58 protein-coding genes, 1 pseudogene and 1 riboswitch (1 of these 60 running past the window's edge) are annotated in these 57,671 nt (G+C 43.5%); of the genes and pseudogenes, 12 read left to right on the top strand and 47 right to left on the bottom strand.

Annotated features, from left to right (window positions below; all coding sequences use genetic code 11):
- The 3 genes from AM506_RS17260 to AM506_RS17250 form a co-directional block, all read right to left on the bottom strand.
- Positions 1 to 332, bottom strand: the 5' end (the start) of a protein-coding gene (locus tag AM506_RS17260) for a hypothetical protein (protein ID WP_235576144.1). It extends 373 nt beyond the left edge of the window; the window shows 332 of its 705 coding nt (coding positions 1-332); its start codon is at positions 330 to 332; the stop codon falls past the left edge of the window.
- A gap of 115 nt (positions 333 to 447) precedes the next feature.
- On the bottom strand, positions 448 to 789 hold the full coding sequence (locus tag AM506_RS17255) for a PadR family transcriptional regulator (protein WP_060673739.1): 342 nt from the start codon (positions 787 to 789) through the stop codon (positions 448 to 450).
- A 61-nt stretch (positions 790 to 850) separates the two neighbouring features.
- Entirely contained in the window at positions 851 to 1,309 is a 459-nt protein-coding gene (locus AM506_RS17250; protein WP_060673738.1) for a DUF4181 domain-containing protein, read from the bottom strand.
- Positions 1,310 to 1,524: 215 nt separating this feature from the next.
- Here AM506_RS17250 and AM506_RS17245 point away from each other — a divergent pair, with 215 nt between their 5' ends.
- A complete protein-coding gene (locus AM506_RS17245; protein ID WP_060673736.1) occupies positions 1,525 to 1,887 on the top strand; it encodes a VOC family protein in 363 nt (120 codons plus the stop codon).
- A 168-nt stretch (positions 1,888 to 2,055) separates the two neighbouring features.
- Positions 2,056 to 2,238 carry a CsbD family protein gene (locus tag AM506_RS17240; RefSeq protein ID WP_060673734.1) on the top strand — a complete coding sequence of 61 codons (183 nt, stop codon included), beginning with the start codon at positions 2,056 to 2,058 and terminating at the stop codon, positions 2,236 to 2,238.
- Positions 2,239 to 2,283: 45 nt separating this feature from the next.
- Here AM506_RS17240 and add read toward each other — a convergent pair whose 3' ends face one another.
- The 5 genes from add to AM506_RS17210 all read right to left on the bottom strand — a co-directional run bounded on the left by add (position 2,284) and on the right by AM506_RS17210 (position 6,307).
- Positions 2,284 to 3,300, bottom strand: a complete 1,017-nt coding sequence (gene add, locus AM506_RS17235; RefSeq protein ID WP_060673732.1) for an adenosine deaminase — start codon at positions 3,298 to 3,300, stop codon at positions 2,284 to 2,286.
- A gap of 52 nt (positions 3,301 to 3,352) precedes the next feature.
- Positions 3,353 to 3,452: riboswitch (purine riboswitch) on the bottom strand.
- Positions 3,453 to 3,647: 195 nt separating this feature from the next.
- Positions 3,648 to 4,142, bottom strand: a complete 495-nt coding sequence (locus AM506_RS17230) for a PIN domain-containing protein (RefSeq protein ID WP_235576143.1) — start codon at positions 4,140 to 4,142, stop codon at positions 3,648 to 3,650.
- Between the two features lie 3 nt (positions 4,143 to 4,145).
- Entirely contained in the window at positions 4,146 to 4,511 is a 366-nt protein-coding gene (locus AM506_RS23180) for a hypothetical protein (protein ID WP_235576142.1), read from the bottom strand.
- Positions 4,512 to 4,672: 161 nt separating this feature from the next.
- Entirely contained in the window at positions 4,673 to 5,659 is a 987-nt protein-coding gene (locus tag AM506_RS17220) for an NADPH:quinone reductase (RefSeq protein WP_060673730.1), read from the bottom strand.
- 207 nt (positions 5,660 to 5,866) lie between these two features.
- Positions 5,867 to 6,307 (bottom strand): GNAT family N-acetyltransferase, encoded by a 441-nt coding sequence (locus tag AM506_RS17210; protein WP_060673726.1) that lies wholly within the window; start codon positions 6,305 to 6,307, stop codon positions 5,867 to 5,869.
- Between the two features lie 230 nt (positions 6,308 to 6,537).
- On the opposite strand from AM506_RS17210, the gene AM506_RS17205 reads away from it, so the two are divergent.
- Both AM506_RS17205 and AM506_RS17200 read left to right on the top strand, forming a co-directional pair.
- Entirely contained in the window at positions 6,538 to 7,548 is a 1,011-nt protein-coding gene (locus AM506_RS17205; protein WP_060673724.1) for a DUF3231 family protein, read from the top strand.
- 9 nt (positions 7,549 to 7,557) lie between these two features.
- On the top strand, positions 7,558 to 8,025 hold the full coding sequence (locus AM506_RS17200) for a hypothetical protein (RefSeq protein WP_060673722.1): 468 nt from the start codon (positions 7,558 to 7,560) through the stop codon (positions 8,023 to 8,025).
- 73 nt (positions 8,026 to 8,098) lie between these two features.
- Here the strand turns inward: AM506_RS17200 and AM506_RS17195 are convergent, their stop codons facing one another.
- From AM506_RS17195 to AM506_RS17135, 13 genes are all read right to left on the bottom strand, one after another.
- Complete coding sequence (locus tag AM506_RS17195) at positions 8,099 to 8,806, bottom strand: polysaccharide deacetylase family protein (RefSeq protein ID WP_060673720.1); 708 nt, start codon at positions 8,804 to 8,806, stop codon at positions 8,099 to 8,101.
- Positions 8,807 to 9,388: 582 nt separating this feature from the next.
- Positions 9,389 to 10,237 carry an SDR family oxidoreductase gene (locus AM506_RS17190; RefSeq protein WP_060673719.1) on the bottom strand — a complete coding sequence of 283 codons (849 nt, stop codon included), beginning with the start codon at positions 10,235 to 10,237 and terminating at the stop codon, positions 9,389 to 9,391.
- On the bottom strand, positions 10,237 to 11,307 hold the full coding sequence (uxuA, locus tag AM506_RS17185; RefSeq protein WP_060673716.1) for a mannonate dehydratase: 1,071 nt from the start codon (positions 11,305 to 11,307) through the stop codon (positions 10,237 to 10,239). The genes AM506_RS17190 and uxuA overlap by 1 nt, the downstream gene beginning before the upstream one ends.
- An 18-nt stretch (positions 11,308 to 11,325) precedes the next feature.
- Positions 11,326 to 11,985 carry a bifunctional 4-hydroxy-2-oxoglutarate aldolase/2-dehydro-3-deoxy-phosphogluconate aldolase gene (locus tag AM506_RS17180; RefSeq protein ID WP_060673714.1) on the bottom strand — a complete coding sequence of 220 codons (660 nt, stop codon included), beginning with the start codon at positions 11,983 to 11,985 and terminating at the stop codon, positions 11,326 to 11,328.
- Between the two features lie 54 nt (positions 11,986 to 12,039).
- Positions 12,040 to 13,059, bottom strand: coding sequence for a zinc-binding alcohol dehydrogenase family protein (locus AM506_RS17175; RefSeq protein WP_060673712.1), 1,020 nt, complete (start codon positions 13,057 to 13,059; stop codon positions 12,040 to 12,042).
- Positions 13,060 to 13,096: 37 nt separating this feature from the next.
- Positions 13,097 to 14,371 carry a TRAP transporter large permease gene (locus AM506_RS17170; protein WP_060673711.1) on the bottom strand — a complete coding sequence of 425 codons (1,275 nt, stop codon included), beginning with the start codon at positions 14,369 to 14,371 and terminating at the stop codon, positions 13,097 to 13,099.
- On the bottom strand, positions 14,371 to 14,847 hold the full coding sequence (locus tag AM506_RS17165) for a TRAP transporter small permease (protein WP_060673709.1): 477 nt from the start codon (positions 14,845 to 14,847) through the stop codon (positions 14,371 to 14,373). The genes AM506_RS17170 and AM506_RS17165 overlap by 1 nt, the downstream gene beginning before the upstream one ends.
- Before the next feature lie 69 nt (positions 14,848 to 14,916).
- On the bottom strand, positions 14,917 to 15,912 hold the full coding sequence (locus AM506_RS17160; RefSeq protein WP_060673801.1) for a TRAP transporter substrate-binding protein: 996 nt from the start codon (positions 15,910 to 15,912) through the stop codon (positions 14,917 to 14,919).
- Between the two features lie 112 nt (positions 15,913 to 16,024).
- The gene (allD, locus tag AM506_RS17155) at positions 16,025 to 17,038 is read right to left on the bottom strand and encodes an ureidoglycolate dehydrogenase (RefSeq protein WP_060673708.1); all 1,014 of its coding nucleotides are present in this window, start codon (positions 17,036 to 17,038) and stop codon (positions 16,025 to 16,027) included.
- A gap of 38 nt (positions 17,039 to 17,076) precedes the next feature.
- Entirely contained in the window at positions 17,077 to 17,622 is a 546-nt protein-coding gene (gene hxlB, locus AM506_RS17150) for a 6-phospho-3-hexuloisomerase (RefSeq protein WP_235576141.1), read from the bottom strand.
- Between the two features lie 19 nt (positions 17,623 to 17,641).
- A complete protein-coding gene (locus AM506_RS17145) occupies positions 17,642 to 18,592 on the bottom strand; it encodes a sugar kinase (protein WP_060673705.1) in 951 nt (316 codons plus the stop codon).
- 29 nt (positions 18,593 to 18,621) lie between these two features.
- Entirely contained in the window at positions 18,622 to 19,626 is a 1,005-nt protein-coding gene (locus AM506_RS17140; RefSeq protein ID WP_060673704.1) for a LacI family DNA-binding transcriptional regulator, read from the bottom strand.
- A 272-nt stretch (positions 19,627 to 19,898) separates the two neighbouring features.
- Positions 19,899 to 21,317, bottom strand: a complete 1,419-nt coding sequence (locus AM506_RS17135) for a YfcC family protein (protein WP_060673703.1) — start codon at positions 21,315 to 21,317, stop codon at positions 19,899 to 19,901.
- A gap of 118 nt (positions 21,318 to 21,435) precedes the next feature.
- Here AM506_RS17135 and AM506_RS17130 point away from each other — a divergent pair, with 118 nt between their 5' ends.
- Genes AM506_RS17130 through menC form a run of 3 tightly spaced genes read left to right on the top strand, consistent with a single transcriptional unit; the run spans position 21,436 to position 24,525 of the window.
- Entirely contained in the window at positions 21,436 to 22,233 is a 798-nt protein-coding gene (locus AM506_RS17130; protein WP_060673702.1) for a MurR/RpiR family transcriptional regulator, read from the top strand.
- Positions 22,234 to 22,246: 13 nt separating this feature from the next.
- Positions 22,247 to 23,377 carry a M20 peptidase aminoacylase family protein gene (locus AM506_RS17125; protein ID WP_060673701.1) on the top strand — a complete coding sequence of 377 codons (1,131 nt, stop codon included), beginning with the start codon at positions 22,247 to 22,249 and terminating at the stop codon, positions 23,375 to 23,377.
- A 2-nt stretch (positions 23,378 to 23,379) separates the two neighbouring features.
- Positions 23,380 to 24,525: an o-succinylbenzoate synthase gene (gene menC / locus AM506_RS17120; RefSeq protein WP_060673700.1), complete on the top strand. Its 1,146-nt coding sequence runs from the start codon at positions 23,380 to 23,382 to the stop codon at positions 24,523 to 24,525.
- A gap of 182 nt (positions 24,526 to 24,707) precedes the next feature.
- Here the strand turns inward: menC and AM506_RS17115 are convergent, their stop codons facing one another.
- The 8 genes from AM506_RS17115 to AM506_RS17080 all read right to left on the bottom strand — a co-directional run bounded on the left by AM506_RS17115 (position 24,708) and on the right by AM506_RS17080 (position 35,603).
- Positions 24,708 to 25,667, bottom strand: coding sequence for a carbohydrate kinase family protein (locus AM506_RS17115; RefSeq protein ID WP_060673699.1), 960 nt, complete (start codon positions 25,665 to 25,667; stop codon positions 24,708 to 24,710).
- A complete protein-coding gene (locus AM506_RS17110) occupies positions 25,660 to 27,177 on the bottom strand; it encodes a glycoside hydrolase family 32 protein (protein WP_060673698.1) in 1,518 nt (505 codons plus the stop codon). The genes AM506_RS17115 and AM506_RS17110 overlap by 8 nt, the downstream gene beginning before the upstream one ends.
- 64 nt (positions 27,178 to 27,241) lie before the next feature.
- Positions 27,242 to 28,855, bottom strand: a complete 1,614-nt coding sequence (locus tag AM506_RS17105; RefSeq protein ID WP_060673697.1) for an ABC transporter substrate-binding protein — start codon at positions 28,853 to 28,855, stop codon at positions 27,242 to 27,244.
- A gap of 28 nt (positions 28,856 to 28,883) precedes the next feature.
- Positions 28,884 to 29,762 (bottom strand): carbohydrate ABC transporter permease, encoded by an 879-nt coding sequence (locus AM506_RS17100; RefSeq protein ID WP_060673696.1) that lies wholly within the window; start codon positions 29,760 to 29,762, stop codon positions 28,884 to 28,886.
- 15 nt (positions 29,763 to 29,777) lie between these two features.
- Positions 29,778 to 30,743, bottom strand: a complete 966-nt coding sequence (locus AM506_RS17095; RefSeq protein WP_060673695.1) for an ABC transporter permease — start codon at positions 30,741 to 30,743, stop codon at positions 29,778 to 29,780.
- 171 nt (positions 30,744 to 30,914) lie between these two features.
- A complete protein-coding gene (locus AM506_RS17090; RefSeq protein ID WP_060673694.1) occupies positions 30,915 to 32,252 on the bottom strand; it encodes an ABC transporter substrate-binding protein in 1,338 nt (445 codons plus the stop codon).
- The gene (locus AM506_RS17085; protein ID WP_060673693.1) at positions 32,249 to 33,838 is read right to left on the bottom strand and encodes a response regulator transcription factor; all 1,590 of its coding nucleotides are present in this window, start codon (positions 33,836 to 33,838) and stop codon (positions 32,249 to 32,251) included. Before AM506_RS17085 ends, AM506_RS17090 begins: the two co-directional genes overlap by 4 nt.
- Complete coding sequence (locus tag AM506_RS17080; protein ID WP_060673692.1) at positions 33,831 to 35,603, bottom strand: sensor histidine kinase; 1,773 nt, start codon at positions 35,601 to 35,603, stop codon at positions 33,831 to 33,833. Before AM506_RS17080 ends, AM506_RS17085 begins: the two co-directional genes overlap by 8 nt.
- Positions 35,604 to 35,871: 268 nt before the next feature.
- On the opposite strand from AM506_RS17080, the gene AM506_RS17075 reads away from it, so the two are divergent.
- Positions 35,872 to 36,174, top strand: a complete 303-nt coding sequence (locus AM506_RS17075; protein ID WP_060673691.1) for a hypothetical protein — start codon at positions 35,872 to 35,874, stop codon at positions 36,172 to 36,174.
- Positions 36,175 to 36,536: 362 nt separating this feature from the next.
- Here AM506_RS17075 and AM506_RS17070 read toward each other — a convergent pair whose 3' ends face one another.
- The 7 genes from AM506_RS17070 to AM506_RS17035 form a co-directional block, all read right to left on the bottom strand.
- Positions 36,537 to 37,643 carry a glycosyltransferase gene (locus tag AM506_RS17070; protein ID WP_060673690.1) on the bottom strand — a complete coding sequence of 369 codons (1,107 nt, stop codon included), beginning with the start codon at positions 37,641 to 37,643 and terminating at the stop codon, positions 36,537 to 36,539.
- 33 nt (positions 37,644 to 37,676) lie between these two features.
- Positions 37,677 to 39,230, bottom strand: coding sequence for a phytoene desaturase family protein (locus AM506_RS17065; protein ID WP_060673689.1), 1,554 nt, complete (start codon positions 39,228 to 39,230; stop codon positions 37,677 to 37,679).
- A 33-nt stretch (positions 39,231 to 39,263) separates the two neighbouring features.
- Positions 39,264 to 39,749, bottom strand: a complete 486-nt coding sequence (locus AM506_RS17060) for a hypothetical protein (protein ID WP_060673688.1) — start codon at positions 39,747 to 39,749, stop codon at positions 39,264 to 39,266.
- 112 nt (positions 39,750 to 39,861) lie between these two features.
- Positions 39,862 to 41,355, bottom strand: a complete 1,494-nt coding sequence (locus AM506_RS17055) for a phytoene desaturase family protein (RefSeq protein ID WP_060673687.1) — start codon at positions 41,353 to 41,355, stop codon at positions 39,862 to 39,864.
- A gap of 200 nt (positions 41,356 to 41,555) precedes the next feature.
- Positions 41,556 to 42,443: an alpha/beta hydrolase gene (locus AM506_RS17050; protein ID WP_060673686.1), complete on the bottom strand. Its 888-nt coding sequence runs from the start codon at positions 42,441 to 42,443 to the stop codon at positions 41,556 to 41,558.
- A gap of 717 nt (positions 42,444 to 43,160) precedes the next feature.
- Positions 43,161 to 43,559 carry a type II toxin-antitoxin system death-on-curing family toxin gene (locus AM506_RS17040; protein ID WP_060673684.1) on the bottom strand — a complete coding sequence of 133 codons (399 nt, stop codon included), beginning with the start codon at positions 43,557 to 43,559 and terminating at the stop codon, positions 43,161 to 43,163.
- Positions 43,559 to 43,810: an AbrB/MazE/SpoVT family DNA-binding domain-containing protein gene (locus tag AM506_RS17035; protein ID WP_060673683.1), complete on the bottom strand. Its 252-nt coding sequence runs from the start codon at positions 43,808 to 43,810 to the stop codon at positions 43,559 to 43,561. The genes AM506_RS17040 and AM506_RS17035 overlap by 1 nt, the downstream gene beginning before the upstream one ends.
- Before the next feature lie 297 nt (positions 43,811 to 44,107).
- Here AM506_RS17035 and AM506_RS17030 point away from each other — a divergent pair, with 297 nt between their 5' ends.
- On the top strand, positions 44,108 to 44,713 hold the full coding sequence (locus AM506_RS17030; protein WP_060673682.1) for a hypothetical protein: 606 nt from the start codon (positions 44,108 to 44,110) through the stop codon (positions 44,711 to 44,713).
- Positions 44,714 to 44,717: 4 nt separating this feature from the next.
- Here AM506_RS17030 and AM506_RS23440 read toward each other — a convergent pair whose 3' ends face one another.
- Both AM506_RS23440 and AM506_RS17025 read right to left on the bottom strand, forming a co-directional pair.
- A complete protein-coding gene (locus tag AM506_RS23440; RefSeq protein WP_369117592.1) occupies positions 44,718 to 44,813 on the bottom strand; it encodes a DUF4839 domain-containing protein in 96 nt (31 codons plus the stop codon).
- Positions 44,813 to 45,244 (bottom strand): hypothetical protein, encoded by a 432-nt coding sequence (locus AM506_RS17025; RefSeq protein WP_060673681.1) that lies wholly within the window; start codon positions 45,242 to 45,244, stop codon positions 44,813 to 44,815. Before AM506_RS17025 ends, AM506_RS23440 begins: the two co-directional genes overlap by 1 nt.
- 142 nt (positions 45,245 to 45,386) lie before the next feature.
- Between AM506_RS17025 and AM506_RS22840 the strand changes: the two genes are divergently transcribed.
- Entirely contained in the window at positions 45,387 to 45,524 is a 138-nt protein-coding gene (locus AM506_RS22840; RefSeq protein WP_160316895.1) for a hypothetical protein, read from the top strand.
- Positions 45,525 to 45,584: 60 nt separating this feature from the next.
- On the opposite strand, the gene AM506_RS17020 is transcribed toward AM506_RS22840, so the two are convergent.
- Complete coding sequence (locus AM506_RS17020) at positions 45,585 to 46,442, bottom strand: LysR family transcriptional regulator (RefSeq protein ID WP_060673680.1); 858 nt, start codon at positions 46,440 to 46,442, stop codon at positions 45,585 to 45,587.
- A 137-nt stretch (positions 46,443 to 46,579) separates the two neighbouring features.
- On the opposite strand from AM506_RS17020, the gene AM506_RS17015 reads away from it, so the two are divergent.
- Both AM506_RS17015 and AM506_RS17010 read left to right on the top strand, forming a co-directional pair.
- On the top strand, positions 46,580 to 47,758 hold the full coding sequence (locus AM506_RS17015) for a YbfB/YjiJ family MFS transporter (protein ID WP_060673679.1): 1,179 nt from the start codon (positions 46,580 to 46,582) through the stop codon (positions 47,756 to 47,758).
- A gap of 65 nt (positions 47,759 to 47,823) precedes the next feature.
- Complete coding sequence (locus AM506_RS17010) at positions 47,824 to 48,993, top strand: NAD(P)H-dependent flavin oxidoreductase (protein WP_082386427.1); 1,170 nt, start codon at positions 47,824 to 47,826, stop codon at positions 48,991 to 48,993.
- A 157-nt stretch (positions 48,994 to 49,150) separates the two neighbouring features.
- On the opposite strand, the gene AM506_RS17005 is transcribed toward AM506_RS17010, so the two are convergent.
- From AM506_RS17005 to AM506_RS16970, 8 genes and pseudogenes are all read right to left on the bottom strand, one after another.
- Entirely contained in the window at positions 49,151 to 49,825 is a 675-nt protein-coding gene (locus AM506_RS17005; RefSeq protein ID WP_060673678.1) for an HAD family hydrolase, read from the bottom strand.
- 15 nt (positions 49,826 to 49,840) lie between these two features.
- Positions 49,841 to 50,575 (bottom strand): GntR family transcriptional regulator, encoded by a 735-nt coding sequence (locus tag AM506_RS17000; protein WP_060673677.1) that lies wholly within the window; start codon positions 50,573 to 50,575, stop codon positions 49,841 to 49,843.
- A 65-nt stretch (positions 50,576 to 50,640) separates the two neighbouring features.
- Positions 50,641 to 51,456 carry a PfkB family carbohydrate kinase gene (locus AM506_RS16995; protein ID WP_060673676.1) on the bottom strand — a complete coding sequence of 272 codons (816 nt, stop codon included), beginning with the start codon at positions 51,454 to 51,456 and terminating at the stop codon, positions 50,641 to 50,643.
- Between the two features lie 6 nt (positions 51,457 to 51,462).
- Complete coding sequence (locus AM506_RS16990) at positions 51,463 to 52,350, bottom strand: carbohydrate ABC transporter permease (protein WP_082386426.1); 888 nt, start codon at positions 52,348 to 52,350, stop codon at positions 51,463 to 51,465.
- 2 nt (positions 52,351 to 52,352) lie between these two features.
- The gene (locus AM506_RS16985) at positions 52,353 to 53,237 is read right to left on the bottom strand and encodes a carbohydrate ABC transporter permease (RefSeq protein ID WP_060673675.1); all 885 of its coding nucleotides are present in this window, start codon (positions 53,235 to 53,237) and stop codon (positions 52,353 to 52,355) included.
- 63 nt (positions 53,238 to 53,300) lie between these two features.
- On the bottom strand, positions 53,301 to 54,569 hold the full coding sequence (locus AM506_RS16980; RefSeq protein WP_235576146.1) for an ABC transporter substrate-binding protein: 1,269 nt from the start codon (positions 54,567 to 54,569) through the stop codon (positions 53,301 to 53,303).
- Positions 54,570 to 54,637: 68 nt separating this feature from the next.
- Positions 54,638 to 55,663 carry an SIS domain-containing protein gene (locus AM506_RS16975; protein ID WP_235576140.1) on the bottom strand — a complete coding sequence of 342 codons (1,026 nt, stop codon included), beginning with the start codon at positions 55,661 to 55,663 and terminating at the stop codon, positions 54,638 to 54,640.
- Positions 55,664 to 56,191: 528 nt separating this feature from the next.
- Positions 56,192 to 57,416 (bottom strand): annotated as a pseudogene (locus tag AM506_RS16970) (DUF819 family protein).
- Positions 57,417 to 57,671 lie beyond the last annotated feature (255 nt).

Raw genomic sequence — 57,671 nt, 5'->3', positions numbered from 1 at the left:
ACGATACTTGATGCTTTAAAGTAAGCCGTTGACCAGATGATCGTCCAGGCCAAGCCTCCGAAAATCTCAAACTTGGAAATTCGTTTTTCTTTCGGGATATATGGGACGTCTTTCAAGTCATCAGGCGTCCACTCTTTTCCTCTCATGGTGATCGGTAGCTGACTGTCCGAGGTAACGGTCCGTTCGAGGACGGCAAAGGTGAGGGTCAGCCAAAAGAAGACCTGCATCGCTGTGCCGATGGCCTCTCCCACCCCATTTCCTGCGATGGACAGAAGCATCTCGATGGGACTGGATTCCCCTGAATAGCTCATGACAGATGAAACGGCCAACACGATGAACGTGATCGCTACATATCTTCGATGGTCGATTTCAATTCCAAAGCAATATCTTCCCGGTTCTTCTCCGGCAGCCTTCTCATCACTTCTTGAATATAGAGTTCAACAAGCTTCATCCTTCCTCATCCCCTTTTAATAAAATCGCCAATTCCCCGGACATCTTTTCCCATTCTGTCTGTAACTGCCCTAAGATCTCAGTGCCATATTCACTCAGCACATAATACCTCCTCGGCCGGCTTTCCGTCCGGTCCCAGCTGCTTGTGACCAGTTCTTGCTTTTCCAAACGGCGCAGCAATGGGTAGAGTGTACTCTGCTCCATCGAAATTCCGCTTTTCTCGAGTAGCTGAACAAGGGAATATCCATACTGCGGTGTCCGCAATTGACTCAATACGGCCAGGGTCAATGTCCCCCTCCGCAGCTCCGTCGTCAAGGATGTCAGCAGTGACTTATCCATATATTCACCTCTTTAATCGATTTATACTATGTGTCGTACACTATACGCTTTATACTATGTATCATACACTATGGACGTGCAAGAAAGAAAGATATTTTTTGAAGCATAGGAAGCATAGGGACGGTTCTCGTGCTTCCTTTTCGGAAAAAAAGAAGCAGCAGAACCGTCCCCATGCTTCCCCAGCTAACGTTAGAATCGCCTGCTTCGGGACTTCACTATATCTATACTCAAAGAATGCTTTCACACCATAGTCCAGCATGGAGGTAAAAATCAATCCCAATATCAACAAGTAATGAAAGGTCTCATTGTTAATCTGAACCAATATGAGTATGGCTAAGGTGAGCCCGGTCAAACGCCTCACCCATGTGTCCACTTTACGATGCAAGTCAATAATATAATTATTAGAAAAGAACTCCTTCTTTACTTTCTCGATCTTAAACATTTTTCGTAAAATGATTTTAACAAGCGAGATAAGGGCAAATACAATCAACGCAATGAAGATAAATTTCAACCAAAACATTCGGCACCTTCTGTCTCCTGTTCATATATTTGACGGTTCTCAAATCATGAAGGTTTCAATGAACTTCCTTCTCTATCGGGATATATATCCATAATAAGTAAATCTTATCATACATAATAAAGTAATCGTCATTTACTTATTAACATGGGAGAGATAGGATGGAATTACGATATGTTTTTTCAATTTGCTGGGCACTCACATTAGGGGGAGATACGATGATCCTGGGTCTACACCACGTCCAAATCACCATTCCAAAAGGTTCTGAGAACGAAGGGAAAGACTTCTATTGCGGTCTTCTTGGCATACCTGAAATTGAAAAACCCGACTCACTAAAAGGTCGGGGAGGGTTTTGGTTAAAAGTTGGAGATAGAGATGTTCACGTCGGCACAGAAGATGGGGTCGACCGTTCCAAAACGAAAGCCCATTTAGCTTACCAGGTCGATGATATTTCAACGTGGAGAAACGTGTTGGAGAAGCATAACATTCAAATCCTTGAAGGGATCCCAATACCCGGATTCGAACGGTTTGAATTCAGGGACCCTTTCGGGAATCGGGTGGAAATGATACAAGCAGTTTGAGTAGCAGGGGGAGAACCATTTCTCCCTCTTTCTTTTGCAAAAAGGTAAATCAGAACCGTCCCCACTCAACAAAATTCCCACTATTTCCCGACTCCCTTTTTGTTTATTTTCACTCCAATTGGATAATGAATAGTAAGATATTAAATTATAGAAATGAGGTAGTGAAAAATGAGCGAAAATCATGATCAAGTAAAAGGAAAGCGAAACCAGACAAAGGGAGATTTGAAGAAAGGGTTAGGCAAACTGACAAACGACGACTCTAAAATTGCGGAAGGCGAACGCGATAAGGATAAAGGGAAGCTTCAAGAAAAGGTTGGAGACGTGAAGGAATCCTTTAAAAAGAGTTGGTAAATGCAGTCAGGAAGCGCGGGGTTTTTTCTCGCGCTTCCTTTCACGTTAAAAGGAAGCAGCAGAACCGTCCCCATGCTTCCCCCTCAACTCTTCCTTCACCTCATCACTCACGAAAGCAGCTTCCACACTGTTCATATAAATTTCCCGATAGTCTTCCTCACTCATGGCAAATTCACCCCACACCAACTCACATTCCTTCGTCATCGTCGTATCGGATACCGTTCTGTTGTCGGTGTTGATCGTAATCTTGATTCCGTCCCTGTGAAAATCGTAGAGTGGGTGATCGCGGAACTCTTGGACGGCTTTCGTTTGGACATTACTTGTCGGGCAGATTTCAAGGACTATCCCCTTATCCTTTACAGCCTGATACGCTTCCGGACAGTCTGTAATATAGACGCCGTGTCCGATTCGTTCTGCCCCGAGCCATTCAACCGCCTCGAGTACATTTCTTCCGATTCCGGTTTCACCGGCGTGGATTGTGACTCTGTAGCCATATTCTCTGGCGAGGGTGATCGGTTCGATGAATTTCCCGCAAAACCCTTCCTCTTCAGACGCACATAAATCAATGGCGACGACTCCTTTTCCAAGGAATTTCTTCCCCTTTTCCACAACCTCAAAGGCACTTTCCGGCGACATCGTTCTCATACAACACAAGATGATATTCCCTTTGATGTCGAATTGTTCTTCCGCTTCTTTCATTCCTTCAATGACACTTTCAATGATTTCTTCGACCGCTAATCCTTTTCGTGTATGAAGCAACGGGGCAAACCGGACCTCCATATATTTCACGTTTTCCCCCGCTGCATCTTCATATAGCTCAAAGGTGATTCTCTTTAAATTTTCTTTCGACTGCATCACGTCATTAGGGATCGAGAATTTCTCCAGGTATTCATCCAATGATTCGCAATCCAGCGGAGCAATGAGTTCCCCTCTCATCTCTTCTCTATCAAATGAAGGAATATCGATACCGTCCTTCTTTGCTAAATCAATAATCGTCTCAGATCTGACACTCCCATCCAGATGGCAGTGCAGTTCAATCTTTGGCAATGTAGAATAATTCATAACTGGACCTCCTCAATTTTCATAAAAAAAATCCTGATTACGAAGAAAATACAAGAGAAAGTATCTTCTTCGTAATCAGGATTTTTTGGTTCCTGGTAGAGACCTCCAAACCATATTATTGGAGTTATACGAATGTGAAAATCGTATTCGGTTTTTTATAAAGATAATAAAATTTTGGTTGAATGTCAAGGGAAGCGGGGGGACGGTTCTTGTGCTTCCATCGAAGCTAAAAAGAAGCACCAGTACCGTCCCCATGCTTCCCAGGTCCAGTTACCCTTTTGAATCCACAAAAAAAGAACGATTCCTTAAGTCTCTGATCGCTCTTCACTCTATGGTAAAATGACCTCTTAATTACGTCTACTTTCAACAAATGCCTTATTAAAATCAGCATAATCCTGTTTATCTTGGATGGGGCTCACATAATCTAGTTTTCTATTATTATAAGTAAAGTGGTCACGAATCCAAGTGAAATCCTTATCGTTATTGCTCACTAATGTTGCATTATGTATGAAAGCGGAAGCGGCAATGATTGCATCAGGGGCTTTAATACTCTTTTGTTGCTGTATGTCCGCTCTCGCTTTTCTTCTTATTTTTGCTGCTAAGTGCATTTCACTTTTTGAAACATCATACATTTCATCAGCCATTTCAATATATCGTTCACGATTGGCTTTTATGGTCGGATCGATTTCAATCTCCCAAAAGGACATAATCTCCATTTCCACAAGGGATGTCATAATCATTACCCGATCATCGTCGATGAGTTGTGAGATAAATTCCACCACATCCTGGTAACCCATTTCATCTGCTGCGTATATGTTGGTATCAATTAATACTTTATCCAAAGATTAATCCTCCCAATCTTCACGGTTTGCAATACTTAAAGATTCTTTGACACCTTCTTTAGTGAAAAGTTTTGCACTACCCGCCACTTGTTTATGAAGGACTTTCTTTTCTTCTTTGGTGAGTTTTTTCTTTACTCTAGGTTCCACACTAATCCTCTCCTTTGGAGTGATTACTACAGTGGGTATCCGTTTATTTTCAAATTGGGAAGGGTCTACTTGCTGCCTGTCTAATTGTTTCCTTAAAGCTGGATTGCTCTGTAAGATTGATCTTCCTATTTCCAAAGCGAGCCTATTGTCTCTCTGTCTATTTGGTTGTGGTCTTGGTTGCGGATGTGGTTGAGTCGTTGCTCTTCCTGATTTATATTCCATTTTTCATCCCCACCTTTTTAGTAGCATTTACGTATATTATACCATAGAAAGGCTCTCTTTATTATCTATTCAATATACGACCCAGGGGTACCAGGAGTGAAGCAGGGAGACGCTTCCGATGTATAACGGAAACCGCCCCTGCGCTTCCCCATGCTTCCCCATCACTCCACTTCAACCACCACACACCCATAAAACCCTCCATCCTCTATCTTCTGATTCGCCTCCGCTATCTCATCCAGCGTATACGTCTCGGCAATCCGATGCTGCAGCCGATCATTTTTAAGTGCCTCCGTAATATCCTCAATCGCCGCCTGCTTCGCGCTTTCCGGCATGGCATATACAATGATCATGCGGAGGGTTAAGTCCATAAACATCATGTCTCTGAAAGGCAATGTGGGTTCTGGAACAACGGTTGAGGAGTAGGTCGCAATAACTCCACCGATACGGATCAGCTCCAGTACCCTGGGGAGATTTGCGCCAAATTCAACATCAATCACCCGGTCGACTTTCACTCCACCCGTCATCTCAAGCACCTCATCGACCATTCCATCACTACGATGATCGACGACATAATCCGCTCCTGTCTCGACACAGTGCTGTCGTGCAGCCTCGTTACTCGCTGTCGCAATCACCTTTGCGCCTCCCTGCTTTGCCCATTGAATCGCGTAATGACCAACCCGGCCGGCACCGCCTGTGATCAACAGCCATTGCCCCTCTACGGGACCATCAGAGAAGACACTTCGATGTGCGGTCATGGCGGGAATCCCCAAACAGGCACCCTCCACAAAGCTCGTGTTTTCCGGGAGAGGAACGGCACGGTTACTTTCAATGGATACGTACTCTGCAGCCGTGCCGTGGAGACGACCATACTGTGCCTGGTACACCCAGACCCGTTCGCCGATGCGTGAATGAGGAACCCCTGCACCTACCGCATCAATGATTCCTGCGCCGTCACTATTCGGGGTGACAGAACCTTTATCAAGTAAATCAGGTAATGACCCAAGTCGCTTCTTCGTGTCAGATGGATTGACTCCCGACGTGTGCATACGGATCAGCACTTCCCCGTGTGATGGGGCCGGCTTATCCACTTCCCCAATCTGTAGAACCTCCGATGCTGAACCAAACTCACTAAACCATGCTGCTTTCATACAAAAACATCCTCCTTTATTAGAAGCATAGGGACGGTTCTCATGCTTCCTTTTTCACCAATGAAAAGAATCACTATGCTTCTGATTCCCTTAATATCCCCCCTCACAAACATCTGATGCTTCCACCATTCATCTCCCTGCAACCGAGCCAGGGGACCTGTGCCCATGGCTCTTAACAGAAAAAATAGAGCGGGAACCGTCCCCACTCTACTCCAACAGCATATCAATATGCGGAATCCCATCATCCAGATAGGTTTCCGTTATCGCCCTGAATCCAAATGATCCATAGAACTCCCGTAAATATTCCTGAGCCTGAATCTTCACCGGTTGTTCCCCCCACTCATCATGAATGAAAGCCAATCCTCTTTTCACTAACTCGCTTGCGAACCCTTTGCGACGATGTTCTTCCTTCACGAGAACTCTCCCGATGGACGGTTCGTTGTATGAAACACCCGCAGGTAAGAGCCGTGCATAAGCAACTACCTCACCGTTTTCTTCCTTATAAAGATGGTGGGCGTGCAGATCTTTCCCATCGACTTCCAGGTAGGCGCATTCCTGTTCTACGACAAAGATCTGGGTCCTTACGTGTAAAATTTCGTATAGCTCGTGGGTTGATAGTTCATTAAAGCTCTTTACCTTCCAGCTCATGATATGGGACACCTCTGTTGTATAGTTTTTTTATTTGAGAAAGCCACCGGGACAGGTATCTCGGCCTTTTTTTATTATTGTACCATGGAAGCATAGGGACGGTTCTGGTGCTTCCTTTTTGGTCAAGAGTTAACCGGGGACGGATCGATGATGGGATTATCTATTTATGTACTCATTAAAAAAGATCCATTGGGATAAACTATTTACGACCAATTACTGGAGGTATTTAAATGGATATCCGCCATCACCACACTAAGATTAGTGCATCAGAACTCGCAAACCTTTGGACACAATATGTGAATGATAGCTTAGCACGCTGTATGTTTCGTCATTTCCTTCATCATGTTCAGGATCCAGATATCACTCAGGTGCTTGAATATGCCTTTGAACTTACGGAACGACACCTTCAAAAGGTGGAAGAATTTCTAACATCAGAAGGGTATCCGGTACCAAAAGGGTTTACAGATAAAGATGTTACCGTTGATGCTCCTCCTTTATTTACAGATACCTATATCATTGTGTATCTACATATCATGGCTATTCACGGACTCACTAGATATGCTGGCGCAATCGGCAATGTCATTCGGGAAGATCAAAGGAAATATTTCATCGGGGTCATGACGGAAACGTTGGAATTGTATGATAGATCTACTAAAGTCCTTACACATAAAGGTATTATTAGCAAACCACCTAGTTTTAATAATCACCAAAAAGTTGAGTTTATAAAAAAACAAAATTTCCTAACTGGTTGGTTAGGAAAACGCAGACCGATAAGTGCAGTAGAGATAAGCGGTACCTTTCTGAATTTGCAGAAAACAATGGTGAAAACAGTCCTTGAATTAGGTTTCAGTCAAGTGGCGAAATCCAGAGAAGTCCGGAATTATATGGAACGGGCCAGGCAGCTCTGTAACGACCACTACAAAGTATTATCTTCTATGTTAACGGAAGATAATTTACATGTTCCGAGGACATTTGAAACAGAGGTGACTGATTCAACAACTCCTCCTTTTTCAGACAAACTAATGTTATTTCATATAACTGCATTACTCTCTTCTGCCATTGGTTATTACGGTGAGGCAATGTCGATAAGCCAACGAAGGGATTTGGCGGCAAGTTACGCTAAAATGATTGCAGAAGTTGGACTGTTAGCTGAAGATGGCATGAATCTACTAATTGAAAATGAGTGGATGGAACAGCCCCCTCTGGCAACCGATCATAGTGACTTGGCAAAAAACAAATGATGGATAGAGATGAAAACAAAAGATAAAATCATTGAGAGCATATTATGGAGTATAGCCCTGCCTGGATTTTCACAATTATTAAATGGACGGCTTATCAAAGGAATTCTCTTTATTGGATTGGAATTCGTGATTAACGCGATGGCCAACTTTAATGAAATCATCCGCTTGAGTTTCATCGGAAATATAGAGGGTGCAGTATCACATACAAACTATCAGTGGCTTATGTTTTATCCCTGCTTATACTTCTTCGCGATGTGGGATGCCTTTAAAGACGCAGGCGGGGGAGAAAAACCTTATTCCTATCTTCCATTCGTCAGTTCCGCATTTCTTGTGACAGTCGGAATTATGTACTCAGCACAAGCGAAAATCTTCGGAATACTATTGGGATCAGTGTGGTTTCCCATGTTCTGTGTCATTCCTGGATTAATAATTGGATTCTCTTTAAAAATACTATTAAACAAAGCAAAGATAGATTGAGAAGGAAGCATGGGGACGGTTCTCGTGCTTCCTTTTTGAGCAAAGCGGAGCAATAGAACCGTCCCTGTGCTTCCTAGTTACCCTTCAATTCCTGAAGCTCATTAACCGTGACAAATGTATATCCCTGATTTGATAATGATTGTATGATCCCTTCCAGAACTCTCATTTCCTCACCCGTTTTGTCATACATGGCGTGCATTAAAATAATGGAACCCGGTGTAACATTGTCGTTCACATATTCAATTTGATCCTCAGCATCCGTATAGAAGGTATCCGGTTCGATATTCCACATAATCGTGTCTCGATTATGCTTAGATAAATAATAAGGCAGTCCCATAATCTTTTTCCCGTTTGGCGGGCGAAAGTCAATTTCTCCTGTATAACTTGCTTTCCGAATGAGATCGTCTGTTTTTTCAATTTCTTCTTTAATGAACGACGGTGATTTCAAAATCATTCGGTGATGAGAATACGTATGGTTTCCGATCTGATGACCTTCATTTACTAGTTTCTCTGCTTCTTCAGGATTCTCTTCCATTTCATTCCCGATCAAAAAGAACGTGGCTTTAATATCATACTTTTTTAACAATGGGATGATGTCATCCACATTCTTTGTTGGGCCGTCATCAAACGTTAAAGCCACCACTTTTTGATCGGTTTCCACTTTTTCTGTCAGCCCTCCGAATAATTGAAACGTTCTTGCATTCATCAATTTAAACGCACCGAATAATAAGAAGAAAATGATTAAAATGGCCGTGAAAATAAATAGGAGTTTCTTTTTCATCCGTTTTCGATTCCCCTTTTTAATTTTGTTACTGCAGTTTCAAACTTGCCTCTTTTAGTGTAAGTGAATTTCTTCGTATGAAGCATAGGGACGGTTCTTTTGCTTCCTTTTTACCAAGGTGAAGCATGAGAATCCCCTCCTCTATCATACTTCAAAATAATAGCTTCAAAAAAGCCCCACTCCCAAACCTGGAGTGAAGCTCATTCTACCTTATCCGAAAAGCTAATCATTCAAAATGGGGGAAAACATAAACAAAGGTATCTGGAATAACCATGATTCTTGTTTTACCCCTTTACCCAACTCCCCCACAAACAACTTCTCCCTCCCAATGCTTCATCATATAAAAAATGCCATCCTTCATTATCTAAGAGGATGGCATTAACTATGTATAGGGTATTAACGGGAACTAGGCTGCCTGCTTACTATTAATTTAAATGAGCCTCACTCACTCCAAAATAATGGTTTAATCTCTTTCTATACCAAATAATTTCTTAATAAAATAGATTTGTCCTTCCCCTTAACCAACCTTATAGCAGTAACTACTACATTTTACTCTCCATACACAATCCATTTTAATATTGATCAAACCCCTGAGTAAGACATAAATCCACCATCCACAGGAACAGTTATTCCCGTTACAAATCCAGAGGTTTCCTCATCAACGAGCCATAGAAGTGTACCTAATAAGTCTTCTGGTTTACCGAATCTTCGCATGGGGGTATGGGAAATGATTTTGTCTGACCTATCTGTTAGGCTGCCATCTTCATGTGTTAATAAAGACTTATTTTGCTCCGTCAAAAAGAAACCGGGAGCAATGGCGTTGATTCTAATACCGGAGTCAGCCATGTGAACAGCAAGCCATTTGGTAAAGTTGTCGATTGCTGCTTTGGCTGCGCTATAGGCGGGTACCTTCGTCATAGGTGAGGGTGAACTCATGGACGACATATTAATGACGACTGCCCCTTTACGATTCATCATGTTCTTGGCAAATACCTGAGTAGGGATGAGTGTCCCAAGAATATTCAAATCAAAAACAAATCCAAAACCTTCTTGAGATAGGTCAAAGAAGGACGTCACATCCCTTTTTTCAAGATCTTCCATGTTTAATGTTTCGGTAGAAGTTGTACCCTTGGGATGGTTTCCTCCTGCACCATTGATTAGGATGTCACAGGTCCCCAATTGTTCCGTAATCACTTTTTCGGCTTGCCTTACATTTTCCACATTAAGTACATCACAGGAGACCGAGATTGCTTCTCCACCAGCGTCCCTAATTTCGTTGGCAACCTCTTCTCCTTTTTCTGCCGATCGATTCAGGATGGCTACCTTCACGCCTTGGCGCGCCAGTTCCTTGGCCATCGAACTGCAAAGAACCCCGCTTCCTCCAGTAACGACTGCAACTTTCCCCTTCAGGTTTTCATGCTGTGGAAGCATTAGGCATTCCTCCCGGCGCGTTCTAGTGAATCCCATATTCCCCAGAGGTACATGATTCCCAATCCTCGGTCATAAAGTCCATAGCCAGGTCTGCACTCTTCTCCCCAGATATGTCTTCCATGATCTGGTCTTGCATAACCCGTAAAGCCTTTTTCATGGTAAGCTTTCATGATTTCCAGTATATCGACAGAGCCATCCCTTGATCGATGGGAAGTCTCAATGAAATCACCATTCTCATATACCTTTACATTTCGAATATGAGCAAACGGGATTCGATCTGAGAACTCCCTGACCATATCGGCTACCCGATTATCGGGATTAGCCCCAAGGGACCCACTGCAGAGTGTCACTCCATTGGAAGGACTATCGACAAGTGAAAGGACTCTTCTAATGTTTTCTTTATTGGTGATGATCCTTGGCAATCCAAATATGGAGAAAGGGGGATCATCAGGGTGTATGCCCATTTTAATGTTGTGTTCTTCAGCAACCGGAATGATTTCTTTCAAGAAATATTCAAGGTTGTGGAATAAATCCTCTTCTGTTACGTTTTGATACGCTTCAAACAATTCTTTCAGCTTCGACAATCTTTCCGGTTCCCAGCCGGGCATGGTGAAAGAAGAGTTCTTTGAAATCTTATCTACCAACTCGAATGGATCCATATCCTCCACTTTTACCTTCTCGAAAAATAATGCAGTCGATCCGTCTTCCATTTCCTTGAACAATTCAGTTCTTGTCCAATCAAAGACAGGCATGAAATTGTAGCAGATTACTTTAACACCAGCAGCTGCCAGTTTTTTGATCGTTCTCTTATAGTTTTCAATGTAGGTATCACGGGAAGACAAACCTAGTTTAATATCTTCATGGACGTTTACACTTTCTACCACATCAATATTCAGCCCATTTCTTTCTGCTTGGTTCTTTACTTCTTCAATTCTCTCCTGTGGCCATTCCTCTCCTGCGGGAACATCATGCAATGCCCAGACAATTCCTTCAACCCCGGGAATTTGTTTGATGTGTGCAAGAGAAATGCTGTCATTTCCTTCTCCATACCATCTAAATGTCATTTTCATTGATCGAACCCCCTATTCCTATGTATATAATTTTGTTTTTCTTGCTTCTCTCACAATCTCACAATATTGTTTTGCCAGTTTTGTCACCTCATCATAGTTTCCCAGAGACGCGGGTTTTGTGAGGTCACTTCCGATTCCGATAGCTACTGCCCCGTTATTGATCCACTCTGTTGCATTTTGCAAGTTCACTCCACCAGTAGGCATCACAGACACCTGCGGAAGTGGACCTTTAATGGATTTGATGATTGAAGGTGTGTACGTATTGCCTGGAAACAGTTTTACTACATCCGCCCCATATTCCATCGCTGTTTTCATTTCGGTGATGGTCATGCATCCTGGCATATAAGGAACACCATAACGATTGCACAGTTTGGCAGTTTCCCGATCAAAGCAGGGACTTACAATATATTCAGCTCCAGCTAAAATAGCAATTCTTGCTGTTTCACTATCAAGGACGCTTCCTGCTCCAAGGATGAGCTCTTCGGGTCTGAAGGTTTCTTTCAGGGAACGAATCACCTCTTCTGCTCCCGGTACTGTAAAAGTAACTTCAATGGCACTTATCCCGCCTTGGATACAAGCACTCGATATTCTTTCTGCATCGCTTTTATTTTCTGCACGCACAACGGCTACTACTCCAGACTCAAGCATTCGGTTTAATATATCGATTTTTTTAATCATAGTTTGTTACGTAATATGACGTAACTTCCCCTCCTTCATTTGAGTCTTTTTTTACTATTCGAATGAAATGACCACTTTCCTGACTTCCTGGGGAGAAGTCTCTATTAACTGAATCGCTTCATGGATATGTTCCAGTGGAAATACATGAGTGACCATTCCGTCGGTGTCCAGTGTCTTGTCATTAAACATTTCAATGACCCCCGGGAATTGATCCGTTTGCAGTCTGGAGCCTGTGATCGTGACTTCCTTTTTAGTAATGGGTAGCTGTTTGATTTGTGACGGCCTTTCATCAAATCCGAGGACTACCACCCTGCCCGCTGCTGATGCCACTTCAATTGCCTGTTCAAACGTTTGTGGCAGACATACCGCATCGATGACGACATTTGCACCTTCCTGCTTTGTGATATCCATAACTTCTTCTGCAACATTCGTCCGGGAGGCATCAATCGTATAATCCGCCCCCCAGTCCTTTGCAAATCCAAGCCGGTTCTCATTTAAATCACTGATGATCACGGTGGCCCCTTTCGTTTTAGCGACTTTCAGGCAACAAAGTCCGATTGGTCCTGCCCCCATAATAAAGACAGTATCCCCTGAGCGGACATCACCCCGCCAGTTGGCCTGTGCGCCGATCGTGAACGGTTCGACCAGGACGGACTCTTTCCAGTCCAGCTCATCGTTCACTTTATGAACCAGCTTTTGCGGCATCACCATATATTCCTGCATACCACCGTCTCGGTGGACGCCGTAAACTTCCAAGTTACTGCACACATTTCCTCTACCTGTCCGGCACGCATAGCAATGTCCACATGACTCAATGGGCTCTATGACGACTTTATCTCCTACCGATAATCCATCTACTCCTTCACCGACTGCCTCTACTTCACCCGTTACTTCGTGCCCGATGACTCTCGGTAAAGTGGCAAGGGGATTCGTACCGTGATAGATGTGGATATCAGAACCACATATCCCGACCATTTTCACTTTAATCAGCACTTCCTCTTTCGCTGTGATGACCGGTTTATCTTTTTCCACAATGTTCAGTTGGTGTGGTCCGGTGACTTGAACGGCTTTCATCGATTAGCAACTCCCTTTCATGTAAAGACTGATTTCTCTACTTAAATAAACTTGGTAAGAACAGAGTGATTTGAGGAACGAAGGCGACCAGCAACAATACGACGAGACTTGCCCCTAAGAATGGCAGAAGCGCCTTGGATGTTTTCCCGATAGATACCTTTCCGATACTGGAGGCAACGAATAGGCACACACCAACGGGCGGCGTCGATAGTCCGATGACCAGATTCAGCACCATCATCACCCCGAAATGAACCGGGTCCATTCCAACACTTGAAGCGACCGGTAACAATACTGGGAATAAAATGACTAACGCTGCGATTGTTTCCATGAACGTCCCTACAAACAACAGGAGTAAGTTGATTAATAAAATGACGATAATCGGATTCTCTGAAATTCCCAGAATTCCATCCGCTACAAGAATCGGAATCTGCTCACTGACCAGGATCCAGCCGAACAGATTGGCAAATCCTACGAGAAACATAATGGATGCTGTGCTGACCATCGAATCTAATAGAATCTTAGGGAGATCCTTCAGCTTAAGCTCTTTATAGACGAACATTCCGACAACCAACGCATACACAACGGCTACAATCGATGCTTCTGTCGGGGTGAAGTAGCCGCCAAGAATTCCGAACAAAATGACCAGTGTCATGAGCAATGCCCAGAAAGCACCTGTGAACGATTTAGCGATTACACGGATGGGCTGTCGTTTTCCTTTTGGGTATTTCCGTTTCACGGAAATAACATATGTAACGGCCATTAAACTAAGTCCAAGAAGGACCCCTGGAACGGCGCCCGCCAAGAAGAGATCTCCGATTGACACGCTTGCAAGTGTCCCTACAATGATCATAGGGAGAGACGGCGGGATGATTGGTCCCACTGTAGATGATGACGATGTAACGGCTGCAGAAAAGTCGGCATCATAACCCTCTTTTTTCATAGCTGGAATCATTACAGCCCCGATACTTGCAGTATCAGCTAAGGCTGTACCCGAGATGCCGGCAAATCCCATGGAAGACCCTACATTCGCTAAGCCTAGCCCACCTCTGATGTGACCGACGAAATTATTGGTAAAGCCGATAATCCGCTCCGTGATTCCCCCTGCATTCATTAAGTTACCTGCCAAGATAAACCCAGGTATACATAACAATACGAAAGAATTCAGCCCTGCAAACATTTTCTGTGGGACGATGGAAAGAGGAATGTCTGCCATAAGCAGATAAATGATCGAGGAGATCCCCAAGCTGAAAGCGATGGGAACACTAATAAAAATTAAGATTAAAAATGAAATAAATAGAATGACTGCTAACATCAGCTTTCACTCCTTTCCTTAGGACTGATGAATACGTTAATAACGTGAAAGATGGCATAAATCGCGATAAAAACGAAAGAAATCGCGATGCTCGCATGGATGACCGACATATCTACGGCCATCGTGGCAGAAGTCTGCCCTTTTCCTACTTCGATGAATGTATACCCGTGATAGGCAATGACGAAGGAAAGAACGACAACGACTAAGTAAATGAATGCTTCGTAATATTCTTGTACTTTTTGAGGCAATAATCCCGTTAAGATATCGACACTGATGAATTCTTTATTTTTCAGGGCAAGTGGTGCCCCAAAGGAAATCGAATAGATAAACAGGAATCTGGTCAACTCTTCTGTCCAAACAGCTGTGTATGGCAAGTAACGGGAAAGGATTTGTATCAGCACTACGACAATCACACCAAGAAACGATAGGATCGTGGCTGCTTCCAGCGTCCTTGTAAGGATATTTGTCCCTTTCACTCATCCCCACTCCTTTCTTAAAAGAAGGCATATGCTTCACATCGAACGTTTCACATATGCCTCTTATGTTTATTCTACTGCTAATATTTCTTCATATAATTCGTACTGTTCGTCCGTTAAGCTCTCTTTGATGGCCGGTTTCATCGCTTCACGGAAGGCATCTTGATCGACTTCATTGAATTTCATGCCTTCATCCTTCAGCTTCTGCTCATATTCTTTGATTTCTTTGTCAAAGAGATCTTCACCGAACACTTGAGCTTCCTTGGCAGCCTCTTTAACAGCTTTTTTATTTTCATCACTTAAAGCTTCGAATTGCTTGTTTCCAACTAGGATGTAAATCCAGGAATACACATGTTCTGTTTCATTTACATATTTTTGCACTTCATACAATCCACCGCTGTGAATAAGGTCGACAGGATTTTCTTGGCCGTCGATTACATTTTGCTGCAATCCTGTGAATACTTCATTAAAGTCCATGACTTGTGGCTTGGCCCCTGCCGCTTTCCATGCATCCAGGAACAATGGAACATTCGGAACACGCATGCTGAATCCTTTAAGATCCTCAGGTGTGCTGATCGGCTTATTGGATGTTAAATTCCGAGGTGCACGAGTATGGTAATACAAGGGCGTTAAGCCTACCTTTTCTTTGATTTCTTCTTCAATCTCCTTACCGATGTCCCCTTCCACCACTTTTTGTAAGTGATCCGCATCTCTGAACGCATATGGAACCGCCATTAAAGCAGCCTTTGGAGACCAGTTCGCCATTGTTTCCCCTGAAATGACCAGATCGGCCGTTCCAGCTTTGATGCTATTGATCGTATCTGTTTCCCCGCCTAATTGATTACTTGGATATACAGTGATTTCAATCTGTCCGTCGGTCTTTTCTTTCACTAAATCTGCGAACTCCAAAGCTGTTTTATGCCAAATATGATTTTCATCCGCCAAATGTCCAAATTTCCACTTAATTTTTTTCTCTCCGCCGCTTCCTGAAGATGATTCAGACCCACAAGCTGAAAGTAGCAAGATGATTGCAGTAAACATGGCCATCCATTTAAGTTTTTTCATTTTCTTTTCCCCCTTGTATTTGATTTCCGCCGTGAACATACACGTAAAAGAGTTATTTCTTCCCCTGGAAATTCCCCTCTCTTGAATCACTCCTTTCAAGAATATCGACTCATTATTCTGACCGTAAGTAGTGATAAACGGTTTCTGGAATGGGAACTCCTTCTTCCAGATGCTTTTCTTCCAACAGCTGTTCAGGTTCTCCCGGCACGAATACCTGCTTGAATCCTTCTGCCGGTTTGACCTGATGAATTTCCTCAATCATCCCGTCTATTCCATTTAAGAAATCTTCTTCATTTGTAAAAAAGGAGGGATTGATGGCACTAACATAGTGACCTAGTTTCCTATATTTGTTGTAGTCACCATACATTTTCGAAATATGTGGTCCAAAGGCTGCTCCGGCTAATAATCCTGAGAAGATGTCGACCACCATTCCTAGTCCGTACCCTTTTGGCCCTGCAAAAGGGGTTAAAGCGTTTACTTTATGGGGATCTGTGGTAGAGTTTCCATCTTCATCGACTCCCCATCCGTCTGGGATGGGTGTCCCCGCTTCCCTTGCATAAAGGATTTTCCCGAGAGCAACGTTACTTGTAGCCATATCTAAAATGATCGGTTTATGGTGTTTTGCAGGGAATCCATATGCGATGGGATTCGTCCCCAGAAAGGGCTCTGCCCCGCCAAAGGGCACCACGATCTTATCTGTATGCGTCATGGCTACACCAATCAGTCCTTGCTGTGCTGCCTGTTGGACAAAATAAGATAATGCCCCACAATGGCTGCTGTTTGTGACCGTGATCATGGCGATTCCGTTCTGCTTTGCCAGTTTAATAGCTTCTTCCATCGCGTTCTTTGCTACTACATGACCGAGGCCGTCATCCCCGTTATAGATACCTGAACAAGGACCGGTCTGTTCAAAGGAGAAGGCCGGGTTCTTATTCAGTCCACCCTCATCCAGCCGTCTGACATAGTGTTCCGTCCTTAATACACCGTGGGAACGGACACCCCTGAGATCTGCATGTACCAGGACATCGGCAACTGTTTCTGCCTGTTGTAAAGAAAGCCCGGCACCAACAAGTTTAGCTCCTGCCAATTCCTTCAGTTCCTCATGTGATACGTTTACTTCTCCCATTATCCTCACCACCATTTTGTAGAATAAAATACCCCTTGCTATTCCATATTCGCATGCCTTTTTAACAGATCATGATGACGATTCTTCCCTTCTAAAAGGGCAAGGATGATGGCATCCATCAGCAGATGAGCGCTTTGGTCGAATTGGCTTCCAAGGGGTTGGATGGTGGCAGGCTCTTCCTCCCTGCGGTGTTTCGTAGCTGCCGGTATCACCAGTGTTCCATCCGTCCATAACCCATGTTGTGCAGAAGCTGTCATTAAAAAGGTATAAGCATCTGTTTCTTTCGCCTTAGTGAAATGATTGGCAAGAGAAGTCGACGTACCCGATGCACTGATCCCGATCAGGAGGTCACCTTTCTCGATACTCGGTGTAACCGTCTCACCAATGACGTACACATTGTATCCACAGTGCATGAGTCTCATGGCAAATGCCTTCCCCATTAACCCCGAACGTCCTTCTCCATAAAGAAAAATGCGTCTTGCACCGTTGATCTTCTTCACAAGATCCTCCGTTTCTTCTATATCAATCGCATGCAGCACGAGTGAATTCTCCTGAAGGACCGTTTCAATCAGCTTCTTCATCATCCATCAAGCTCCCCTTTCATCAGCGGTCGATAAACTCTTTCTCCCCAAGTTGAATACGTACATCCTCAAGATAAGGGAGACCTTCATTATCCCCTGAAACACTGACCACCATAGAGCCGATTGTATTGGCAAACCTCAGGATCTTCTCCAACGGCCATCCCTGCAGGACACCATATAGAAAGCCTGCATCGAAGCCATCACCCGCTCCTACAGTGTCCACCACTTTTCTGGGGGGGACAGGATCTGAATGGATGAATTCACCCTTGTGGTATCCAACAGAACCTTCAGCTCCTTTTTTCAAAGCAATATAGGAAATGCCGAATAGCTTCGACTTTTCAATGATTTCCTTCTCGTCTCTAGTATCAAACAGTAGTTCAGCCTCCTCTACGCCCGTCAGTAAAATATCTACAAAAGGAAGGAATTCTGATAATACTTCTTTCGCCCTTTGTTTGCTCCACAATTTCAACCGGATATTCGGATCGAAGGAGACGAGGACTCCATTCCGCTTCGCCAATGTGATGGCATGCTTAATGACGTCAACATTCTTTTCATCGATTGCTGGAAAAACACCTGTTATATGTAACACTTTCGAATGGGCAATATAGGACTCTTCCAGACTATCAGGCGTCAGCGTCAGCGTAGGGGAATTCAGCCTGTAGTAGAACGTCCTGCCCGCTCCATCTTCCAGTACTTCTTTGAAATTGACCGAGGTCGGATATCCTTCCACCAACTTCAGCTGGGAAGTATCGATCCCTTCTCCCCTTACAAAGTGCTGGATGTAGCGGCCAAATTCATCGTTCCCCAATCGGCTGATCCACCCCGTATCCAGCCCCAGCCTTGCACAGCCGATGGCGACGTTCAATTCCGCTCCCCCTACATTTCGTTCAAATGAATGAACAAACCGCATCGGTCCTTTTGATGTCGGATTCATTGTAATCATGGCGTCACCAATGGTAATGACCTCTTTCATAGTGTCAACCCCCTCTTTCGTGATTGTTTTCAGCATGATTGCCGAATCATCAGTTCCGGCTGAAATCGATAAATTTGCTTCTCTTCGATAAAGTCCGGGTCTTTAATCTTATTGAGTAATAATTCGGCTGCCTGTTTTCCCATTTCGTATGTCGGCTGAGCGATCGTTGTCAGTTCCGGTGTGAACAAGCTGGCAAAGGATACATCGTCAATACCAATCAGAGCTAAATCTTTTGGTATAGTGAGCCCATGTGACTTTATGTACTTTAAAATCTCGATTAACGTTAAGTCATTTCCGGCAATTAATGCCTGGGGAGGTTCATCAGAAGTAAGCATTTCATGAAGCCCCTCCTGGATCCACTCAAGTTCTAAAGATTTAATATATTCTTCCCGTACAGGGCTCATACTCTCTTTCAATGCTTTCCTAAAGCCATTAATCCGTTCCACCCGTGGTGTTACATGTCTTTGTAAAGAAGTGGTCATGATGCCGATACGTTCATATCCTTTCTTCACAAAATGATCTACTGCCATTTTTACAGCGCTTTCATTATCAAGCATAATGGATGAGGTTTTCAGGTCCTCCACAATCCTGTCCACAAACACCAGGGGATATTTTTCTTTGACCATATTATTGTAAAGGTCAATATTCCCCCCAGTCGGAAAGATGATCAGACCGTCCACTTGTTTTGCCCTCAACATTTCGATATACTTTCTTTCCTTTTCAGGGTTATCGTCCGCATTACATACAATGATATGGAAGCCTTTTTCATTGCAGATGTCCTCCACGGCACGAATCGTTTGTGTTGAAAAAGTATGTAGAATATTTGCGACAATCACACCAATAGTAGAAGTCGACTTCTGCTTTAAACTTCTGGCCACAATATTTGGATGATACCCCAACTCTTCAATTGCCTTTTTAATACGTTCTTTTGTCTTTGGCGCCATGTAATCGTATCGCTTATTCAAATACTGTGAGACTGTACTTTTTGAAACCTCTGCATGCTGGGCCACGTCTGAAATTGTAATTTTTTTCATGAATTCTACTCCATATCCTTTTTACTAAATCGGTTTAGTAATAAAGGAAAAATTTTTGACTGTACCATAGTTCTTATTTTCTTGAAGTTAGTAAAACGGTTTACTAAATCGGTTTAGTTGTTGTTTTTTTCAATTATAAGAAAAATGAAAGCGTTTTACAATAGGTTTTTTGAATTTTATAAATTTTTTTGAATAAAGACAAAGAAATGCCTCCTCCTTCGCTATTAGGAAAAGCATTTCAATGTCTTTAAATTATTTTATAGTGAATGACCTTAAAACGGCCCCCAATTCATCATAACCCCAATCGTTAGAAAAATAGAACCAAGCACGATCCATATCAACAATAAAGGCATCATAAATCGAATCCACTTCGTCCAGGATATTCCGGCTATCGCCAGATTTGCCATGAGGATTCCAGAGGTTGGTGTGATGGTATTCGTGAATCCGTCACCCATTTTGTAAGCTTGAACCGCCACTTGGCGGGGAATTTCCATTAAGTCTGCAAGTGGTGTCATAATCGGCATAACAATTACGGCTTGGCCACTTCCTGAGGAAACGAGAATATTAAAGATTAAATTGGCTATGAACATGACCAACGCTCCTACCACGCTTGTGAAGGGGGTCATCATAGTAGCCATCCCTTCAACGACAGTATCAAGAATCCTCCCGTCTTCCAGGATGACAACGATGGAGCGGGCCATCCCGATAATAAGTGCCCCGTAAACTAATCCTTTCGCTCCCTCAAAGAATTCCGATACGAGTTTATTGGGACTCATTTTCGCCAGAAGGGCTGTACCTGCAGCAATAATCAGGAAGATGGCAGCCATTTCATTTAATGACCATTTATACTGAAACACACCGAAGACATAAATGCCAATTCCAACAACCAACCATGCCAGGACAAGCTTGTGCAGTCCCGTTATTTCCTGCTTCTCCGATACTTCATCCTGTTGATCAATTTTCGGGAATGGCTTCTTTCCTAAAACACTTTTGGAAGGATCATTCTTTATTCTCTTTGCGTACCAAGCCACATACGTCACCGTTGATATCAATATAGCAAGGTAAATGATAACTCGATAGCCGATACCGGAAAACAGTGGAAGCTGGGCAATTTGTTGAGCTGTTCCTGTAGTCAGGGGATCTAAGAAAGCAGTGTTGAAACCTGCATACGCTCCTAAATAGATTATGGATACTCCGACGATGGCATCAAGCTTCATGGAACGTGCAAGGATAATGCCAATAGGTATGAACGCAATGACCGCATTGACGATGATCCCTAGTGCTCCAAAGACAGAAAATAAAATACTGACACCGGCAATCAAAAGTAGTTCTTTATTCCTTGTCTTTTCAATGGTTTTAAAAATGAGTGCATCAATCGCTCCCGTTGATTCGATGACTGCGAACGCTCCTCCAATGATTAATACCAAGAAAATCAGCGGCGCAGAGCTGATCATTCCTTCTTGAATCGCCAAGAAAACATCCATCAATGTAGCCGGGGATGAGTCCACATTCTGATAACTATCCGGCACAACCATTGTAATGCCGTCCACTTCTTCTCTCGAGAACTCTCCAGCAGGAATTATGTAAGTCATGATAGCAATCAATACAAGGATCCCGAACAAGATAACATAAGCATCGGGGATTCCCCACTTCCGTTTCTTTTCTTTTGACGTGGCTGTTTGAATTTCCATCGCTTTCGGCCTCCTCTTTTTAATCTTCTGAATATTCTGTTGACTACCACCATAATAAATCATACAATTTAAATTAACAACAATAATTTAAAAACTTTATTTTACTGGAGATATGATGATGGCTTATTTAGAAAACACTCAGAAACACTACCACCAATTAACAAATGGACTCAAAAAGGTGGCAGAATCCTTACGAGCAAACCCTGTTCTGTTCGCCACTCACCCTGCGAAAAAAACAGCCGAAATCATTGATGTTAGTGAAACCATGGTCATCCGCTTTTGCAAAGCAATAGGCTATGCAGGGTATGGGGAATTACAAAAGGATGTACAACAAAGTCTTTTATCTTTAAAACCGCCTAAAAGGAATAACGAACACAACCAAGTGAATTCATTTGAACGGATCATGCAATTAGATGAGGAAAACATCCATCACGCCTCCCACAACATAGATTGGAAGGTTGCCGAGCAAATCGTTGATTGTCTCGTTCGATCGTCATCCACCAGCATAGTCGGCTATTACCACTCTTTTTCCTATGCCCACTGGTTCTATTTCCTGCTGCATCATTTACTTGATAACACCTCTCTTTACCGGCCGGAAACAGATATCGGATTCACGAATAAAGGGAGCGATCATACGGTAATCATTTTTTCTTATTACCGTTATGCCTTAGAGGGGATCAGACTTGCAAAGGAGGCGAAAGAAAAGGGAAACAAGATTATTATCATCACCGATTCCAAGCTCTCCCCCATTGCTGAATATGGTGATTATGTTCTTACTATTCATTCAGCTAAGAAATCTATACTTGAGAAGGGTCCCATCACGTTTTCAGTGTTGAACGCACTACTTTTACACATTGCTCAGAAGACAGGAAAAATGGACTTTGTCAATCCAGCCAACACCTATTATATAAAATGAGAGGAGAACGCACATGAAAGCACCATTTAAAGAGAAGATCCAGAATACTTTTGATTACCTGCATACCCATCCTGAAATAAGCTGGGAGGAAACGAACACCACCACCTATATCCAAAACACCCTTGAAAAAGCCGGCTGCCGTGTACAAACGTTCGAAGACTGTACCGGGGTAATTGGAGATTATGGAAACTTTAGTGGAGACGTTCCGATCATCGGCATCAGGGCAGATATCGATGCCCTATGGCAAAAGGTAGACGGCGAGCTGCAGGCCAATCATTCCTGCGGCCATGACGCCCATATGACCATGGTACTTGGGGTCCTGTGGAAAATTCAGGGGGAGGAAGATTTAAAAGACAATATCGGCATCCGCTTTATCTTTCAACCTGCTGAAGAAGTAGGGGCTGGCGCATTGAAAATGGTAGAAAAAGGAGCTGCCGATGAAATAGACTACTTATACGGGATTCACCTGCGTCCGATTCAGGAGACTTCGAATGGTTTCGCCACTCCTTCTATTCTCCACGGTGCAACAGGTTCATTGGCTTTTGAAATACGAGGAGATGATGCACATGGAGCCCGTCCTCACCTGACTCACAATGCCATTGAGATCGGGAATCACATCCTGAATGCTTTAAATACGATTCATTTAAACCCAAGCATTGCCCACTCAATCAAAGTGACGAAATTTCATGCTGGAGGAAAGAACCTGAACATTATTCCAGGCAGTGCCTCCATCGGTCTTGACCTGCGTTCCCAGACCAATGACCTCATGGAGGAACTGCATGAGAGAGTAACCGAGATCCTTCATACCACCAGTGAATTATATGGAGTGCCTATTGAAGTAACGAAGGATTACGGTATCGCTGCGGCAGAGGTAAGTGATGAAGCACAGGCTTATGCACACAAGGCTATCGTCAATGTTTTGGGTGAGGAGAAAGTAAACCCTCCTCTCGTGACACCCGGCGGGGATGACTTCCATTTTTACACCATTAAAAAACCTCATCTTAAAGCCACTATGGTAGGACTGGGCTGTGATTTAAAACCCGGTCTCCACCATCCCGATATGGAGTTTGAAAAGGATTCATTGTTTAATGGAATTGAGATCTTGACTGAAATTGTGAAACTTCATTCAAGGAAGGATGGATAAGAGTGAAACCTGTTTTTATTAAAGAAGTCATTCTTCATACAATTAACGTCTCTCTAAAATCTCCTTTTACAACAAGCTTTGGAACTCTTAAGACAAAGGAGGTCTGCCTTGTAGAAGTCATAGATGAATCCGGTATATCCGGATGGGGAGAAACCGTCACAAGCGATGAACCTTATTACAATGAAGAAACGACTGAAACGGCGAGGTATATCCTGAAAGACTTCCTTATTCCTAAGCTGATCAAGAAAGAAATCAGTCATCCGAAGGAAGTTCACCATATGCTTTCCTTCGTACGCCGGAATCACATCGCCAAATCAGCAATCGAAACAGCAATTTGGGATGCATTTAGTAAGAAAAATAATAAACCGCTATATGAACTATTAGGAGGAGAAAAAAAAGACATTGCTGTTGGGAAAAGTATTGGGATTCAGAATTCACCTGAAGAATTGGTTTCAAAAGTCGCTCAATATGTAAATGATGGCTTTCATAAAATTAAAGTTAAAATTGCCCCAGGTGCAGACATCGACTATATCAGGAAAGTTAGAGACGAATTCCCTAATATCAACCTAATGGCTGATGCCAACTCTGCCTATTCACTAAGCGACACGGAGCATTTAAGACAATTAGATCAATTTCATTTACTCATGATAGAACAGCCACTTGCTCACGATGACATCATTGACCACAGTATTCTTCAGAAAGAAATATCAACACCGATCTGTCTTGATGAAAGTATTCACTCGTATGACGACGCCAGAAAAGCAATTGAACTGGGCAGCTGTAAAATCATCAATATCAAAATCGGCCGTGTCGGTGGACTGCAGGAATCCATTAGAATTCATGACTTGTGCAAAGAACACGAGATACCTGTCTGGTGTGGCGGAATGCTTGAAACCGGGGTCGGGAGGTCTCATAACCTCCACATGACTACTCTTTCAAACTTTACGATCCCTGGCGACACTGCCCCCTCCTCCCACTATTGGGAAGAGGACATTATTACGGAAGATATCGTAATGGATGAAGGGTACATTCGCATTCCTAAAGGGGACGGTATTGGTTCAGCAGTCTGCAGAACCTCCCTGAAAGAGAAACTCATTCAAAGGGAATCTTTTACAAGTGCCTACTCTGCACATCCGATTCCAAGTTAGAAATTATACTGTATTCAAAACAATCAATAAGGGATGGTAATCACCGAAGGAAGAAAGGGTACGGTTCTTACTCTACTTTCCCAGTAAACCTCAGCGTACAATGGAGGTTTTTATTAGGAGTTTTCCCCCTGTAAAAGAAAAAAAGTAGAGTGGGAACCCCCCCACTCTACCAACACAATCACCTACAAAAAAACCTCTTCTCCTAATTCCCTAATCGCACTAATCGCCCCTATTTTTGTACAAACAGTTGCTCCAACCCGATTGGCGATTGAAATGACGTTCTTTAATTCTTCGAAATTCTCAAGGAGTGCTTTCGGATCCTGATATTGGTTGAGGTGGTGCAGGGTTGCCCCGACAAATGCATCTCCTGCCCCTGTTGAATCGACGGAATGGACAAGTATGCTTGGGACTGTAGACGATTCTTTCCCGTTTGAAACCAGGGTTCCATTCTTCCCCAGGGTGACGGCTACGGCGCTTGCTCCCAGTCTATGAAAGTAGTTGACTCCATCTGATAGATGGGAGCACCCCGAGATGATTTTACATTCTTCTTCGCTCACTTTGACAAAGTCAGCTTGACCGATGCAATGCTCTGCCATCTCAATGAAGTCCCGTTCTCTCCCTTTCCATAAGTCGCTTCGAAAGTTCGGATCGAAGGAGACGAACTTCCCTGCTTCTTTGACTGTTTGGATGAAGGCTTGGTATGCAGACTTGAAGGGATCATCCAGTAAGGCGGTTGCGGATCCGAAGTGAATGATGGAAGATTCTCTCCAGCTGCTTTCATGGAGCTCTTCCCTGTTCAGATGGGCGTCCGCTCCTCGATTAAACACGAAATCTCTTTCCCCACCTTCTTTTAATGATACAAATGCCAGAGTCGTAGGATGATGCTGATCCACGAGGATGGAGGAATGATCAATGGTAAGATCCCTCATGGTCTCTTTCAGAAAGTAGCCAAAGGGATCATTTCCTACCTTACTAAGGAATCTGGCCCGTCCCCCAAGTACAGTGATGGTAGCACACACATTGGCAGGCGCACCTCCTGCTTGCTTTGAAAAATGTTGGCCATGGGCCAAGTCAGTATCGATATCAGCACAAAAGAAATCGATGAGCAGTTCACCGACGCACAGGATCGATGATTTATTCATATGCACAAACTCCCTTCTCCCAGATAGAGGATAGCTCTGTAACCGAGAGCTCTTCAACTTGGGCCCCCCCTCCTATGGCAGTGAGTGAAAGGGTATGATTTATGCCTCTTGGAAAGATCAGGTTGGTTAAAGCTCCCCGTCCTCCCTCTGCGAATACCTCTAAGGAAGATGAGTCCAGGAATAATTGAAGGCTGAGCGTATCGTCCATTAATGCCACAGGACATTCGGAAATTGCCGGAAATGACTCCGAAAACCCGATTTCGCCTGACTGAGTGCGATCGACCGATAACAAGTGGGTGATTCGATTATATCGAATGTTGGTTTTCTCCTCTGATGAATGGTGGATAGCCAAGTTGAATTCCTTGGCGGCTTCCAACGTTACAACGAGGTTCACTTCCATTAATTCGTGATTCCCTTCCACTAAGTACGCTTCTTCCGTTAACTCTATTACTTTAGTGACCTTTGATTCTTTTCTGATTGAATGGATCTCGGATACTGGTTTTTGTAAAAGCTGCACGCCACCTGCAGTAGAAATCAAGGTCAGTTCCCTTGGAAGCGTCATGGCCCCTCTCCACGTTTCTGTCGGAACCTGGTTTGCGTACCTCCAGTTGTTCATCCAGCCAAGATAGATCCTTCTCCCGTTCTCTTCAGGGATATCGGACCAGCTTACTCCGGCATAATTGTCCCTTCCGTGATCAAGCCATAGGATCGCGTCCGCATCATGATGATTGAGGAAGGTCTTGCCGTCAAATTCCCCAACAAAGTACTGCGTCCTAGACCCTTCTTTGAAATCAGGATTGTCACCGATGCTCACCAGCATCACCCATTTCATATGATCTGGATTTCCGTCCACCATTAGTGGAAACAGATCCGGGCATTCCCATACTCCGAAATGGGCCCCTTCGTTCTGGCCAAATTCACTGGCAAACTCCCAGTCAATCAAGTTAGGTGACGTATAAATGGTAATCGTTTGACCCGTCGCAAGCACCATCACCCAACGTTCGGATTCCACATGCCAAAATACTTTAGGATCCCGATAATCGGTTATGTCTTCATCTGATAGGACAGGATTCCCCTCATATGTTTCCCATGTCCTGCCGTTATCGTGACTATACGCAAGGCTTTGTCTTTGCCTTGGACGATCTGATTCGGGATAAGTGTCAGCATTTGTATAAATGGCAACAAGCCCCCCATTCCCCTTTTCAAAGAACCCTGTTGTATTTTTCCAATCCACCACGCAGCTTCCAGAGAAAATAGCACCGTGCTCATCAGGATAAAGAGCGATCGGCAGCTCCTCCCAATGGAGCAAATCATGACTAACTGCATGCCCCCAGTGCATCGGCCCCCATGTGGTTCCATGTGGATGATATTGAAAGAAGAGATGATACTCCCCTTCAAAATAGACCATCCCATTCGGATCATTCAGCCACTTTTCCTTCGGGGTAAAATGAAATTGCGGACGATAGGTTTCTGAATAAAGGCTCATTTTTTCTTGATAATTATTCGTCATAAGAATTCTCCTCTGCATTAGAAAGGCTGCACGATTGCCTGAGCAAGGTACAGCCTGAATTTAATTATGATTGGTTTCGGTCATATCCATCCTGCTTAATTTTCAACCATTCCTGTAACCCGAGGCGATCGAGTTCTTTCAAGTAATCCGCCCATTCTTCATCGGCTTTCCCGTTGGTGATCCATTCCGCCTTTTTACGCTGCACGTAAGCAAGCAAGTCGGTCTCGATCTTCGAAAGCTTATCTAGTTCCTCAAGGGAGAAGAATACTTTAGGATAGATGTTTTCCGCCTTCATATCCGGTACCATGACATCCTTCATGAGCCCCAGTCTCCAGGCAGCATCTTCCGGTTTCGTCGTCACGGTTCCGTAGTATTCGTCCAAGATTGCCAGTGGTCCGCCGACGGATGTCTTTTCCCTGAGCTCAACAGGAGCCGTTCCTTCCAATGGAAGATGTTTTAATGAATGACTGGCATTATCCATTTCGAAGATGTTCTGCTGTTTGTCATCTCCGTAGGTTCCCCAGTTATTTTGAACCGATTGAAGCGGGTTATAGAATTGATCGATCCATTTCGCCGTTAATTCAAGGTTCTCATTCGCACTCGTGATGACCATCTTGTTCCGGTCAAACCCCATTCCGTTCGTTCTTGCCACATTCTTCGTTCCATCAGGTCCTTCAAGGGCCGGCATGAGGTCGTATTGATCGTTCATACCCGTTATGTTCGCTTTATCCCATGTGAAGTACATGCCGTAGCGTCCTTCTTTCCCTTTCGACAGGTAGGTGTTCCAATCCTGTTCAAAGGCTTCTACGTCAATCAAATCTTCTTTATATAATTCATTTAAATAATTGATGGCATCCTTATACCCTTCTTCGGCTGCTGTCAGCTTCACTTCGCCGTCATTTGTGACGACAGTGTGATCCCAGTTCTCCCCGAGTCCAAATGAACCAAACAAGAAGGATACATCTTCACCTCCATGGTTGATGATAAAGGACATCGGGATTTCATCTGCCTCTCCATTCCCGTTTGGATCTTGCGTCTTGAATGCTTTCAGGACTTCTTTAAGTTCATCGGTTGTTTTCGGCATTTCAAGACCCAATTTATTCAGCCATTCAACATTGATCCAAGGAAAGTCATCGACGGAGTGGATGCTTTCCTTCCCTGAACCAAGCTCTTCAATCCAAGGGAAGGAATAAATATGTCCATCCGGTGCCGTCATCATCGAGCGATATTCAGGCGCATCTTCCAACACCTTTTTCAGGTTAGGCATATGCTCATCAATCAGATCCTCCACAGGAACAATCGCGCCATCCTTCGCAAGCTTCAACAACTCATAATCACTATATCCTGCATTCATGATCGCGTCTGGAAGCTCGCCGCTAGCCACGGCCAGGTTCCGTTTTTCATTGAATGTTTCCCCCGCCGTATAATTGGTCCAATCGATCTTCACTCCCGTTTCTTCCTGGAGCCTTTTAAAAATCAGCTTTTCATTTGGATCGTCCGGAGCAAGTGGTGAGCTGGATGTCATCATCTTCAACGTCACCTGTTCCTCTAACGGAAACTTCACATTTTCCAGTTCATAATTCTCAGAAGAAGCACTTTCACTGTTGTTGCTGCATCCTGATGCAAGCAGTATGCCTGACATTAGAATTGCCGACATTGTCTTCGTTTTTTTCCCCATTGTTAAACCCCCATTGATAAAAATTAGATTATTTTAAAGACCCCACCATTACACCTTTTTCAAAGTATTTCTGGAAGAATGGATACATAATGATCAGCGGCAAGCTCGCTAATACGATGGATGAATACTTGATCATCTCTGAAATTCTTTGCATTTCCGCAGCAGCCTGCTGGTCAGCGATCATTCCAGGTTGCACCTCATTCTGGATAAGGATCGAGCGCAGGACAAGCTGTAGCGGGTATAAATCCCGGTCTTCAAGATAGATCATCGCATCAAAATACGAATTCCATTGAGCGATGAACGCATAGAGAGCAATCACAAAGATAATTGGCTTTGATAGCGGGAACACAATGTTCAAGAAAATCTTGAACTCCGATGCCCCGTCGATCCGTGCTGCTTCCTTCAACTCATTCGGAATCGATTTGAAATACGTTCTTGCCAGGATAATGAACCAGACGTTGATGGCATTGGGAAGGATGATTGCCCAAATCGTGTTCAGCATCCCTAAGTCCTTCACCACCATATACGTAGGGATCAATCCACCGTTGAAGAACATGGTGATGAGAAAGAACACCATGATGAACTTTTTCCCAACAAGCCCTTCAGCCGAAAGGGAATACCCTGCAAAGATACAGACACTCACGGTGATGAGGGTGAATCCCACAGAGTAGAGAATCGAGTTAATGAACCCCTTAACGATGGTTCCGTCTTCGAAGATTCGTTTATATCCTTCAAGAGTCCAGTCAGATCCGCTAATGGATAATCCCTTTTTCACCAGAACATTCGGCTCAAGAACCGAGGATAATAGAACGTATATCAAAGGAAACAAAACGATGATCACGATTCCCCCAAGCAGGATTTTGTTGATGAAAAGAATGAACTTATCACTCCTAGTGTATTGGTACACTTCGTTTCCTCCTTTCTATAAAAGACCTTCGCCTTCGTTTAATTTCTTGACCACCCGGTTAACGAATACCAACAAGATGACATTGATAACAGCATTGAACAACCCGACCGCCGTGGCGAATGAATAATCCCCTGCCTGCAGCCCCCGCTTGTATACATAAGTCGAAATAATTTCCGAGGATGGCAGATTCATAGACGTTTGTAATAAATAGGCTTTCTCAAATCCAATTGCCATGATGCCTCCAGCAGCCAAGATGAACAGCACAGCCATGACAGGCTTCAGCGTCGGAAGATCGATATGCCAGATGCGTTGCAACAGGGACGCCCCATCAACGGTTGCTGCATCGTGCAATTGGGGATCAACATTAGCGAGTGCTGCCACATAGATGATCGATGCCCACCCTGCACCTTGCCAAACCCCTGACCAAATATAGATACTTCTGAAAACATCGGGATCAGACATGAACGAAATCGGCTTATCTGTAAATACCGAAAGCATCGCATTAATTGGGCCTGTAGGTGATAAAAAGAGAAAAATCATCCCTGAGATGACGACGACCGAAATAAAATGTGGTGCATACAGGATGAGTTGCAAATTCTTTTTCACCCCTGCCTTTCTGAGCTGATTCAGCATGAGTGCAAGAATGATCGGAATCGGAAACCCGATCAGCAGCTCGAAAGAACTTAATTTCAGCGTATTGACCAGGATATCCATGAAATTCGGTGACGATAGAAAGTCCGAAAAGTGCTTCAATCCCACCCATTCACTGCCATTGATCCCCCTGATGGGACTGAAATCTTTAAATGCGATGGACGCCCCGTACATCGGGACATACTTGAAAATGATCGTAAGAATGATGGCCGGTGCAAGAAACAAATAGAGAATATAGTTCTTCCTCATATAATGGAGCTTGGTTTTGAGTTTTGAATCCTTTTTTGTTTCCGATATGACTGATGCATCCGCTTTGGCAAGTTCTTGCAATCTTTTGACCTCCTTAGTAATCAGGTTGTTTAGAACCTTTGATTCTCTCATTTCTGTTACTTTCACTTTACAAGAACCCTGATATGAAAACGTTTACTTTTTTCGGATGAAATAGTTTAATATTTTCGGAAGTTCACATCACAAAAAAACCTTTGACTGCCGTCAAAGGTTTCATTCCAAATCTTTCAGTTCTTCATTAATCTTTCTTACCGCTTCATCTGCTGACGTTTTGACATCCTTCCCCCCGATTCCCACATCTTCAAATAACGTTTTGACTGCTTCACTGACGACAGGATAGGCAGGGGTAATCGGTCTATTTCTGGAGTACTTTTGTGCCTGTTCCACGAAAATATTCTTAGGGTACTCATTTAATTCAGGAAAGGCATCGGCAACAGAATAACGGGCAGGAACATCACCGGTGATCTCCACGTACTTTTTTGCTCCTTCAAAGCTGGTGACGTATCGGACGAACTCCCATGCTTCGTCGGGATAGTCGGTTTTAGATGAAATGCCGAGGGACCATCCTCCGTTTGGAACGGCCTGCTCGCTCTCTTTCGGCAGGGCCGTAATCCCGAAATCCTCCCCAAGCCGAAAATCAGGATTCATCACACTGAGACTCTCCACCATCCAAGAACCAAGGACCGTCATGCCAAGCTTATCGCTCTCCAAAGCTTCCTCAGGGAGTTCGACCTTGGCCACCTGGTATTTCTGATATAGATCCTGGTAAAACTGGAGGGCTTTCAGGGAGGCAGGGGAGTTCAGATATCCACTGGCTGTACGATTGTCCGGATCCAATACATCTCCTCCAAATTGCCATAGGATGGGCATCTTGAAATAGGAAGGCGACTCTCCGTCCGGGAATCCCTGTGCCGGGTCGATCCCCGTGATATCAGGTGATAAAGCAGAAATCTTCTTAGCTGCCTCGAGGACCTCATCCCATGTCATCGGATCATGTGGATTTTTGGAAGGGAGGGGCACCCCTGCTTGTTCGAATAAATGAACATTATAGAATAGGGCGACACTCGATTCTGCAATCGGTGATAAGTAAATCTCATCCTTATATGTGATCCCCTTCAATGTGGGTGAGGCGAGGTCCTCAATATGACCTTCCTCTTTCATGTAATCGTCCAGGGACATCAGCCCGCCGGCACTTGCATAAAGGGCGAGAGTCGGCGTATCGATCGTCAATATATCAGGGGGGTCCCCGGCTGCCATCTCGGTTCTTAGCTTCAACTCATAATCCCCATATGGTACAGGGATCATCTCCACTTCAATCATGGGATGCTCATGATTAAAGTCTGCAACCAATTCTTCATACGCCTGATTTTCAAGTTTTGTTCCACCGTTTCTCCAGAATGTCAGGTGGACCTTCGCTTGTTCATCGAGTTTTCCACCTTCCTTCTCCCTGCTGCTTTCCTGGAAAGACGTGAAATAGAAGAGGCTATAGATTCCGGCTGTTAACATCAGGACCGCCGCCAATACATAGATAACAGCTAATTTATACTTCATCGGTTTTCCCCCTTATCCATAGTCATGGACCTACGGTAATCAATTGGCTTTAGCCCGAAGCGTTTCTTGAACACCGTACTGAAATAACCTGAATTGGAGTAACCGACAAGATGGGCAATCTCGATGATCTTTAACTGTTCATCCATCAACAGGGAACGGGCTTTGTCCATTCGAAGATTCACGAGATAATCGGTGAAATTCTGTCCCACCTGCTCTTTGAACATCTCCGATAAATAGGCAGAGTTGATATGGAATTGATCAGCAAGGGAGGTTAGTGAAATTTCATCGGCGTAATGCCTGTCCATGTACTTCCTTACATTTTCCACGATGGCCGTTCCATTAGAAGAACGGCGGGTTTCACTCACCTTTACCGCAATCATTCCCGCCAACTCCAGGAGTTCTGCTTTAGCACGGTCCCTGGACGTCAGCTCCCATATACCCAATTGACAGTTCCACATCTTCTTCTTCATGTCATCGGTGTAAAGATCATATTTTCTTGCTATGGATTCAAGCATAAAGAGCACCCGGCTTGAGGCAAAGGAATACGACATCACCGAATGCAGGTCACATTCATCAAGCGTAGTCAGAAGGTGTTTCTTGAAAGTCTCGAAGTCCCCCTGCTCTATACTGTTTGACAACTTCCATTCGGTATCCTCATTGAATTCCACTGTCTGTGTAATCGCAGAACCATCAATGAGCTGGGACGCGGTATCGGCTGAACTTTGGCTCCAGGAGAGAAGGGCTGAGATGTACCCGTTCTTTAATTGTGATAAACCCCTGACCGCTTTCCCAAGACCAATCACCGTTTCAAGATTCAGATAGGTATTGACACTCTCTTGTAGTTTCTGAACAAAGTGAGGGACTTGATTTTCCCCTGAGTGATGGTGACTAAGAAAGTGAATCAGATTCGGATAGCTCGTGTCGTAAAAGGACAGAATTCCTTCATGCTCATAGGATAATTCCCTGCAAAGCATTTTGAATGGAAGAAACAACTCCCTTACCTGCTCACGATCCCTGCTGCGTATTTCCACCGTGATGAACTGTACGTCTACGTCCTCGCCCAGCACATCCAGGTTTAGCTGACTGAGTCTCTCAGCGCTAATATTCATCCCCGCCCATTCATCTTTCACTAAATGAAGCAGGTACTGCTCCCTCATTTCCTCAGCATGGAATTGGTTCATTCTTTCCGATTCCATCTTTCTCTGCTTCTCCGCTTCGATCTCACTCTTGCTTTTTCTAAGGGCAGACGTCAGTTCTTCGGGATCGACTGGCTTAAGTAGATAATCCTTCACTCCTTCAACCAAAGAGGAACGTACATACTCGAAATCCGAGTATCCCGACAGGACGATCACCTTGATATCCGGATACTCAGCCGATAACGCTTTCACCAGCTGCATCCCATCCATGACCGGCATTCTGACATCCGTCAGGACAAGGTCAGGCATCTCTTCCTTGATCACCTGCAATGCTTCTTTGCCATTTGATGCTTCACCGACAATAACAAAGCCTTCTTCTTCCCAGTCCACTTTCCAATTCAATCCTTTTCGAATTTGAATTTCATCATCGACCAGAATCACCTTAAGCATGAGGATCCTCCTCTCCACTTTTTATGCATAAGCTAATGATCGTACCTTGATTCTCTTTGGAGGTAATGGAATAGGTAAAATTCTCTCCGTAATACAGCTTCAAACGGCCCAGGACATTCTTAAGCCCGATGCTCCGCCCCGTACTTTCCAGTACATGCAACGATTCGTGACGCCCCACCAGGTCACGATTCAATTCTTCTATGACAGATTCAGGGATCCCGACTCCATTGTCTTCCATTACGATCTCGACCCAGTCACCCACCTTCTTCGTCGAAATGCGAAGTACAGCCTCCGTCTTCTCTATGAAGCTATATTTCACAGAGTTCTCTACCAGTGGCTGGATAACAAACTTAATGATTGGAAGCGTGGCGGCTTCAGGGTCTTCCTCAATGGTAACCGAGAGGGCAGATTCATAGCGCAGCTTCATAATCTCCATAAACCTCCGTATATAGTTCATCTCTTCCCCGAGAGTCACAATGTCTGATTCCGTATTGAGGGAATATCTCATGATCCGGCCTAAATGAACCGTGACATCAATCACCTCTTTGTTCTTTCCTTGAGCTGCGAGCCCCCCGATGGTCTCCAGGGTATTATTGAGGAAATGCGGATTGATTTGAAGGAGAAGTGCTTTATATTCCGCATCACGCCTGCGTATATTGGCTTCATATTCGGTTTCAATAAGGGTGTCAAGACGGTTGGTCGTTTGATCGAACACAGCCACCACATAGCCAATCTCATCATTGGCTGTTTGAATGGAAGGAATTAATTGTTTAGCCTTCTTAAACTCTCCCCTTTCAACCAGCTTCATGGCGCCGGTCAATTTTCCTAATGGCTTGACGATCGTCGATGAAAGAAGATAAGAAGCCATGATCGTCAATAAAAATATCCACCCACTCGTCAATAGGAGGTTCCTTCGAAGCTCATTTATCTGAGAGAACAATTCGGACTTGGTTATTTCACTGACCAGGACCCATTCCCCTACCTTTGCCTTCTGATAGAAAATCATATATTCTTCCTTCTTGAAAGGGACCTCAATCAACCCTGAACTTTTAGTCCCCGTCTTAATAGTCTTTAAGCTTTGTTTTACTACCTTCTCCGGTGTATCGATACTGCCTGTCAGCACATTTCGGCCCCGGTTGTCCAGCAGGTAGACTCTTCCATTCTCCCCTAGCTTGATCTTGCTTAATGCTTTCTCGAGAAGGGATGATGGAAAGTTCACCTTGATCACCCCGGATAAATCAAGCGTATTAATATCAAAGAGAGGAAGAAGATAACTATTTACCTCATCCGCCATCAGATCATTATGAGACCTCAGCCACCGTTGATCGTCTTTATAGAAATCATCGAACCAACTCGTCTTCTCCAGGGGTGGGAGATTACCGGCGGTCCCAGTCCCATCATTGAGGTAAACCGATACGGACATCGACTTGGAATTGTTGATCATCATCGAAGATAACTCCGCCTTCAACTGATTCTTCATCAGAAGACGTTCGGCATCTGTTGCCTCCCTTTCATCCTCCTCGGACTTGATCCATTCCTGAGTCGTAGGATTCACCAGTACCTGTTTCCCTAAATCCTCTGCCTGTGACGTGATTGAGTCAATATACAATGAGTACTGCTCCATCATTTCAATCGTCGAACTTGTCGTGCGTTCCTCCATGATGGACGTAAACCAGTTGGGAATCAGAATCGACAGAACGAGAAAAGGAAAGGTCAGCAGCAAGGTGAAAATCATAAATAGTCGGTTGCGAAGTGAGAAAAACATATGGCCTCCATGGTTGATGCAAAATAGGAATCTATTGTGTGAATAGTGAAACTACTATTCTTATAAATTTACCATAGAACGCGAGGGGGAAAAAGACAAAGAAGCAGGGGGACGGTTCTCGTGCTTCCTTTTTTGAACAAGGTAAAGCAGTATAATCCCCCGTCTATCATACTTCAAGTACTTTCCCCCTCTGCATGCCAGTTTCCACAATAACACGGTAGTAACACCGATACATTTCCACTATAATAGTAGGCAGGAGGTGAGAAAAATGGACAAGCAAATCATAAACATGTTATCCGATATTCAACAGAACATTAAAGAGTTAGACAGTAACGTTAAGGATTTAGACAGTAACATGAAGGAGTTCGACCATAAACTGAAGGAATTCGGAAATGATTTGAAAGAGGTAAAGGAAACAGTCAATAGAATTGAAACATCACAAACAGAAGATGTCATTTCTTTGTTAAAAGTAGGCAACCAACGTTCTGAAACAGATTTTCAATATCTGAACACTAGAATCACTGATATTGATAAACGGGTTTTCACCCTGGAGAATCGACCTGAAAGGTAATCGTCATTTCTCTATAAACGTTATGACGGTTATCTTATACCTACTCTTCGTTCCCCCTCACCATGATCCACACGCCATTTCTTCGATTTTTCTTTTGTTAGACCATTCCATCACAAATCAAAAAAGGGTGTCTGGACCTACTTGGGTCAGGCATCCTTTTTCAGACTCATTCAACCATCATTCATTCTAGTAAACTCGTATTACCACATTCAGGTGAATCGCAACAAACTCCCAATCTATCAATATAAAAAAATAACCCCCTCTCACTATGTAAGAAAGGATTATTCATTACCTAAAATAAAAGCTCTCAACTGTGAATACAGCCAAGAATGCCTCGGGAAAATCCCCGATGGTCCAACCCGTCACACCTTTATCTTCCGCCCCTTCCACTTCACCGAATGAAAAACATTCACCCGAACAAAAGAATAAAGGAAAATCACAGCAAAGAACAAAAAGAACACAGGATAAAAAGGGAAATACCCCCACCTGAAATCCCCGACCCTGCGGGCAAACCAGGCCGTTTGAACCGCATAGAGGATATACAATGCCCCACTGACGATCATAGCGGCGGCTCTTCCCTCGATAATCGATGAAATCAATGAAGACGCGGTGGTTAAACTGCCGGTAATCCAGAGGATGACCATCAACATGACGACGGGATGAGTCGACTTGGAACCAACGGCAAAACTTTTGCACCAGCCTTCGATCAGGCTTCCGAAGCCCTCCGGATACATGCGGAACGAAATGATCCCTCTGCCGCCAAGACAGCGAACGGGAAGGTTCTGGTCAAGAAAGGCCTCTCCCAGTGCCAGATCATCCATGATGGCCCCCTCGATTTTTTCATGTCCTCCGGATAAGAAGTAATCGTCTCGATTACATAGAATACATGGACCGAACGAGCCCGCCGCTTTGAACCGTGATCCCCAGGCGGTGAACAGATTCATGCCCACCACGACGATGATGTTAAAGACAATGGAGAGATGTTCATACACTCGCTCCACTGTGTGATAGGGCTGCAGTGCGAGGATACCCCTGGCTCCTTTTCCCTCGTAGTAATGGAGAAGATTACGTAATCCATCCACACTGGTGAATCTTGTATCGGCATCCAGGAAGAGTAGCCAGCTTCCCTTTGCCTCCTTGGCACCGCGCCAGCAGGCAGATGATTTTCCCGACCCATTATTCTCGAGGACCGTTGCACCGTAGCTTTCTGCGACAGCCACGGTACGATCCGTTGAGTCGTCATCGACCAACAGAATTTCAAATGATTTGAATCGCTGCTCCTCTAAGGACTGTAATAGCGGGGTGATCCTGCCTTCTTCATTCCTGGCAGGGATAATGATGGACACAAACGGCAACCCCGCTGTAGTTTTGGAGGTGAATCTTGGGACCGGCAAGGACCAAAACACGATGATGCCAACGATAACCCCCAGGGCACCCAGGATGAGATTGATCACTTCTGAAGCTGTCATGTAACCTGCCTCCTTCCTCTTCGGGTGACGTCCTTAATGTGACAATCCCCGTTCAGCCTTTAGGTTAGTTGAATAATCGTACAAGTTGCCTGTGTCATCCTGGATCAGTTCCTGTGCGGTGATCCTGGCTGATAACAGCACGATCGGGACCCCGGCACCGGGATGCGTACTGCTTCCGGTGAAATACAGATTCTCACAGTGGCTCGCCTTGCTCTGGGGACGTTTGTGGTTGCTTTGATCCAGTGTTGGCTGCAAGCCGAATGTGGCCCCGCGATAGGCATTGAATTTCGACTCGAAATCCAGTGGTGTCGTATATGTTTCGGTGACGATCTCATCCTCGACATTTTCAAAGCCGCGGATCTTCTTTAATTCCTTCAAAATGTAGTTTCGATAATAAGAAATGGTTTCCTCGTCCCACTTATAGTCGGCTGTTTCGATATTGGAAACAGGCATCAGAATGTACAGACCGTCCTTCCCCTCGGGTGCCAGGGATGGATCCTTCTTTGACGCGATGTACACATAAAAGGAGGCATTCGTTAATTTCTTCCCGTCAAAAATATCCTCCAGGTTCTGATTGAGCTTTTCGTTAAAAATAAATGTATGTACATGATCGACCTCTTCATATTTCCGGTTCATCCCGAGATACATCAGAAAACAGGAACAAGAGTAGTTCATGCTGTCGATCTTTTTATCCGTAAATCTGCCCTTAGCAGCCTTGTCCTTCACCAAGTGTTTCATGGCATAAGGAAAGTCTGCATTACAGACCACGTAATCGGCAGGAATTCTCTTGCCGTCTACGATAATCCCGTCCGCCTTACGGTTCTGAATGGAAATTTCCTCTACAGCCTTATTGTAGTGAATCGTTCCTCCCAGTTCCTTGAAGAGCTTCTCCATGGCTAAGGCCATCGTATACATACCGCCTTTGATGAACCAGACGCCGTATAAAAATTGAATCATCGGGATCATCGTATAGAAAGAGGGACTTTTAAGCGGAGAAATGCCTATGTACAATGTTTGAAAACTGATTAACTGCTTCAGTCTTTCATTCTTAATGAATTTCCCCATAAAAGAGTCGGCTGTGTCGTATGGTTTCAGTTTCAACACTTCTTTCAGCAGGCCGAAATTATAAAAGTCGGATCGCTTCCGGAATGGTCGTTGAAGAATATGTTGTTTCGCGATGACAAAACGTTTGTAAATTTCATGCAGATAGAGGAAGAACCCTTCCGTATCCGCTTCGCTGAGGGATTCAATCGTCTTGGTCATTTGGATAAGATCTGTCGAGATATCAAACGGCTTGTCGGGAATATCACTGAAATAAGCACGGTAAATCGGATCCAATTTTTCCATCGGAATATACTCATCCGGATCACGGCCGCATAATTCGAACAGTTCCCGGTACAGCTCGGGCATCATGACGATACTCGGTCCCAAATCAAACGTGTAGCCGTCCTGTTCAATTCGGTTCATTTTGCCCCCGGGGGTGGGTCCTTTTTCAAATAACTCCACCTGATACCCCGCGTGCTGAAGTCTGATGGCACTGGCAAGCCCCGCGACCCCTGCCCCGACGACAATAATCTTCTTACTCATGTGCGTTCCCTCATTTCCTTGCAATAGTCTGCTTCATGTCCTGCCAAGTCCTGACGTAATGGCCGATATTCGCCCGCGATTGTAACGTTGAACAACGATAATCGGAAGGTTGAAGACAAGGGCATACACGATCATCACCCATCCTGCCCATGCTGGATTCCATATGAAGAACAACGGAGCAGGGAGAATGGAGAGCAAGTGGGTGAGTTCCGCGCGCTTCGTTTCCGCCGCAAATACCATTAAGTCCCTCGACTTCGTCCCATGCAACCCTTTTTTACTGTATCCCTTTTTGAGAAAAATCGTGCCATCCAGGATCAATCCCTTCCACGCCTTCACCCGGAATAAACGCTGCCACAACTTCCCCGATTGTTCAAAAGGAAATGTCTGAAACCAGAAATGGTCTTTCATAAACCATGTCAAAGGCAGCCTCAAGCAAACGGCCGAAATGAAGAGATGAAAGAACGTCCAGGCAAGCACATCAATGAGTATGATCCAGTGGACCGGCAGTGATACGATCATGATAAAACCCCTTTTTTAAAAGGTACAATGGTGTTGCTGATAGAATGGTAGTGATACGCAAAGCGAGACACCCAGCCTTCCCGGTCATGCCACCGGAAAGGCTCGATCATCTTCAGGCAGGGGATGAATCCCTCTCCACAATTTGCTCGCCTACAAGCTGGCCGCTTAAGGTCACCATCGGCATTCCGCCGCCGGGGTTCACTGTCCCTCCGACAAAGTAGAGGTTGTCATAGCGCTCACTCTGCTTCGGATGCTTGAATCCTTTATTCTTCTTCTTATCTGACACCGTCCCATAAATCGCCCCGCGGTCGGAGCCATACGTGCGCCTGATATCTTCCGGTGTCCACATATCACGAGTGACAATGTTGTCACGCAAGCCATCGAGACCCATCTTCTCCAATTTGATCAGGACCCGCTCAGCGAATTGTTCATAGTCGGCTTGAGTATACGGATTTTCATCCCGGATAAACGGAATATGGGGCAGTACTTTGATATTTTCATGTCCTTCAGGGGCCTGGGTCGGATCGGTCTTATTGACGTTCACGAGATAAATGACCGGATCCTCAGGCAGTTCACGACGATGGAAAATCGATTGCATCTGCTCTTTCATATTTTCTGCAAAAAAGAAATTATGATGGCGTAGCTGCGGATAGCTCTTCTTCACGCCAAGATGCATGACGAGACCGGAACTCGCCGGTTCGAATTTCTTTTTTAATTTCTTTATATAATGGCTGTCTTCTTCCAGCAATCGCTCGTAAACCGGTATGACTTCCATATTGGAAACAAAGTAATCTGCCGTGAGGCGTGTCCCGTCTTCCAACACGGCTCCAGTGATTTCGCCATCCTTCTTTTCAAGTTTGACGATCGGCTTTCCAAGGTGGAAGGTAACCCCTACTTCTTCAGCAAGCTTCACGAGACCGTCGGCGAGCTTGTGCAAACCGCCGGGCACATACCATACACCCTGTTCATGCTGCATGTAGATCATCATATTCATCACGGCCGGCGCATCGTAAGGGGACGAACCGACGTACTTGATAAAGTAGGAGAGCATATCGCGGAACTGCTCATTGCTGATCCGCTTATCGAGGGATCTATGTACCGTCGATAACAGGTCAAAGTTCTTCAAGGCCGAGAACAGCCCCGTATGCTTCATCATCCCTCTCGTCGAATCAACGCCATTGAATAACGTTTTATCCGTCATATCATAGAGGGTTTTCGAATAATCCAGCAACTTCTGATATTCACGAATGTCCTTTTCACTGAGAGTAGCATTCTTCTCTCGCATGTCGTTCACATCTTCATATAAGTCTATGACATTTCCATCAGGGAAAAAGGATCGCCATTGATGATCCAGCTTCTCAATCGGGACATAATCCTTCATGGACTTGCCGCTGGCCGCAAACAATTTCTCGAAAATCTGCGGCATCGTTAAAATGGACGGGCCAAGATCAAAACCAAAGCCATCTTGATCCAGCCGGTTCAACTTTCCTCCAATGTGATTGTTTTTTTCATATAAGGATACATCGTACCCCGCCTGTGCAAGTGAAATGGCAGCCGACACCCCGCCGAGCCCGCCTCCAATGATAAGTACCGTTTTATTTTTCAATGGTTACCGTTCCTCCTGTTCCGAAATCATGTTCGAGAATGTATGTTTTTCCAAAACACTTTCAACATCCGCCTGTCCTTCTCTGGGTCTTTGAACTATGGTCGGGCCAGACTTTTTCCATGAATCAAGTCTGTACCCTTTGCCCTTATCTTATACCCTCGTGCCCTCTAAAGGGAAACGTTGGATGTGCTGATCAAGGTTCAATAGAGAGGGGATTCGGCCACAGCCTTGATTTTCCCTGCGATCATTTGCCAGGCCTCCTCTGCTCTTTCTTTTGGTCCGAGATGGGTAAACGCATGGGAACAGCCCCTGAATAACTCTTCTTGCACATTCACCCCTGCTGCTTTTAATTTCTCCGCGTAACATTCGGCTTCCAGCCTGAATGCATCGGACTCAGCTATGAGAATCAGGGCTGAAGCTAAGCGACCGCTAACATCCGCACGGACAGGGGAAGCGAGAAGATGCCCCGCTTGACCCTTCCCCGGGACGTAACACCGATGGATAAAATGGGCTACTTTCGGAAAGCGGGAACGCCACCAGCCTGGTTCCGGCTTCTCAGCATGAGGGGTGACAAAATCAAGCATTGGGCACGACAGCACTTGAAGCAAAGGCTGACGCTCCCCTTTCTCTTCAAGATAAAGACAAAGGGCTGCGGCGATATTGCCACCTGAGCTTTGACCGCCAACCATGACCTTCTCTGCTTCAATGCCCAACTCCTCCGCTCTTCCCTTCACCCATTGAAAGATATCATAGCCCTGTTCAATAGCTTTCGGAAAAGGATACTCGGGTGCTTTGCCGTATTCGACATTCAACACAATACACTCGGCCTGATTCGCAAGATAGCGGCAATAAGGATCATCCAGCTCCTTATCATTCATAATGAACGCGCCGCCATGGAAGTTGATATAAAGAGGGAGTTTTTTCTGTTTTGTTGCCAAAGGATAATAGAAGGAAATGGAAGTGGGCCCGACTGATGTTTCAACCAACACATCTTTCTTTATTTTCACTTTCTGCTGAGGGATCATAGGTGTGGTTTTGGATTGATTAGAATAGAGGCGCAGTAATTTTGCGATAATTGTGGGGAACATACATATAACCTCTCTTTATGAATAGAGTATCTAGCATTCTACGAAACGGAGCTTGTCCGTCTTTCTTCTGTCTATTACACTCTTTTCACTATTCCCTATTTGTTCCCCGGAAAAACTAGGAAGGTTATACATTTTAAGTAAGTTTGTTGAGATTCGGATATGAATAGATAAGGTCCGCCAGGCTTTCTATTATCTAGTATTCCACAAAAAGTGACATAACCCTTTTTTGTGTAAGCACTGGAAGCATGGGGACGGTTCTCGTGCTTCCTTTTGAACAAAATTTCCCCTCACAAAAAAGCCCCATTCCCAAACATGGAGTAAAGCTCATCTCTACCTTATCCGTAAAATACATTTTTCTAAATGGGTGAAAACATTAAAAAAGGGACGTATCTCACTTTTCGCAAGGTGAGGTCCGTCCCCATTTAGATATTAAACAAGAAACTGTCTCATTTCTTCGTCTGTTAAATCTTTTGGCTGAACACCTTGTTCTTTGCAGTATTTGTCCAGTGCCTTTATTTTCACTTTGGGGGATTCGGCAGGTGCTGGGACATTTATATAAGAGCGCTCCTTGTTAAGTACACCTTTTATAAACTTCTTATTTTGTCCGTCAACACCATCCCAACCCCTCCCCATTACCACAAACTATTTATGAGCCAACGGACCTGTCCTCCCCGCTCACAACAAAAATACCATCCTCAATAGTCCATGAGAATGGCATTAAACTCTTAGTATGTGTTGTTCAATGATGGTAGTCATCTCTTCAAACGTATATTTATGATTCACAACATCCACAGTGAAATCTTGTTCTTCTTCTATTCCCATCGTCCATTTATAATGATTGATCTTCAGGAAAACGATGAGTGAAGCAAGAGCCGTTCGTTTATTGGCATTATGAAATGCATGGTTTTTTGCAATGAATTCAAATAGAGCCGCTGCCTTATCATAGATTTCAGGATAAGCATCACGACCAAAAGCTGATTGTTTTGGACGGTTAATGGCTGAATCAAGAAGGTGCGCATCTTTAACCCCCACTGGTTCATTTGGCGAATACAGACGAATTTGAATCGTGTTGATCGCAATCACCTGATTCGTTGTCAAATAAATAATTTGATTCATTATTTATCCACTAACCCTTTAAATGCCTGATCATGTTCCTTTATCACATCATTTAAAATGTCCATGAATTCAGCATCGACGCCTTCTGGAAGTGTTAGCTGCTCTTTTTTCCTCAACACAATTTTCCCTTCTACGACCTCAACCTGCACATCATCTCCCTGTGCTAAACCGACTTGCTTAAGTAGGTCAGTTGGAAGCGTAATGCCAAAGCTATTGCCTATCTTTGTCACTTTCCGTTCATATTGTTCCAATTATCTCACCTCTCATTATAACGTTATAACCATTATAACATACTAACGTTAGATATTCACGGGGCATAAAGCACAGTAGAAGCACAGGGACGGTTCTCCTGCTTCATTTCACCTACCAACACCCCATACAACTTCAAACTATCCCATTCCCTCCCCTATTTTCTCAGGTATTCGTGAGCCCAGGGACCTTTCCCCCGGCCTACTTTAATACGCCGAATTCAATGGCATGAAAACACTTGAACTTTCATCTATATAAACTAGACTTAAAGTAACGACCCTTAGAGAGGAGAAGCAAATGTGCAAAAGAAAACATTCACATTCAAGCTGTCTGATGAAGGATATTATGAGCTCCTCAAATACATGCCCTACTTCAGAAAAGTTCACTTCTTTGGAAACATAGGCGTGTTCGTGATCTCCACTGTATTATTTTTGTACTATAATCATGCATTTCAAGAATCAGCAAGTCCATCTTCCCCAGTGATGTTCGAATTTATATTGCAAGTGATGTTCCCAGCTCTATTGGCGTTCGGTTTATCCCTTGTCGTACACTTTCTGTTGTATCTCTATTTCCGCTTCCGAATCAATGCATTTCTGAAGAAATCAGCCCGACGTTTAAAAGAGAAATACCAGCAAGCATTCGATGAGGAATACATGATTGTGTTTGATCAGGATCAAAATGCCTTCTTACTCGGAAATCGACAACATAGGATTGGTCAGAATCTAAAAGTAGTATCTACTTCTAAACATCTTCTTTTTTATGATGGGGATGGGAAGTCTCAGACTAAGTTTTATATTCCTAAGGATGGGGATCGGGTACATCAGGAAAATGTAGCGTATATTAAAGATTACTTAATGAAAACCTCCGGAGTACAGTACGAAGAAAAAGGAAAAAGACTGCCGTAATCGATCACGACTGAAAATTAGGTCCACTAAAAGTTGTATCACCATAATCACCAGCTAAAATTAAAATATTATATCTTGTTTTATAATTCCCGTGTAGCATCATATTTGCAATATATCCATCAAATTCAATGGTTCTACCTTCATATTTTTTGCAAATTCACTGATAATCGGATCAGCTTCATTCTTCACTGCCAAGACAGCCGCAAAATCTTCATTATTTTTCACAGTTAATATTTCCTGTTCGCTTTCGACAGATGTATCATTGTTTGATTTGTCTTCTGTCTTAGAGTTTGATTTGTCTTCTTTATCATTCTTTGACTTATCATTTTTTGCAGAACTTTTTTCATCAGCAGATCTGCTATCACTTTTCTCTTCTTCTGGGAATGTGTGAAATGTAATGACTACTTCCACATCGTTTGAGTACCATTCATCTGGCGAATAGTCTTTATCTCCATCGACAGAAACAGATTCAACCTCGCCGTCTTTTGTCAACCAACCTGTTACTAAATCTTCTTGCTTCTCAGTCCTCATGTTCTTGAATCCTTTTTCCTTAAATTCAATAACTAAAAGTTGAAGGTGTAATGAAACCTATAAGATTTAATCAAGATGATGTAAACAAGCAATTCAATCGGGGCATTCCTACATCCAAGTCTGCTAACGAAAGTATTAATTAATGGAAGTAGAAGAAGTCAGTCACGATGATGGTTACCAAGTGACAGACCCTGATGAGGAAAAACAATTACTAAAGGCATTGGAGACAGATAATCCGATCCTTTCAGAAGAAGAAATCAAGAAGATGATAGAGAGCTAGCGGTAAACTAGAGATGGTTCGCATTCTACTTTTCGAGTTAGAGTGCGAACCGTCCCCAGTCTACTCCAATAGCTCTAAAAATTTGGTCAAGGGCGTTGAAAGATATTTGTCTTTCCGGTAAATAAAAAGTGTTTCAACTTTTCTGTATGAAGTTGAAATCTGATGCTGTCTTAGTGTGCCATCTTGTATCTGCTGTGCAACGACACTATATGGAAGCATACTGATTCCAAGTCCAGCAGCTACACAACCAATAATCGCATCAAGAGTACCAAATTCCATAATCTTGCTTGGAGCTACTCCTTCTTGATGCAACATATTTTCAAGCTTTGCCCGATAAGAACAGCCGGAGCGAAATACAAGCAACGTTCGATTCTGAATATCTGCGATCGATGATAAGGGTGGATGATTCATATCGGTAATGAGCACCATCTCTTCTTCAAATACTGTTTTCTGAGCGATATCAGGGTGACTTATAGGTCCAGAGACAAAGGCTCCATCTACTTCATAATGTAGAACTTCGTAAAGATGCTGGTCAGTCGGCCCTGTTTTTAACATTAGGTCCACCTTGGGATAATCGTGACTGTATTTTGAAAGCAATACGGGCAAACGGACAGCTGCCGTCGTTTCCATAGAGCCTATAATTAACGGACCTTTTGGCGTCTGATCATCTTTCATCACTCGATTTGTTTCATCGATTAACTGGAAGATTTTTTCAGCGTAGGTTACCAGTAATTTCCCTTTGGGCGTTATGGTGATGCCTCTGTTGTGCCGATAAAAGAGAGTGGCTTGCAGATGCGTTTCCAATTGCTGAATTTTAGTAGTGATGTTCGATTGTGCATAATTAAGCTCCCGCGCCGCACCTGAAATGCTTCCCATTTTTGCGACAACTTGAAAAACCTTCAAAGCTTGTATATCCATCAAAAAACTCCCTTAGTATATCTTCGTCATTTTTGGTATCTATAAAACAGATGTCTAGTATCACTTATATGCATTATACCAGATAGCTAAATGAAGTTATAATTACAGATGCAAGAGATTTTAAAGGAGGAAAAAGTTTGAATAAACCACCATTACTCTTGTTGTTAGGGGGAATGTTTTCTTTAATTATCGCCCTAGGGATTGGGAGATTTGCTTATACGCCTATTCTGCCAATCATGCAACAAGACCTTTCATTCTCTACTACTGCTGCCGGATATATCGCATCAAGCAATTATGCTGGATACTTAGTAGGGGCAGTTTTAACAGCGGTACTTCCTCTAAAGAAACATAGAACGTTTCTATTAAGGTTCCACCTTATACTCAGTATCTTTACCACTATATTTATGGGGTTAACAAATTCCCTAATACTATGGAATATATTTCGCTTTCTATCCGGATTTGCTAGTGCCTTTGTCATGATTTTAGCCTCCGGTATTGTTCTTGATAAACTTGCTTCGATAAACAAAACCCTTTGGTCGGGTTTATTTTTCAGCGGGGTAGGTATTGGTATCTTTTTATCCAGTATCCTGATCCCGATTCTTAATGACTCATTTCAATGGGAAGGCACGTGGATCGGACTGGCTGCGTTAAGCGTTTTCCTTATGTTCTTCGTGTGGATATGGCTGAAAGACACTACTCTGAATGATAAGAAAAAGGAGGTAAGAGACGTAGTTATTCCGACACCTCCTATGAAATGGCTTCCTTGGCTAACGATTGCGTACGGACTGGAAGGATTGGGGTACATCGTTACAGGTACATTTATTGTATCGATTGCCGAAAGTAGCCCTTCTTTCCATAGCGATGCTACGTTGGTTTGGCTAGTGGCTGGATTGGCAGCCATTCCGTCATGCACACTGTGGACTGTTCTCGCCACCAAATGGGGATATATCAAGTCTCTAATTCTTGCCATGGGTTTGCAGGCAATCGGTATTATGATTCCAGTAGTTTGGGTGACGCAAACGGGGGTCATTATAAGCGGCTTGCTCTTTGGTGCTACGTTTATAGGAATCACCTCGTTGGCATCCACATTAGGGCAGCAGATGAATCCCGCTAAAAGCAGCAGGATTATTGGCATCTTAACTGCTGTCTATGCTATAGGGCAATTGATTGGACCAAGTCTTGCTGGATTTATGTTTTCGGTAGCTCATAGTTTTAACGTGGCTTTAATGGGAGCAGCCGGGGTCGTTTTACTAGGAGCCTGTTTACTTTTGAACGGGATTAAATTTGAGAAGAAAGTGAATAATTTACCAAGCTGAGTCAGTTTGTCTGTAGAAAAAAATGACTGAAAGTAAAATGAAGTTCAAACGAGAGGATGATATCGATGTTATCAAATGCGCTTACTGAACTCTTGAAAATAGAATATCCCATCATACAAGCTCCTATGGCCGGAGGAGTAACAACATCAAAATTAGTGGCAGAAGTCTCAAATGCGGGGGGTCTGGGTATGATTGGAGCCGGCTACTTGACGCCGCACCAAGCTCGTGAACAGGTTAGGGAAATAAACCAATTAACCGACAAACCTTTTGGGGTTAGCCTATTTGTCCCTGAAGAATTTGATTTGATAGAAGGGGAAGTCAGCTCGGCTAACCATGCACTCCAGTCGATTCGAAATCAATTAACTCTGTCTCCAAAAGAACAATTTGACTTTCCGGCAACAGATGGTGTCCAGGAAGTATTTACTGATCACATCCAGGTGGTAATTGGAGAGAAAGTGCCCATTTGTTCATTTACATTCGGCATTCCATCAAAGGAAATCATCGCTGACTTAAAACGAAACAACGTATTCTTGATTGGAACCGCTACGACTGTCGAAGAAGCGATTGAAAATGAAAAAGCTGGAATGGATGCCATCGTCGTGCAAGGAAGCGAAGCCGGTGGGCACCGGGGGAGTTTTATGGATGGTAATCAAGAAAAGCTTATAGGTTTGATGTCTTTGGTTCCACAGGTGGTCGATCAAGTAAGCATCCCGGTTATTGCAGCCGGAGGCATAATGGATGGAAGAGGGCTGATGGCTTCCTTTTGTTTAGGAGCAAAAGGGGTTCAAATGGGTACCGCTTTTCTGACTTGTGAGGAAAGTGGAGCGCAGGAAACGCATAAAGCAGCGATTCTCAACGCTCATGAAGACCAGACGGTATTGACACGTTCATTCTCCGGAAAATGGGCAAGGGGAATTGAGAACCGGTTTATCACAGAGATGAAAATACACGAACGCTTTTTGCCAGATTTCCCTATCCAAAATGTCTTGACCCAAGATATACGAAAAGCTTCTGCTATTCAGAAAAACACTGAGTTTATGTCGCTCTGGTCCGGACAAAGTCCAAGATTAGCTAAAAATCAAACGGTCAAAAAATTGATTCAATCGATCATAGAAGATGTAAAAAAAATCAATCTTAATTTGCATAAGCACAGGGACGGTTCTTGTGCTTCGGAAGCAAGAGAGCCTTCCTTATGGTTCCCCGTAACTAAAATCAAGAAATTAAAAAGCCTGTGACCTTTTTGGTTACAGGCTTTGGTTGTTATAGATAATGACGGAATGACCCTATACTTCGACATTCTCTACCTCTTAAAGGATATTTTTCTTCAAAAGCATGAGCCCCCCTCTCTTCCGCAATCAAAAAAGAGCAGATCCATCAGCTGCCAACAAATAATTAATCCTTACTAAAATGTATATTCATTTCGCCCAGCAGTTGATAGAAAGATACGTCACTCATGGAGTTTAACCTGTGTTTCACAGTTGGAAATTCAAGTTCCCGGGTCGTTTGATTAGGGACAATGATACATGTTAAACCTGCCTCCACAGCAGCCGATGCCCCATTTGCAGAATCTTCAAAGGCAATGCACTCTGAAGGCGATACATTTAAGTCTTCTGCTGCAAGCTTATATAAAGCAGGATCTGGCTTTACGAATTCAACATCGTCTGCCGTTCTGATTGTTTCAAAATAATCGGTCAGATCAAGGTTCGTTAAATGTTCCGTGACCCACTTTCTGTTCGAGCTTGATGCCAGTCCAATCCTTAGTCCTTCGGATTTAGCGCCCTTCAAGTATTCAAGGACCCCCGGCCGTGCCTCGAGCACGCGTACCCGTTCTGAAAATTTCTGCTGGTTTTGGGCTTTCAACAGCTCACGGTCGACCTTCACCGAGGCAAGTTCCCTTTCTAATAGATCAAAGATAGTGAATGTGCTTTTTGTACCGATATGTTCAATCCAATCGGCATAAGGAAATACAAGACCATGGTCATTAAACATTTCTTGAAATATTTCCACATGAAGGGTTTCCGTATCTAAGATCAGTCCATCAAAATCAAAAATAACTGCTTTATACATTCCCTTCACCCTCTTTTATTCGTTTTGGTCTATAATATGTTCCAAACTCAATTTCACCCGTTCCGCAATTAAATAGTATTTGGAGTAATGGACAGGAGCATCATTTTCCCCGAAGATCACTTTATCCACCGATACGAGCAAATTTAAGCTATTCACCTTTAAGTGTCTTTGCAGTTCTTCATCGGGATGAACAAACTCCAAGTTCTTATTTACTCTTTTAAACTTTACTCCATAATCATCATGAATGATGGCGAAGGTTGAACTTTCAGGCGTAATTTTTTCTTCGATGCCAGGATAAAGGTCTGTCGGTAAATAGGCAAAGTCCAGACTTAACTCCTGGTCATTGCGATAAACTTTTCTTACCAGTTCTATATATTCATCGTATCGCTTTTCAAAAATCCGGTCTAAATCCTCATTACTATTCACTCTCTGGATGGAAATGACATCTTTCGTGATGGTATCATTATCGGTCGTCAGCCCTTCTGAAAAACCTTGCAAATCCAACAGATGAATTTCTTTTCGTGGAGCGCTTACAAATGTTCCTTTACCTCTGACAATTTTCAGCGTACCTTCCTCCACTAATTCCTTGATGGCACGTCTGATGGATATCCGGCTGGCATTAAATAAATCTCCCAGCTCTTTTTCAGTGGGGATTCGATCTCCTTCTTTTAATCCCTTGTTATCAATATATTGTTTAAGACCAGTCATGATTTCTTCATATAAATAATGCTGTAGATTGTCTTTTTCCATTGTCAACGCCTCAATATCTCAATTTTACAATAATTATACATGAACCACGGTTGAAATAAAATGAATTACATTTTTGCAGGGTAGCCAAATCCTCCATATACTTGACATGTGTTTTCAGCTGAGACTGTCCCTTTTTCAATTGCCTTTTCGATGTCGTTACTCTTCACATATTCGGTTAGAAAACCTGCAATCAGGCTGTCCCCTGCCCCCATTGTATCGACCACTTCTATGCTGTGCAATGTTTGTTTGTAGATGGTTTGATTATGAACAAATACCGCAGGCTCCCCTCCCCGTGTCAACCCGATTATTTCAAAGCCAAACGGTGCAAGGCTTTCAACAAATTCATTCAGTTCTGTTTGTGATAATTCTGCAGCCGAGAAGAAAGCATAAGATACATACGGGGCAATAGAAGAGATATAGTCCAGATCTTTTCGATTTGAAAAATCATACGATATCTTAATCTCTTTCGAAATCTTATCCAGTTCACTTTCCATGGAAGAATAGCAGCTTACATGGCACAGGTCGAATTGTTTAAGGTAGTCCACTTCTTCCGGAATAAGCTGGATTTTAAAGCGATGTTGGACAGTGTCTTTAGGTCCGCCGACAAATACCCTGTCGTTCTCTTCTGTAAGCGCCACTTTCGGCTGACCGGTAATGCCGATAGCCTCCCGTGAGAATCGGAAGTCTACCCCTTCTCCCTGCAGTGCTGCCTTTATATGATCAGCAGGTCCATCTGTAGCAAAAATACCAATATAAGCAACCGTGCTTGCGCCATTACGTTTCGCATTTACAGCGACATTCACACAATTCCCGCCCGGAAAATATTCGTTTCGATCCAAATAGCAGTCTACAACATTGTCACCAATCGTAATTAGTTTCATAGGTTTCTATCCTTTCACCGAGCCTTCTGATAAGCCTCGCACTAAATATTTTTGTAGAACAATCAATAGAATAACCATCGGTACTGATGCAATCACCATTCCAGATAATAAGACACCCCAATCGGTTCTTAAAGCATCCCTGAAGACCATCAAACCGGATGGAATCGTTTTCAATTCACTGGAATTGATAAAGACAGTCGCAAATAAAAACTCATTCCATGCATAGAAGGCGTTAATAATGACGGAAGTAATGACGATCGGGATGGACAAAGGCAAGTAAATCCTCCAATAGATCCCAAACTCGCTGCATCCATCAATCAAAGCAGATTCTGATAGTTCTTTTGGTACAGTGATGAAAAAAGCGCGGATGAGGATAATCGTAAGAGGAAGCCGGTAAGCCACATACGTTAAAATTAACGCCCATCTCGTATCAATTAAGTTAAAGAATGTTAGAATCTCAAACAAAGGAATGAGAGCAACCTCCGGATTCATCATTAAACCGCCAATGATGAATAGAAGAGCTGCATCAATCCAGCGGTTCCGGTACCGGGCAAGAACAAAGGCAGCCATCGTACCTGACATCACCGTAAGGAGGATTGAAAAACCAGTAACATACGCACTATTCAAGAAGTAGTTTTGAATCCCATTTTCCCAGGCCGATGCGTAATTTTCAAAATGCCATTCACTCGGAAGTGCCCAAACATTTGTATAAATTTCCTGATAACTTTTAAAAGAAGAGACAAACATCCAAAAAAGCGGGTATAGAATCATCAAGGCGAAAATCAATAATCCAAGAAAAACGATGTTTCTGGATATACGTGTTTTGAGCGGCATGTAGTTTCTTTGGGCAGCCGGTACAATTGGTTTTTCAGTTGCAAGATTTTCTAGTTTCATCTTCAATCCTCCTTTCCTGTTTTAGACACTTTGATCTGGACTAATGCAAAGATCGCTGACAACAAAAACATCAGTGTAGCGATTGAAGAAGCATACCCCATATTGTCCTTAAAGAATCCATTTTGATACATATGGACGGCTAGTGTCATCGAACTGTTGCCAGGTCCGCCATTGGTTAGAATATAGGGTTCATTAAAGACCAGGATGGAACCAGTGACAGTAATCAGCAAATTGACAAACATGGTTTCCTTTACTTGAGGGAGTGTAATGTGAAAGAACTGACGGACTTTCCCGGCACCATCTATGTGGGAGGCTTCATACAATTCAGCAGGTATTTTTTGGATAGCGACAATGAACAGCATCGTGATCAAGCCGATACTCTGCCATTGTGACATGGCAATAACACTGTAGATAGCAGTCGTGGAGTTGCCAAGCCAGGGTTTTGCAAGGTCACCGAGTCCGATTAACTCCAGAAAACTGTTTAACAAACCGATTTGCGGATTATATACAAAGCCAAACAACAGCGCGATGACCGAAATGGAGATCATAACAGGAATAAAATAAATGACCCTCAGTGCTGGAGCGACTCTCCGAAACAACTTATCTTCTAAAATACTTGCCAGTATCAAGGCAAAAAATATCTGAAAGATCACCGATATCGCTCCATATTTCACATTGTTCAAGAATGCGATCCCGACCACATCATCCCGGAACAATTCTTTTATATTACTTAAACCGACAAACTCTTTTGAATCTGAAAACACATTGAAATCAAAGAAGCTGTTATAAAAGTTTTGAATGAGTGGTATGTAAATGAAAATACCTAAAAATAGGACGGTTGGCAGAAGGAATAAAATTGGCGTAATAGACATTTTTTTAACATTCATGTGTGTCACCCTCTTTCACGATAATGAGAAAGCCCCGACACCCGAATGTCAGGGCCCTCCTTTTTACTCACTCATTTTCGCTGCTTCAGTTTGAACCTCTTTCATAATATCTTTTGGTGTTTTTTGTTTCGTTGCGAGTTCCTGACCGCCTCGCATGAAGATATCCGCAATCGAAATATCAACCGCATTATCAAACCATGGTGCTGTATTGGATGCGTCTAACACAATTTGATACGCTTCATAGCTGGTAGGACTCGTATTCTCTTCGGTGACACCATTTTTCACGGCATTTAATTGGCCGTCTGCTTTCGTAAATTCCTGGGCTGTTTCCTCAGAAGTCAAGAATTTCAGGAATTCAACCGCTTCTTCAGGAGCATCTTTGCTAAGCATCCAGCCTTCAGGAGCCCCCGTCAGGGAATCCGCTCGTCCTTCTCCATCCGTTACTTCAGGGAAGTTGAAGAAACCAATTTCTACATCCCCAATCTCTTGAACCAACCCTACTTCAGCAAACTGCATATAGAGAACCGGCACTTCTCCAGCAGCAAACATATTACGTGCAGCTTCATGATCAATGGCAGTGGAGACTTCTCCCATATAATCCGTCAGCTCTTGGAACATCTCTAACCCTTTAATATATCCTTCATCAGTATAAGGTGAATCACTTTCCAGCTTATAGTCTGCCTCGCGGATTTCAGGATCCACTACGCGGTCAAAGATCGTCCCCATATAGTGGGAAATAGCCCACGCATTTGTTAATCCTTCAACAAGAGGAGTTTCATAGCCAGCCGACTTTAATTGATCCAATGCTTTAAGCATCTCATCGTAAGTCTTTGGAACCTCAATATTATTTTTTTCAAAGATTTCTTTGTTGTAGAAGAAGGCTTTTCCATCTACTGTGAAAGGAATACCATATGTTTTATCATCAAAGGTAAACCCTTGATACTGGGATTCAAGAATATTCCCGCTCCATTCTTGATCTTCACTAATGATATCATCTAGTTCTTTTATCCTGCCAGAGCTGACTAGATTTTCAGCAAAAGAGTCTGACCATGAAGAGAAAATATCAGGCAGGCCATCATTTGATACTAAAACTCTAACCTTTTCTTTATAAGAGTCATTTAAAACAGAATCGACATTAATGGTGACACCAGGATGCGATTCTTCAAACTCTTTGATTTTCTCATCATAGAATGATTTTCTGGGCTCATTTGGCCAACGGTGAAAGAAATCAATAACGACCTCCCCTTCTTTAGATGCGGAACTTGATTCAGATGAGTTGCAACCTGCCAGAAGACTGGCAGCGGTAAAGCCTACTAGTAGAAAGCTCAACATTTTTTTCACTATTATCCCCTCATCCATACCGTTATTTTTTAATAGATTTTACACCAAGTGAATAACAATTAATACTCCATTTTCCACATGTATCTTCTAACAGACAACGGGTGGCCAGTATGTTCGGCCAAACCATCTGCATACAGGCGCATGACAGGACCTGCCAGGGCTGGACCAAAATACTCTTTCAAATCATCATCCACACCGCTGTAATCGAATTTGCTGACGTCCACCACTTCTACTTTCTCACTGTATTTTGTGACGAAATCCAGCGCACGCTGATCTAAAGGCTTACTTGGACCCTCACCTACAATCAACAGGAATGGAACATCATAATCCGTGATTTCAAACGGCCCGTGGAAGTATTCACCTGAATGAATCGCATTTGAGTTGATCCATAACATTTCCATCAGCAGACAGCTGGTGAATGAGTATGCATGGTGGTAATAAGCGCCGCTTGCCATCGTATAAATGGTTTTCTCTCTCTTATTCCGCTTACCGAATTCAAAAGCCGCCTCATTATGCTTCTCCTGATTCGTTTCGATTAATCCTTCAAGATTGCTTAACTGTTCAATTCCTCGATCATACTTTTCGTCACCTGTAAGGGTTTTTAACAATTTGAAAATAAATGTGTAATAAATACCGATTTCTCCATCGATGGCATTTGATCCATCTTTGTAATTGTAGTGAAGGACGTATTCTGCTTCTTTGCAAAGCGGGGATTCCGTATCCATAGAGATGGCAACAGTGACAGCACCAATATTTCTGGCATATGTAGCTGCTTTGACTGTTTCCGGTGTTGTTCCAGAGTGAGAACGCAAGATAACCAGACTGTTTTCATTTAACCCTTTAGGTTCGGAATGGACAAATTCGTTAGAAGTATAAACGAAGCTTGGTTTTCCAGTATCTTTCGTAACGAAGTAGTCACCAAACGATAAGGATGCCATTGATCCGCCGCAAGCGACGAAAAATACATTTTGAATATTTTTCTTCTCAATTGCGCTAATGGCGTTTTGGATCTGATTAACATGTTCTTGTTTCATTCCCACCTTTCCATTATTTTTGATAGCTGATTGAGATAATGAATGTGTCATGAAAAGCACCTCCGAGATTTTATGATGTTATGTGACATCATATTGATAATTATAATACGTCATATGACGTTATATGTARACAGTTTATTTATAATTTTCATACTATTTTTAATATACAAATAACGACAGATTCTGCAGTAGTATTTCAAGTCAGCACACGAAATAGCCCAATAATGGCATAAAAAAGACGTGCTTCTTTTGTTTTCAAAAGAAGCACGTCTCTTTTCCTATACTCTACCTGGCTTATAATTTTGATGGTTTTTGAATCAGCTTACCTTACTTTTCATCTGGGCTTAGTATTATGTCGGAAGTATCTTTGCTTGGAGAATACTTTCGTTAAAAAATCTTCCCCGGGAACCTCCACCCTTGTTGGCTTAATAGAGATCTTTCAATACATTTCGAGTTTATTATCTGCAGTCATTATGGGTTGAATCAATATTTCATTGGTTATAGTTCATCTACCGGCAGGGACGGCCCCGCCGTTGACCCGTTACGGGAAACAGAATGATTTCTTGTGGGCAGAACCTTTTACATAAACCCAGAAAACCACAATCCCAAAGTCGTCCCAATATAATTCCCAATAATATACCCCAACGTCCCCACCACAAGAATCGGACCAATCAAATCCTTCCACCCTTTCGCAATGGCCATCGCAGCAGCCGTTGTCGGCCCTCCGACATTGGCATTGCTCGCTAGAAGGATCTCTTCAAGGTCATACTTTAATAGCTTTCCTGCAGTCAAAGACACGGCCATGTTCACTACGACAATAATGAACACAAATACGAGCAGCAGCGGAGCATTTTGAACAATGAGCGGAATCGATGCCGGAATACCAATTACCACAAAGAACAAGTAAATGAGGAACGTACCGATTTCCTGGCTTCCATTAATCGATTCAAAGTACTTCGGAAACAAGGCCAGTGCCAGGAATGTCAATGTCGTCAACATTAAGTACTGGTCGCCGAACAATCCATTCAGCAAATTGAGAAAGAAAGACGTCTCCTCACCGGAAGGAATCACTCCGTCCAGGAATTCGGCGATTCTAAACGAAACCATCACGAGCAGGAAGGCAGTCCCTACAGAACGCAATATCCTTTAGAGAGATATCCTTTCGCTCCCAAAAGCTTTCCGCAAGGGTCTTTCCCTCTTCTTTCATTCTTCCGCTCTCCACCTTTTCCACATGCGGTGCGTTAAAGCGTCTTCTGAAAAAGCTCAGGGCCGGAATCATCATCAGAACGATGAAATAAATGGCCATCATTAAATTGTCTGCGACCACGGCGGAAGAAACCATTTCCCCAGGCGCTTCGAACTTTGCTGCCATCGCTGCAAAATTGACCCCGCCACCAATATAAGATGCACTAAGCATCGCGCCAATCTTATCAAGGACTGGTATATGATCCTTTAACAAAAAGAAACTGATGATCACCCCTGCAACCGTACCGATCGAGCTGATCAAAAAAAGAATCAACAGCCGCCCGCTTTCCTGCCAGATCTTTTTAAAGTTTACATGGAAAAGCAGCAGCGGAATCGCAAGGGGAATGATAAATGTCCAAACAGCATCATAAACCGGTGACTCTGTTGGAATAACTCCCGTATTTGATAGAATAATAGCACCTATCAGCGCCACAATGGCACCAGAAATCTTCGCCGCCCAACTGTAGCGCTGCTCTAAAATAATACTCACCGACGCCCACACCACAATGATTCCCCACAACGTTACATAATCATCTGCTTTAATTAACGTCTGCTCCAAAACGTTTCCTCCCTCTATAAATATTGATATATCAACGGTTTCACCCGTTGTTGGGATGTCAAAAAAATATTTTTTGACATACACCCTAACAGTATTTTATAAATATGTGATTCTCTTACAATCCTTGGGTGCGCTACGCGGTCACTACTGGGAAAATATAGTGAAGTAGTGATGATAAAATATACGATGCACAATGGATCTCTGCGTAGCTTATGATGACGTACCCTCCCATGTCTCTGGGCATCCAAGTGCCTA

The organism is Rossellomorea vietnamensis, assembly GCF_001305855.1.
Classification (GTDB): Bacteria; Bacillota; Bacilli; order Bacillales; family Bacillaceae_B; genus Rossellomorea; species Rossellomorea vietnamensis_A.
This window is presented reverse-complemented; position numbering and strand designations above follow the sequence as displayed.

Coding starts and splice junctions, on each gene's coding strand:
- AM506_RS17255 (WP_060673739.1), bottom strand. CDS start 789: ATGGATAAGTCACTGCTGACATCCTTGACGACGGAGCTGCGGAGGGGG.
- AM506_RS17250 (WP_060673738.1), bottom strand. CDS start 1,309: ATGTTTTGGTTGAAATTTATCTTCATTGCGTTGATTGTATTTGCCCTT.
- AM506_RS17245 (WP_060673736.1), top strand. CDS start 1,525: ATGATCCTGGGTCTACACCACGTCCAAATCACCATTCCAAAAGGTTCT.
- AM506_RS17240 (WP_060673734.1), top strand. CDS start 2,056: ATGAGCGAAAATCATGATCAAGTAAAAGGAAAGCGAAACCAGACAAAG.
- add (WP_060673732.1), bottom strand. CDS start 3,300: ATGAATTATTCTACATTGCCAAAGATTGAACTGCACTGCCATCTGGAT.
- AM506_RS23180 (WP_235576142.1), bottom strand. CDS start 4,511: ATGGAATATAAATCAGGAAGAGCAACGACTCAACCACATCCGCAACCA.
- AM506_RS17220 (WP_060673730.1), bottom strand. CDS start 5,659: ATGAAAGCAGCATGGTTTAGTGAGTTTGGTTCAGCATCGGAGGTTCTA.
- AM506_RS17210 (WP_060673726.1), bottom strand. CDS start 6,307: ATGAGCTGGAAGGTAAAGAGCTTTAATGAACTATCAACCCACGAGCTA.
- AM506_RS17205 (WP_060673724.1), top strand. CDS start 6,538: ATGGATATCCGCCATCACCACACTAAGATTAGTGCATCAGAACTCGCA.
- AM506_RS17200 (WP_060673722.1), top strand. CDS start 7,558: ATGAAAACAAAAGATAAAATCATTGAGAGCATATTATGGAGTATAGCC.
- AM506_RS17195 (WP_060673720.1), bottom strand. CDS start 8,806: ATGAAAAAGAAACTCCTATTTATTTTCACGGCCATTTTAATCATTTTC.
- AM506_RS17190 (WP_060673719.1), bottom strand. CDS start 10,237: ATGCTTCCACAGCATGAAAACCTGAAGGGGAAAGTTGCAGTCGTTACT.
- uxuA (WP_060673716.1), bottom strand. CDS start 11,307: ATGAAAATGACATTTAGATGGTATGGAGAAGGAAATGACAGCATTTCT.
- AM506_RS17180 (WP_060673714.1), bottom strand. CDS start 11,985: ATGATTAAAAAAATCGATATATTAAACCGAATGCTTGAGTCTGGAGTA.
- AM506_RS17175 (WP_060673712.1), bottom strand. CDS start 13,059: ATGAAAGCCGTTCAAGTCACCGGACCACACCAACTGAACATTGTGGAA.
- AM506_RS17170 (WP_060673711.1), bottom strand. CDS start 14,371: ATGTTAGCAGTCATTCTATTTATTTCATTTTTAATCTTAATTTTTATT.
- AM506_RS17160 (WP_060673801.1), bottom strand. CDS start 15,912: ATGAAAAAACTTAAATGGATGGCCATGTTTACTGCAATCATCTTGCTA.
- allD (WP_060673708.1), bottom strand. CDS start 17,038: ATGGGAGAAGTAAACGTATCACATGAGGAACTGAAGGAATTGGCAGGA.
- hxlB (WP_235576141.1), bottom strand. CDS start 17,622: ATGATGAAGAAGCTGATTGAAACGGTCCTTCAGGAGAATTCACTCGTG.
- AM506_RS17145 (WP_060673705.1), bottom strand. CDS start 18,592: ATGAAAGAGGTCATTACCATTGGTGACGCCATGATTACAATGAATCCG.
- AM506_RS17140 (WP_060673704.1), bottom strand. CDS start 19,626: ATGAAAAAAATTACAATTTCAGACGTGGCCCAGCATGCAGAGGTTTCA.
- AM506_RS17135 (WP_060673703.1), bottom strand. CDS start 21,317: ATGGAAATTCAAACAGCCACGTCAAAAGAAAAGAAACGGAAGTGGGGA.
- AM506_RS17130 (WP_060673702.1), top strand. CDS start 21,436: ATGGCTTATTTAGAAAACACTCAGAAACACTACCACCAATTAACAAAT.
- AM506_RS17125 (WP_060673701.1), top strand. CDS start 22,247: ATGAAAGCACCATTTAAAGAGAAGATCCAGAATACTTTTGATTACCTG.
- AM506_RS17115 (WP_060673699.1), bottom strand. CDS start 25,667: ATGAATAAATCATCGATCCTGTGCGTCGGTGAACTGCTCATCGATTTC.
- AM506_RS17110 (WP_060673698.1), bottom strand. CDS start 27,177: ATGACGAATAATTATCAAGAAAAAATGAGCCTTTATTCAGAAACCTAT.
- AM506_RS17105 (WP_060673697.1), bottom strand. CDS start 28,855: ATGGGGAAAAAAACGAAGACAATGTCGGCAATTCTAATGTCAGGCATA.
- AM506_RS17090 (WP_060673694.1), bottom strand. CDS start 32,252: ATGAAGTATAAATTAGCTGTTATCTATGTATTGGCGGCGGTCCTGATG.
- AM506_RS17085 (WP_060673693.1), bottom strand. CDS start 33,838: ATGCTTAAGGTGATTCTGGTCGATGATGAAATTCAAATTCGAAAAGGA.
- AM506_RS17080 (WP_060673692.1), bottom strand. CDS start 35,603: ATGTTTTTCTCACTTCGCAACCGACTATTTATGATTTTCACCTTGCTG.
- AM506_RS17075 (WP_060673691.1), top strand. CDS start 35,872: ATGGACAAGCAAATCATAAACATGTTATCCGATATTCAACAGAACATT.
- AM506_RS17070 (WP_060673690.1), bottom strand. CDS start 37,643: ATGACAGCTTCAGAAGTGATCAATCTCATCCTGGGTGCCCTGGGGGTT.
- AM506_RS17065 (WP_060673689.1), bottom strand. CDS start 39,230: ATGAGTAAGAAGATTATTGTCGTCGGGGCAGGGGTCGCGGGGCTTGCC.
- AM506_RS17060 (WP_060673688.1), bottom strand. CDS start 39,749: ATGATCGTATCACTGCCGGTCCACTGGATCATACTCATTGATGTGCTT.
- AM506_RS17050 (WP_060673686.1), bottom strand. CDS start 42,443: ATGTTCCCCACAATTATCGCAAAATTACTGCGCCTCTATTCTAATCAA.
- AM506_RS17040 (WP_060673684.1), bottom strand. CDS start 43,559: ATGAATCAAATTATTTATTTGACAACGAATCAGGTGATTGCGATCAAC.
- AM506_RS23440 (WP_369117592.1), bottom strand. CDS start 44,813: ATGCTACACGGGAATTATAAAACAAGATATAATATTTTAATTTTAGCT.
- AM506_RS17025 (WP_060673681.1), bottom strand. CDS start 45,244: ATGAGGACTGAGAAGCAAGAAGATTTAGTAACAGGTTGGTTGACAAAA.
- AM506_RS22840 (WP_160316895.1), top strand. CDS start 45,387: ATGGAAGTAGAAGAAGTCAGTCACGATGATGGTTACCAAGTGACAGAC.
- AM506_RS17020 (WP_060673680.1), bottom strand. CDS start 46,442: ATGGATATACAAGCTTTGAAGGTTTTTCAAGTTGTCGCAAAAATGGGA.
- AM506_RS17010 (WP_082386427.1), top strand. CDS start 47,824: ATGTTATCAAATGCGCTTACTGAACTCTTGAAAATAGAATATCCCATC.
- AM506_RS17005 (WP_060673678.1), bottom strand. CDS start 49,825: ATGTATAAAGCAGTTATTTTTGATTTTGATGGACTGATCTTAGATACG.
- AM506_RS17000 (WP_060673677.1), bottom strand. CDS start 50,575: ATGGAAAAAGACAATCTACAGCATTATTTATATGAAGAAATCATGACT.
- AM506_RS16995 (WP_060673676.1), bottom strand. CDS start 51,456: ATGAAACTAATTACGATTGGTGACAATGTTGTAGACTGCTATTTGGAT.
- AM506_RS16990 (WP_082386426.1), bottom strand. CDS start 52,350: ATGAAACTAGAAAATCTTGCAACTGAAAAACCAATTGTACCGGCTGCC.
- AM506_RS16985 (WP_060673675.1), bottom strand. CDS start 53,237: ATGAATGTTAAAAAAATGTCTATTACGCCAATTTTATTCCTTCTGCCA.
- AM506_RS16980 (WP_235576146.1), bottom strand. CDS start 54,569: ATGTTGAGCTTTCTACTAGTAGGCTTTACCGCTGCCAGTCTTCTGGCA.
- AM506_RS16975 (WP_235576140.1), bottom strand. CDS start 55,663: ATGACACATTCATTATCTCAATCAGCTATCAAAAATAATGGAAAGGTG.